The organism is Pseudomonas sp. 5C2 (assembly GCF_034314155.1).
Classification (GTDB): Bacteria; Pseudomonadota; Gammaproteobacteria; order Pseudomonadales; family Pseudomonadaceae; genus Aquipseudomonas.
This window is the reverse complement of the sequence record NZ_JAVIWH010000002.1, coordinates 803,897-861,567: the sequence shown is the minus strand read 5'-3', so window position 1 is coordinate 861,567 and position 57,671 is coordinate 803,897. Positions and strand designations below refer to the sequence as shown.

The 57,671-nt window shown below is 57.5% G+C and carries 51 protein-coding genes, 4 tRNA genes and 1 pseudogene (1 of these 56 cut by a window edge); 18 read left to right on the top strand and 38 right to left on the bottom strand.

Annotated features, from left to right (window positions below; genetic code table 11):
• The 7 genes from lpdA to sdhC form a co-directional block, all read right to left on the bottom strand.
• Positions 1-94, bottom strand: the beginning of a protein-coding gene (gene lpdA / locus RGU44_RS04655; RefSeq protein WP_322179544.1) for a dihydrolipoyl dehydrogenase. The gene continues 1,343 nt to the left of window position 1, outside the view; only the first 94 of its 1,437 coding nucleotides appear in the window; the start codon lies at positions 92-94; its stop codon lies off the left edge, out of view.
• Positions 95-218: 124 nt separating this feature from the next.
• Entirely contained in the window at positions 219-1,445 is a 1,227-nt protein-coding gene (odhB, locus tag RGU44_RS04650) for a 2-oxoglutarate dehydrogenase complex dihydrolipoyllysine-residue succinyltransferase (RefSeq protein ID WP_322179545.1), read from the bottom strand.
• A 42-nt stretch (positions 1,446-1,487) separates the two neighbouring features.
• A complete protein-coding gene (locus RGU44_RS04645) occupies positions 1,488-4,319 on the bottom strand; it encodes a 2-oxoglutarate dehydrogenase E1 component (RefSeq protein WP_322179546.1) in 2,832 nt (943 codons plus the stop codon).
• Between the two features lie 277 nt (positions 4,320-4,596).
• Positions 4,597-5,301, bottom strand: a complete 705-nt coding sequence (locus RGU44_RS04640; RefSeq protein ID WP_219060805.1) for a succinate dehydrogenase iron-sulfur subunit — start codon at positions 5,299-5,301, stop codon at positions 4,597-4,599.
• Positions 5,302-5,312: 11 nt separating this feature from the next.
• On the bottom strand, positions 5,313-7,085 hold the full coding sequence (sdhA, locus tag RGU44_RS04635) for a succinate dehydrogenase flavoprotein subunit (protein ID WP_219060804.1): 1,773 nt from the start codon (positions 7,083-7,085) through the stop codon (positions 5,313-5,315).
• Between the two features lie 3 nt (positions 7,086-7,088).
• Positions 7,089-7,457, bottom strand: coding sequence for a succinate dehydrogenase, hydrophobic membrane anchor protein (gene sdhD / locus RGU44_RS04630; RefSeq protein WP_219060803.1), 369 nt, complete (start codon positions 7,455-7,457; stop codon positions 7,089-7,091).
• Positions 7,451-7,825, bottom strand: a complete 375-nt coding sequence (sdhC, locus tag RGU44_RS04625) for a succinate dehydrogenase, cytochrome b556 subunit (protein WP_322179547.1) — start codon at positions 7,823-7,825, stop codon at positions 7,451-7,453. The genes sdhD and sdhC overlap by 7 nt, the downstream gene beginning before the upstream one ends.
• Positions 7,826-8,189: 364 nt before the next feature.
• Between sdhC and gltA the strand changes: the two genes are divergently transcribed.
• Complete coding sequence (gltA, locus tag RGU44_RS04620) at positions 8,190-9,479, top strand: citrate synthase (protein ID WP_322179548.1); 1,290 nt, start codon at positions 8,190-8,192, stop codon at positions 9,477-9,479.
• Between the two features lie 107 nt (positions 9,480-9,586).
• Here gltA and RGU44_RS04615 read toward each other — a convergent pair whose 3' ends face one another.
• The 9 genes from RGU44_RS04615 to RGU44_RS04575 all read right to left on the bottom strand — a co-directional run bounded on the left by RGU44_RS04615 (position 9,587) and on the right by RGU44_RS04575 (position 16,822).
• Positions 9,587-10,192: an START domain-containing protein gene (locus RGU44_RS04615; RefSeq protein WP_322215870.1), complete on the bottom strand. Its 606-nt coding sequence runs from the start codon at positions 10,190-10,192 to the stop codon at positions 9,587-9,589.
• A 72-nt stretch (positions 10,193-10,264) separates the two neighbouring features.
• The gene (locus RGU44_RS04610) at positions 10,265-10,522 is read right to left on the bottom strand and encodes a YkgJ family cysteine cluster protein (protein ID WP_322179550.1); all 258 of its coding nucleotides are present in this window, start codon (positions 10,520-10,522) and stop codon (positions 10,265-10,267) included.
• A gap of 98 nt (positions 10,523-10,620) precedes the next feature.
• A complete protein-coding gene (locus tag RGU44_RS04605; RefSeq protein WP_322215867.1) occupies positions 10,621-10,917 on the bottom strand; it encodes a hypothetical protein in 297 nt (98 codons plus the stop codon).
• 432 nt (positions 10,918-11,349) lie between these two features.
• A complete protein-coding gene (locus tag RGU44_RS04600; RefSeq protein WP_219060797.1) occupies positions 11,350-12,789 on the bottom strand; it encodes a PLP-dependent aminotransferase family protein in 1,440 nt (479 codons plus the stop codon).
• A gap of 217 nt (positions 12,790-13,006) precedes the next feature.
• A complete protein-coding gene (locus tag RGU44_RS04595) occupies positions 13,007-13,789 on the bottom strand; it encodes an OmpA family protein (protein ID WP_407074636.1) in 783 nt (260 codons plus the stop codon).
• Positions 13,790-13,830: 41 nt separating this feature from the next.
• Complete coding sequence (locus tag RGU44_RS04590; RefSeq protein WP_322215865.1) at positions 13,831-14,184, bottom strand: DUF4398 domain-containing protein; 354 nt, start codon at positions 14,182-14,184, stop codon at positions 13,831-13,833.
• 10 nt (positions 14,185-14,194) lie between these two features.
• Entirely contained in the window at positions 14,195-15,019 is an 825-nt protein-coding gene (locus RGU44_RS04585) for a substrate-binding periplasmic protein (protein WP_322215862.1), read from the bottom strand.
• A gap of 123 nt (positions 15,020-15,142) precedes the next feature.
• Positions 15,143-16,072 (bottom strand): electron transfer flavoprotein subunit alpha/FixB family protein, encoded by a 930-nt coding sequence (locus tag RGU44_RS04580; protein WP_322179556.1) that lies wholly within the window; start codon positions 16,070-16,072, stop codon positions 15,143-15,145.
• Positions 16,073-16,822, bottom strand: a complete 750-nt coding sequence (locus RGU44_RS04575; protein WP_219060792.1) for an electron transfer flavoprotein subunit beta/FixA family protein — start codon at positions 16,820-16,822, stop codon at positions 16,073-16,075.
• A 403-nt stretch (positions 16,823-17,225) separates the two neighbouring features.
• Between RGU44_RS04575 and RGU44_RS04570 the strand changes: the two genes are divergently transcribed.
• Positions 17,226-18,890, top strand: a complete 1,665-nt coding sequence (locus tag RGU44_RS04570) for an electron transfer flavoprotein-ubiquinone oxidoreductase (RefSeq protein WP_322179557.1) — start codon at positions 17,226-17,228, stop codon at positions 18,888-18,890.
• An 81-nt stretch (positions 18,891-18,971) separates the two neighbouring features.
• On the opposite strand, the gene RGU44_RS04565 is transcribed toward RGU44_RS04570, so the two are convergent.
• Complete coding sequence (locus RGU44_RS04565) at positions 18,972-19,871, bottom strand: AraC family transcriptional regulator (protein ID WP_322179558.1); 900 nt, start codon at positions 19,869-19,871, stop codon at positions 18,972-18,974.
• 182 nt (positions 19,872-20,053) lie between these two features.
• Between RGU44_RS04565 and RGU44_RS04560 the strand changes: the two genes are divergently transcribed.
• Positions 20,054-21,106, top strand: coding sequence for an NAD(P)-dependent alcohol dehydrogenase (locus RGU44_RS04560; RefSeq protein ID WP_322215860.1), 1,053 nt, complete (start codon positions 20,054-20,056; stop codon positions 21,104-21,106).
• A 1-nt stretch (position 21,107) separates the two neighbouring features.
• Here the strand turns inward: RGU44_RS04560 and RGU44_RS04555 are convergent, their stop codons facing one another.
• The 5 genes from RGU44_RS04555 to RGU44_RS04535 are packed head-to-tail and all read right to left on the bottom strand — an operon-like array spanning position 21,108 to position 26,157.
• Positions 21,108-21,926 carry an IclR family transcriptional regulator gene (locus tag RGU44_RS04555; protein ID WP_322179560.1) on the bottom strand — a complete coding sequence of 273 codons (819 nt, stop codon included), beginning with the start codon at positions 21,924-21,926 and terminating at the stop codon, positions 21,108-21,110.
• A 56-nt stretch (positions 21,927-21,982) separates the two neighbouring features.
• Positions 21,983-23,293 carry an MFS transporter gene (locus tag RGU44_RS04550; RefSeq protein WP_322215858.1) on the bottom strand — a complete coding sequence of 437 codons (1,311 nt, stop codon included), beginning with the start codon at positions 23,291-23,293 and terminating at the stop codon, positions 21,983-21,985.
• A 55-nt stretch (positions 23,294-23,348) separates the two neighbouring features.
• Entirely contained in the window at positions 23,349-24,497 is a 1,149-nt protein-coding gene (dgoD, locus tag RGU44_RS04545; protein ID WP_219060786.1) for a galactonate dehydratase, read from the bottom strand.
• Positions 24,498-24,542: 45 nt separating this feature from the next.
• Positions 24,543-25,163 carry a 2-dehydro-3-deoxy-6-phosphogalactonate aldolase gene (locus RGU44_RS04540; RefSeq protein WP_322179562.1) on the bottom strand — a complete coding sequence of 207 codons (621 nt, stop codon included), beginning with the start codon at positions 25,161-25,163 and terminating at the stop codon, positions 24,543-24,545.
• A gap of 1 nt (position 25,164) precedes the next feature.
• Entirely contained in the window at positions 25,165-26,157 is a 993-nt protein-coding gene (locus RGU44_RS04535) for a 2-dehydro-3-deoxygalactonokinase (protein ID WP_322215856.1), read from the bottom strand.
• A gap of 430 nt (positions 26,158-26,587) precedes the next feature.
• On the opposite strand from RGU44_RS04535, the gene RGU44_RS04530 reads away from it, so the two are divergent.
• Entirely contained in the window at positions 26,588-27,745 is a 1,158-nt protein-coding gene (locus RGU44_RS04530; protein ID WP_322179564.1) for an acyltransferase, read from the top strand.
• A gap of 81 nt (positions 27,746-27,826) precedes the next feature.
• Here the strand turns inward: RGU44_RS04530 and asd are convergent, their stop codons facing one another.
• From asd to leuC, 5 genes are all read right to left on the bottom strand, one after another.
• A complete protein-coding gene (gene asd, locus RGU44_RS04525) occupies positions 27,827-28,939 on the bottom strand; it encodes an aspartate-semialdehyde dehydrogenase (protein ID WP_219060782.1) in 1,113 nt (370 codons plus the stop codon).
• Between the two features lie 57 nt (positions 28,940-28,996).
• Positions 28,997-30,079, bottom strand: coding sequence for a 3-isopropylmalate dehydrogenase (leuB, locus tag RGU44_RS04520; RefSeq protein WP_322179565.1), 1,083 nt, complete (start codon positions 30,077-30,079; stop codon positions 28,997-28,999).
• 81 nt (positions 30,080-30,160) lie between these two features.
• Positions 30,161-30,925 (bottom strand): class I SAM-dependent methyltransferase, encoded by a 765-nt coding sequence (locus RGU44_RS04515; protein WP_322179566.1) that lies wholly within the window; start codon positions 30,923-30,925, stop codon positions 30,161-30,163.
• A 123-nt stretch (positions 30,926-31,048) separates the two neighbouring features.
• Positions 31,049-31,690 carry a 3-isopropylmalate dehydratase small subunit gene (gene leuD / locus RGU44_RS04510; RefSeq protein WP_322179567.1) on the bottom strand — a complete coding sequence of 214 codons (642 nt, stop codon included), beginning with the start codon at positions 31,688-31,690 and terminating at the stop codon, positions 31,049-31,051.
• A 10-nt stretch (positions 31,691-31,700) separates the two neighbouring features.
• Entirely contained in the window at positions 31,701-33,125 is a 1,425-nt protein-coding gene (gene leuC / locus RGU44_RS04505; RefSeq protein ID WP_322179568.1) for a 3-isopropylmalate dehydratase large subunit, read from the bottom strand.
• A 149-nt stretch (positions 33,126-33,274) separates the two neighbouring features.
• On the opposite strand from leuC, the gene RGU44_RS04500 reads away from it, so the two are divergent.
• On the top strand, positions 33,275-34,147 hold the full coding sequence (locus RGU44_RS04500; RefSeq protein ID WP_322179569.1) for a LysR family transcriptional regulator: 873 nt from the start codon (positions 33,275-33,277) through the stop codon (positions 34,145-34,147).
• Positions 34,148-34,276: 129 nt separating this feature from the next.
• Positions 34,277-37,105, top strand: a pseudogene (locus tag RGU44_RS04495) (EAL domain-containing protein); the annotation flags it as partial.
• Positions 37,106-37,174: 69 nt separating this feature from the next.
• Here RGU44_RS04495 and RGU44_RS04490 read toward each other — a convergent pair.
• From RGU44_RS04490 to gltX, 9 genes are all read right to left on the bottom strand, one after another.
• On the bottom strand, positions 37,175-38,134 hold the full coding sequence (locus RGU44_RS04490; protein WP_322179570.1) for a tRNA dihydrouridine synthase: 960 nt from the start codon (positions 38,132-38,134) through the stop codon (positions 37,175-37,177).
• 75 nt (positions 38,135-38,209) lie between these two features.
• Positions 38,210-38,650: a thioesterase family protein gene (locus RGU44_RS04485; protein WP_322179571.1), complete on the bottom strand. Its 441-nt coding sequence runs from the start codon at positions 38,648-38,650 to the stop codon at positions 38,210-38,212.
• A 60-nt stretch (positions 38,651-38,710) separates the two neighbouring features.
• On the bottom strand, positions 38,711-39,544 hold the full coding sequence (locus RGU44_RS04480; RefSeq protein ID WP_322215852.1) for an alpha/beta fold hydrolase: 834 nt from the start codon (positions 39,542-39,544) through the stop codon (positions 38,711-38,713).
• Positions 39,545-39,613: 69 nt separating this feature from the next.
• Positions 39,614-40,153 carry a TetR/AcrR family transcriptional regulator gene (locus tag RGU44_RS04475; RefSeq protein WP_322179573.1) on the bottom strand — a complete coding sequence of 180 codons (540 nt, stop codon included), beginning with the start codon at positions 40,151-40,153 and terminating at the stop codon, positions 39,614-39,616.
• 206 nt (positions 40,154-40,359) lie between these two features.
• Positions 40,360-40,435 (bottom strand) — tRNA-Glu (locus RGU44_RS04470).
• A gap of 80 nt (positions 40,436-40,515) precedes the next feature.
• Positions 40,516-40,591: transfer RNA gene (locus RGU44_RS04465), tRNA-Ala, on the bottom strand.
• Positions 40,592-40,643: 52 nt separating this feature from the next.
• Positions 40,644-40,719: transfer RNA gene (locus tag RGU44_RS04460), tRNA-Glu, on the bottom strand.
• An 80-nt stretch (positions 40,720-40,799) separates the two neighbouring features.
• Positions 40,800-40,875, bottom strand: a tRNA-Ala gene (locus tag RGU44_RS04455).
• Positions 40,876-41,062: 187 nt separating this feature from the next.
• The gene (gene gltX / locus RGU44_RS04450; protein WP_322179574.1) at positions 41,063-42,544 is read right to left on the bottom strand and encodes a glutamate--tRNA ligase; all 1,482 of its coding nucleotides are present in this window, start codon (positions 42,542-42,544) and stop codon (positions 41,063-41,065) included.
• Between the two features lie 242 nt (positions 42,545-42,786).
• Between gltX and RGU44_RS04445 the strand changes: the two genes are divergently transcribed.
• Together RGU44_RS04445 and RGU44_RS04440 are read left to right on the top strand one after the other, a co-directional pair.
• Positions 42,787-43,839, top strand: coding sequence for an HlyD family secretion protein (locus RGU44_RS04445; protein WP_322215850.1), 1,053 nt, complete (start codon positions 42,787-42,789; stop codon positions 43,837-43,839).
• A 52-nt stretch (positions 43,840-43,891) separates the two neighbouring features.
• Positions 43,892-45,379, top strand: coding sequence for an MDR family MFS transporter (locus tag RGU44_RS04440; protein ID WP_322215848.1), 1,488 nt, complete (start codon positions 43,892-43,894; stop codon positions 45,377-45,379).
• Positions 45,380-45,413: 34 nt separating this feature from the next.
• Here RGU44_RS04440 and uvrB read toward each other — a convergent pair whose 3' ends face one another.
• Positions 45,414-47,429 (bottom strand): excinuclease ABC subunit UvrB, encoded by a 2,016-nt coding sequence (uvrB, locus tag RGU44_RS04435; protein WP_322179577.1) that lies wholly within the window; start codon positions 47,427-47,429, stop codon positions 45,414-45,416.
• 341 nt (positions 47,430-47,770) lie between these two features.
• Between uvrB and RGU44_RS04430 the strand changes: the two genes are divergently transcribed.
• The gene (locus tag RGU44_RS04430) at positions 47,771-48,964 is read left to right on the top strand and encodes an amino acid aminotransferase (protein ID WP_322179578.1); all 1,194 of its coding nucleotides are present in this window, start codon (positions 47,771-47,773) and stop codon (positions 48,962-48,964) included.
• Between the two features lie 86 nt (positions 48,965-49,050).
• Here the strand turns inward: RGU44_RS04430 and RGU44_RS04425 are convergent, their stop codons facing one another.
• Positions 49,051-50,016 (bottom strand): isopenicillin N synthase family dioxygenase, encoded by a 966-nt coding sequence (locus RGU44_RS04425; protein ID WP_322215846.1) that lies wholly within the window; start codon positions 50,014-50,016, stop codon positions 49,051-49,053.
• A gap of 378 nt (positions 50,017-50,394) precedes the next feature.
• Here RGU44_RS04425 and RGU44_RS04420 point away from each other — a divergent pair, with 378 nt between their 5' ends.
• The 9 genes from RGU44_RS04420 (at position 50,395) to RGU44_RS04380 (ending at position 57,584) form a co-directional block, all read left to right on the top strand.
• Positions 50,395-50,604 (top strand): alpha-hydroxy-acid oxidizing protein, encoded by a 210-nt coding sequence (locus RGU44_RS04420; RefSeq protein ID WP_322179580.1) that lies wholly within the window; start codon positions 50,395-50,397, stop codon positions 50,602-50,604.
• Between the two features lie 4 nt (positions 50,605-50,608).
• On the top strand, positions 50,609-51,985 hold the full coding sequence (locus RGU44_RS04415; RefSeq protein ID WP_322215844.1) for an FAD-binding oxidoreductase: 1,377 nt from the start codon (positions 50,609-50,611) through the stop codon (positions 51,983-51,985).
• Positions 51,986-52,163: 178 nt separating this feature from the next.
• Positions 52,164-53,000, top strand: coding sequence for a transporter substrate-binding domain-containing protein (locus RGU44_RS04410; RefSeq protein ID WP_322215842.1), 837 nt, complete (start codon positions 52,164-52,166; stop codon positions 52,998-53,000).
• A gap of 74 nt (positions 53,001-53,074) precedes the next feature.
• Positions 53,075-53,734 (top strand): amino acid ABC transporter permease, encoded by a 660-nt coding sequence (locus RGU44_RS04405; RefSeq protein ID WP_322179583.1) that lies wholly within the window; start codon positions 53,075-53,077, stop codon positions 53,732-53,734.
• A complete protein-coding gene (locus RGU44_RS04400) occupies positions 53,731-54,402 on the top strand; it encodes an amino acid ABC transporter permease (RefSeq protein WP_322215839.1) in 672 nt (223 codons plus the stop codon). Before RGU44_RS04405 ends, RGU44_RS04400 begins: the two co-directional genes overlap by 4 nt.
• Positions 54,403-54,518: 116 nt before the next feature.
• Positions 54,519-55,319: an amino acid ABC transporter ATP-binding protein gene (locus RGU44_RS04395; RefSeq protein WP_322217743.1), complete on the top strand. Its 801-nt coding sequence runs from the start codon at positions 54,519-54,521 to the stop codon at positions 55,317-55,319.
• Positions 55,316-56,452 carry a histidinol-phosphate transaminase gene (gene hisC, locus RGU44_RS04390; RefSeq protein WP_322215836.1) on the top strand — a complete coding sequence of 379 codons (1,137 nt, stop codon included), beginning with the start codon at positions 55,316-55,318 and terminating at the stop codon, positions 56,450-56,452. The genes RGU44_RS04395 and hisC overlap by 4 nt, the downstream gene beginning before the upstream one ends.
• Complete coding sequence (gene hutC, locus RGU44_RS04385) at positions 56,452-57,189, top strand: histidine utilization repressor (protein WP_322179586.1); 738 nt, start codon at positions 56,452-56,454, stop codon at positions 57,187-57,189. Before hisC ends, hutC begins: the two co-directional genes overlap by 1 nt.
• 161 nt (positions 57,190-57,350) lie before the next feature.
• Positions 57,351-57,584, top strand: coding sequence for a hypothetical protein (locus RGU44_RS04380; protein WP_322179587.1), 234 nt, complete (start codon positions 57,351-57,353; stop codon positions 57,582-57,584).
• The last annotated feature ends 87 nt before the right edge of the window (positions 57,585-57,671 follow it).

The window sequence follows — 57,671 nt, the reverse complement described above, 5'->3', positions numbered from 1 at the left end:
AGGCAGTCTTGAGACCAAGTTGCGCTGCCTTGATAGCGGCAACATAGCCGCCAGGGCCAGCACCAATCACTACCAAATCGAATTTCTGGGTCATGAGTCATTCCTTTTTCAAATCAAACCGGACGGTCCCTTGTGAGGACCGTCGTGGGACGAAGCTGGTTCATTCAACAATCAGGCAGGACATCGCGATCAACCGCGACCCTGCCCGACAGACGAAATCAGATATCCAGCAGCAGACGAGCCGGGTCTTCCAGCAAGTCCTTGATGGTAACCAGGAAGGTAACTGCTTCTTTACCGTCGATCAAACGGTGGTCATACGAGAGTGCCAGATACATCATCGGCAGGATCACGACCTCACCCTTGACCGCCATTGGACGCTCCTGGATTTTGTGCATACCCAGAATAGCGGCTTGTGGCGGGTTGACGATCGGGGTCGACAGCAACGAACCGAAGGTACCACCGTTGGAGATGGTGAAGGTACCGCCAGTCATGTCGTCCATGGTCAGCTTGCCGTCTTTGGCTTTCTTGCCGAAGTTGGCAATGCCGCCTTCGATTTCAGCCAGGCTCATCAGTTCGGCGTTACGCAGCACCGGCACAACCAGACCACGGTCGCTGGACACGGCAACACCGACGTCGGAGTAGCCGTGGTAAACGATGTCAGTGCCGTCGATCGAGGCATTGACCGCAGGGTAGCGCTTCAGCGCTTCTGTGGCCGCTTTCACGAAGAACGACATGAAGCCCAGACGTACGCCGTTGTGCGACTTCTCGAACAGGTCCTTGTACTTCGAACGCAGGTCCATGACCGGCTTCATGTTGACTTCGTTGAACGTAGTCAGCATCGCCATGTTCGACTGAGCATCAACCAGACGTTCTGCAACCTTGGCACGCAGGCGGGTCATAGGAACGCGCTTCTCAACCCGATCACCGGCAGAGAACACTGGAGCAGCCGCAGCGACTTTGGCAGGCGCAGGGGCAGCGGCTGGAGCGGATTTCTTCGCTTCAATCGCAGCGACCACGTCTTCCTTGGTCACACGACCATCTTTACCAGTGCCTTTGACGTTGTTCAGGTTGATGCCGTTTTCTTCAGCCAGCTTGCGCGCAGCTGGAGCACCGATTGCATCTTCGTCGCCAGCAGCAGCGGCTGGAGCCGCCGCTGCTTGGGCTGTTGCAGCAGGAGCGGCAGCCACTGGAGCAGCAGAGGCAGTAGCGCCTGCATCCAGGGTTGCGATCAGTTCATTGGACAGGACAGTCTCGCCCTCGCCCTTCACGATCGATGCCAACACGCCGTCAGCTTCAGCCAACACTTCGAGAACAACTTTGTCAGTCTCGATGTCGACCAGCAGCTCGTCACGCTTTACCGCTTCGCCCGGCTGTTTATGCCATTTGGAAATGGTGCCATCGGCAACTGATTCCGGGAAAGAGGGGGCTTTGATCTCGATAGCCATTATCTGTAATTCCTTAAATTCGGTTTCTAATGCACGAAGGCGTTAAACAGTGAAGGCATCTTGCAGCAGTTTTGCCTGCTGCTCGGCGTGCATTGATGCATAACCACAAGCAGGAGCCGCAGAGGCGTCACGACCAGCGTACTCAAGGACCAATGCCTTGTTGTGACCGCTGATGATACGACGCATGTGATGCTGGCTGCAGTACCAGGCGCCCTGGTTCATTGGCTCTTCCTGACACCAGACGATGTGCTTGAGGTTTTTGTACGGGCCCAGGACTTCGATCAAGTCGTCTTCCGGGAACGGGTACAGCTGCTCAATACGTACGATGGCGATGTCATCACGACCTTCGGCACGGCGTTTTTCCAGGAGGTCGTAGTAGACCTTGCCGCTACACAGCACGAGGCGACCTACTTTTTCCGGATCCTGCACGTCGACTTCTGGAATAACAGTCTGGAACGAACCTTCAGCCAGATCTTCCAGGGTCGAAATTGCCAGTTTGTGGCGCAACAGGGACTTCGGCGTCAGCACAATCAGCGGTTTACGCAGCGGACGAATGACCTGACGACGCAACAAGTGGTAGATCTGAGCCGGGGTCGTCGGTACGCACACCTGAATATTGTGCTCGGCGCACAATTGCAGGTAACGCTCCAGACGCGCAGACGAGTGCTCTGGCCCCTGACCTTCATAACCGTGCGGCAGCAGCATGGTCAGACCGCACAGACGGCCCCACTTGTGCTCGCCACTGGTGATGAACTGGTCAATAACCACTTGGGCACCGTTGGCGAAGTCGCCGAACTGGGCTTCCCAGATAACCAGTGCATTAGGCTCGGTGGTCGAATAACCGTATTCGAACGCCAATACCGCTTCTTCCGACAGCAGGGAGTCGTACAGGTCGAAACGTGGCTGACCTTTGTACAGATTCTGCAGAGGAATGTAGGTAGCGCCATCTTTCTGGTTATGCAGCGTCGCATGGCGGTGCGAGAACGTACCGCGGCCGATGTCCTGACCGGTCATGCGAATCGGATGACCTTCGAATGCCAGGGTCGCGTACGCCATGGTTTCGGCGTAACCCCAGTTGATCGGCAGGCCGCCAACTTGCATTTTCTGACGATCTTCGTAGATCTTCGACACCTGGCGCTGAACCACGAAGCCTTCTGGCAGCTCCATCAGTTTGGCGGACAGTTCTTGCAAGGTCTTCAAGTCGAAACGGGTGTCGTGACGAGCAGTCCAGGCATGGCCCAGATATGGACGCCAATCGACGAACAGTTCTTTGTTCGGCTCTTTGACCAGGCTTTTTACTACATGCAGACCGTCGTCCAGCGCATTGCGATAGTCGTCGATTTTTGCCTGCACGCGCGCGTCGTCGAGAATACCAGCCAGGGTCAGGCGCTCGGCATACAGCTCGCGAGTGGTGCGCTGTTTGGCAATCTGCTGGTACATCAACGGCTGGGTACCGCTTGGTTCGTCAGCTTCGTTGTGGCCACGACGACGGTAGCAGACCAGATCGATCACCACGTCACGCTTGAACTGCATGCGGTAGTCGATGGCCAACTGGGTCACGAACACGACGGCTTCAGGGTCATCACCATTCACATGGAGAATCGGCGCCTGAATCATCTTGGCAACGTCGGTTGCGTACTCAGTGGAGCGCGCGTCTTCCGGGTTGCTGATGGTGAAGCCAACCTGGTTGTTGATGACGATATGGACCGTGCCGCCCGTCTTGAAGCCGCGAGTCTGCGACATCTGGAAGGTTTCCAGGACCACGCCTTGACCTGCGAACGCAGCGTCACCGTGGATGGAAATTGGCAGAACCTTGTCACCGGTCGGATCGTTACGACGATCCTGACGTGCACGCACCGACCCTTCTACCACAGGAGAAACGATCTCCAGGTGAGACGGGTTGAATGCCATCGCCAAGTGGACTTCGCCACCGGCTGTCATCACGTTGGACGAAAAGCCCTGGTGATATTTAACGTCACCGGAACCGAGCTCGACCTTTTTCTTGCCTTCGAACTCGTCGAACAAATCGCGCGGGTTCTTGCCGAAGGTGTTGACCAGGACGTTCAGACGTCCCCGGTGGGCCATGCCGATCACGATTTCTTTGGTGCCGTAAGAGCCCGAACGCTGGATCAACTCATCCAGCATCGGGATCAGGCTTTCGCCGCCTTCCAGACCGAAACGCTTGGTGCCGGGGTATTTGGTACCCAGGTATTTTTCCAGGCCTTCAGCGGCAGTCACGCGCTCGAGCAAGTGGCTTTGGATGTCAGCGGAGAACGCTGGACGCCCGCGCACGCTTTCGAGGCGCTGCATAAACCAGTTACGCTGCTCGGAATCGACAATATGGGTAAATTCAGAGCCAATGGTGCGGCAATATGTCTGCTGCAACGCTTCGAGAATTTCGCGTAGGCTAGTTTCCTCTTTGCCGATGAACAAATCCCCGGCGCGGAAGGTTGTATCAAGATCAGCGTTCGTCAGACCGTAATGATTGATCGACAAGTCGGCTGGCGCAGGACGTTGCCACAATCCCAGCGGATCGAGTTGGGCGCCCTGATGGCCTCGCATCCGATAAGCCTGGATCAGTCGCAAAACTTCAACCTGCTTCTTCTCGTGTTCGCTGCTCACGCTACCGGCGGAAACCGGCTGGGCGCGGCGCTGGTTTTTGGCCAGCAACACAAAGTGATCGCGGATTGTCGAGTGCGAAACATCGGTGGCAGTGCTGCCGTCAGCTGGCAACTTCTGAAAGTAGGTGCGCCATTCTTCTGGCACAGCGTTAGGGTCGTGCAGGTAGAGCTCGTAGAGCTCTTCCACATAGGCAGCGTTACCACCGGAAAGGTGGGCACTGTTCCACATGCGCTGCATCACGCTTTCTTGCATGCTTGGTCACCCTCGGTAAGGGGACACCACCGGCGAAGACACCGCAGTAAACCTGACAAAGTCCATGTGAAACGACTCAGACAAGCCACCAAGGTTCACGCAGATAGTCCGGGTACCAGCCCGGATGCCCCTGCTGGTCTCATTTCTTCAAAGTAAGAGCCGCAGCTTTATGAGCTACTGCTCAGGTTAAAACTACGGCGCCGGTTGAAGCCTGCGCCGCAGCTAGTACAGGTACATCAGTTACGGGTGTTGCGGTGCTACGAGTACAACAGTCAAATCAGACGCCGCTTTGCAGCAGCATGCTGCGAACGTGACCGATAGCCTTGGTTGGGTTCAGGCCCTTCGGACACACGTTCACGCAGTTCATGATCCCGCGGCAGCGGAAAACGCTGAACGGGTCATCCAGCGAAGCCAGACGTTCCTGGGTATGAGTGTCACGGCTGTCAGCCAGGAAACGGTAGGCTTGCAGCAGTGCAGCTGGACCGAGAAACTTGTCAGGGTTCCACCAGAAGGACGGGCAGGAAGTCGAGCAGCAAGCGCACAGAATGCACTCGTACAAACCGTCCAGCTTCTCGCGTTCTTCTGGCGACTGCAGACGCTCGATGGCCGGAGCCGGCGTGTCGTTCAGCAGGTAAGGCTTCACCTTCTCGTACTGCTTATAGAAGATGCTCATATCGACGACCAGGTCACGAATAACCGGCAAACCAGGCAGTGGACGGACCACCAGCTTGTTGCCCTTGACCACGGCAGACAGCGGCGTGATACATGCCAGGCCGTTTTTACCGTTGATGTTCATGCCGTCTGAGCCACACACGCCTTCACGGCAAGAGCGACGATAGGAGAAACCCTCGTCCTGCTCTTTGATCAGGGCCAGCACGTCCAGAACCATCAAGTCTTTACCGTTGGTATTGACCTTGAATTCCTGCATGAACGGTGCAGCGTCCTGATCCGGGTTGTAGCGATAAACACTGACTTGCAACATATCGGCCACCCTTAATAAGTGCGGATCATGGGCTGGAAAGTCGGAACAGTCTTCGGCGAGAAGTTCACGGCACGCTTGGCTACGCGTTTTTCACCCGGGAAATACAGGGTGTGGCACAGCCAGTTCACGTCATCGCGATCTTCAAAGTCTTCACGGGCATGAGCGCCACGGGACTCTTTACGATTTTCTGCGGCAATCGCGGTAGCTTCGGCAACTTCCAGCAGGTTTTGCAGTTCCAGAGCTTCGATCCGAGCCGTGTTGAACGCTTGGCTCTTGTCGTTGATCTTGACGTTGGCGATGCGCTCGCGCAGGCCTGCCAACTGAGCAATACCCTTCTGCATGTATTCGCCAGTACGGAACACACCAAAGTAGTTCTGCATGCAGCTTTGCAATTCTTTACGCAGCGAAGCGACGTCTTCACCGGTGGTCCGCGCGTTCAAGCCAGCAAGGCGCTCGAGTGCGAAGTCAACATCGGTTTCAGTTGCGCGGCGGTATTCAACACCTTCACGCAGGCTTTGTTCCAGATGGATACCGGCTGCGCGGCCGAAGACCACCAGGTCGAGCAACGAGTTACCGCCCAGACGGTTAGCCCCGTGCACCGATACACAAGCCACTTCGCCGACAGCGAACAGACCTGGAATGATGGTGTCAACGCCAGCAGCGTTCTGGGTGATTGCCTGACCATGAATGTTGGTGGCAACACCACCCATCATGTAGTGGCATGTCGGAACCACAGGAACCGGATCGGTCACTGGATCGACGTGAGCGAATGTCTTGGACAATTCGCAGATACCTGGCAGACGGCTGTGCAACACTTCTTCGCCCAGGTGATCGAGCTTGAGCATTACGTGATCGCCATCTGGACCACAACCGTTACCGGCGATGATCTCTTTAACCATGGAGCGTGCTACCACGTCACGACCAGCAAGGTCTTTGGCGTTCGGAGCATAACGCTCCATGAAACGCTCGCCGTGCTTGTTGATCAGGTAACCACCTTCACCACGGCAACCTTCTGTAACCAGTACACCTGCGCCGGCGATGCCGGTTGGGTGGAACTGCCACATCTCGATATCCTGAACCGGCACGCCTGCACGCAGCGCCATGCCGATACCGTCACCGGTATTGATCAGTGCGTTGGTGGTCGACGAGTAGATGCGACCAGCGCCGCCAGTGGCCAGTACCGTCGCGTTTGCGCGGATGTACGAAGTTTCACCGGTTTCGATGCAGATCGCGATGATACCGACGAACACGCCGTCCTGGTTTTTCACCAGATCCACTGCATAGTATTCGTTGAGGAATACAGTGCCGGCTTTCAGGTTGGCTTGGTAAAGAGTGTGCAACAACGCGTGACCGGTACGGTCGGCAGCTGCGCAAGTACGTGCAGCCTGACCGCCCTTGCCAAAGTCTTTTGATTGACCGCCAAATGGACGCTGATAGATGCGGCCTTGCTCGGTACGGGAGAACGGCAGACCCATGTGCTCAAGTTCGAAGACCGCTTCAGGGCCTACGGAACACATGTATTCGATAGCGTCCTGGTCACCGATGTAATCGGAGCCCTTGACGGTATCGTACATGTGCCAGCGCCAGTCATCGTTTGGATCTGCGGAGGCGATGGCACAGGTAATGCCACCCTGAGCAGAAACGGTATGGGAACGAGTCGGGAATACCTTTGTAACTACAGCGGTCTTGTGACCGCCCTGGGCCAGCTGCAATGCTGCGCGCATGCCAGCGCCGCCGCCACCAATGATGATAGCGTCAAAAGAAAGCGTATTAATGTTAGCCATGAATCAGATACCCCAAAGAATCTGCACACCCCAGACGAAGTAAGCGAACATCGCGATGCCGCAGACAGCCTGGAAGAGGAAACGTACTGCAGTCGCGGACTTGCCCAGCGCCATCGGCGTCAGGTAATCGGTTGCGATGGTCCACATGCCAACCCAGGCGTGAGCGCCCAGAGCAACAAAGGCCAGCAGACTGAAGATACGCATCGCGTTGTTAGCGAACAGCGCGTGCCATTGGGCGTACCCCAGGCCAGGGTTCGCGATGAGGTACCCGATCAGGAATATGAAATAAGCCGCGAGCACGACCGCAGATACGCGCTGCGCCATCCAGTCATAGAGGCCCGAACGCGACAGGTTAGTGACGTTGGTTACCATATCCATACTCCCGCCAGAACGATCAGCACCGCGGAGACGGCGAGAACGATTTTCGAGCCCAGTTTGCCGCCTTCCAGCGTTTCACCGATGCCCATGTCCATGATCAGGTGGCGAATACCTGCCACCAAGTGATACAGCAAGGCGGACAGCAGGCCCCAAATTACTAGCTTGGCTAGCACACTGGTCAAACACGCCTTCACTTCCCCGAAACCTTCCTCAGAGCCCAGCGATTTGCCCAATGCATAAAGCATGATGGCAAGGCCGACAAAGAGGATGACACCGGAAATACGGTGAAGAATGGACGTGTAAGCAGTGACTGGGAGTTTGATGGTCCTTAGGTCGAGGTTTACAGGTCGTTGGCTATTCACGGCTTTTTTTCACACTTGAAGAGCCCCTAACAATCAGGGCAAAGTTGTTGGGAAGTGCACTGGTCAGGTACCCACCACCCAGGGAGTGACGACCCCTATGAAACAGGCCCTAAAGCCCCCGGCGGTCGGAGCCAGAGTATAGACAGTTAGGTCACTAATGACAACGCGCAGACTTCACGCTAATAGGCAATTGCGCCCGACTTATAAAAGGCGTAAACGGCTCGGATCTTCATGAAAAAACCTCGCCCAAAGCCCCCAGCAGCAAGACTTTAGGCAAATTGACTTTAAGATTTATCTCACTATAGTGGTGCGGGCCCTGCGTGGGGGGTCTGTCTGATGATTTGAAGCATATATAGGAGGCCACATGGCTGACAAAAAAGCGCAGTTGATCATCGAGGGCGCAGCCCCCGTCGAGCTGCCAATTCTGACCGGCACCGTGGGTCCCGATGTAATCGACGTTCGCGGTCTAACCGCCACCGGCCACTTCACATTCGACCCTGGTTTCATGTCGACCGCCTCTTGCGAGTCGAAGATTACCTATATCGACGGTGACAAAGGCATCCTGTTGCACCGCGGTTACCCGATCGAGCAGCTTGCTGCACAATCGGACTACTTGGAAACCTGCTACCTGTTGCTCAACGGCGAACTGCCAACGACTGAACAGAAAGCCCAATTCGTGATCACCGTGAAGAACCACACGATGGTGCACGAACAGTTGAAGACATTCTTCAACGGTTTCCGTCGCGACGCTCACCCAATGGCCGTTATGTGCGGCGTGGTGGGTGCCCTGTCGGCGTTCTATCACGACTCTCTGGACATCAATAACCCGCAGCATCGTGAAATCTCCGCGATCCGTCTGGTTGCCAAAATGCCTACTCTGGCAGCGATGGTGTACAAATATTCCATGGGGCAACCCATGATGTACCCGCGCAACGACCTGAACTACGCAGAAAACTTCCTGCACATGATGTTCAACACCCCCTGCGAGATCAAACCGATCAGCCCGGTGTTGGCCAAGGCAATGGATAAGATCTTTATCCTGCACGCCGATCACGAGCAGAACGCGTCGACCTCTACTGTGCGCATGGCTGGCTCCTCAGGGGCCAACCCGTTCGCCTGTATCGCTGCCGGCATCGCAGCCCTTTGGGGTCCGGCACACGGCGGCGCCAACGAAGCAGTATTGGCTATGCTCGATGAAATTGGCGATGTCTCGAACATCGACAAATTCATTGCCAAGGCCAAAGACAAGAACGATCCGTTCAAGTTGATGGGCTTCGGTCACCGGGTTTACAAAAACCGCGATCCGCGCGCCACCGTGATGAAGCAGACCTGCGACGAAGTACTCAGAGAGCTGGGCATCACCAACGATCCGCAGCTGGAACTGGCCATGCGTCTCGAAGAGATCGCCCTGACCGACCCGTACTTCATCGAACGCTCCCTGTACCCGAACGTAGACTTCTACTCGGGCATCATCCTGAAAGCTATCGGCATTCCGACCAGCATGTTCACCGTGATCTTCGCCTTGGCGCGGACTGTCGGCTGGATCTCGCACTGGAAAGAAATGCTCTCAAGCCCGTACAAGATTGGCCGTCCTCGCCAGCTGTACACCGGCTACGTGTCTCGCGACATCGTGCCGCTGGAAGATCGTAAGTAAGACTGCAAACCATTCTCGACCTCAACCATCGGGAATAAAAAAGGGCTGCCATTGGCAGCCCTTTTTTGTACCGCAGGGAAAGTTGCCCCCCCGACGATCAGAATCGATTACTTCTCTGCCTTCTCTTTCAACGCCTTCAAGGTATTGAAAGGAGCGTCCACCACAAACTTGTTGGCCAGCCAGGACGGCACGCTACCACCCGGCTCTGTATGAACCTGATACGTCACTTCAGTTTGATCGGCACCTTTGGGAACGAACTTCCAGAGACCTTCTACTTGCGCAACCCGCACAAAGCCTTTTTCCTCGGGGATATACGTTGGCACGCCCTTTAGCGTGCGCGTCAGGGTGCCATCAGCGCCCTGCTCGGAAGTCACCAGCAACACTGAGTCGCGCGGAGTCACAGGCCAAGGCGTATTGAACTGAGCGTAAGTCCACGTCCTGACGCCGTCAGACTTGAGCAACTTCTGCGACTTGCATTCATGAATCCAGGTACAAGCGCCCACAACATCTTCCTGCAGGCCGCGCAACTTGGCCACACTTGCCTTGATTATAGTGATACCGCGATAAGCCTTGTACTTGGAGCCCGCCACTTCGCTCAAGGAGATATTGATACCCCCCTCATCCTTCGCAACTTTCCAGTCTTCAGCCTGAGCGGCAGCAGCCATCAATACAGTCAAACCACACACAACAGCTATCCGATGCAGCGAACCCATTGTTTTATTCCTTGTTGTCGAAGTTCTGGTAAACCGGTTTGCGGGAAATCAGTTCTGCTTAAGTAAAGGCCATCAAGCCACTGCGGTCGCTTGCTCCCACCAGCCAATCAGACGAATAGCCTCCGCCTGGTTCGACCCGCAGACCTCCTCATCCGCCGAAAACGCACTGCACACCGCAGGCCGATCAGGCCTGCCGAACAAAGCACACAGCGATTCGACAGAAAGATGCAGGCAACGTTCTCCTGCGGCCTTGCCATTGGGCATGCCAGGAATAGGCGAACTGATGGAGGGTGCGATGCAGCAGGCCCCGCAATCTGGACGACAGTCCATAACGAATATCCTCGCGACCGGCAATGGTTAAAGTCGAAGGATATTACCCGCTTAAACGCCCGTTTGAAATCAGTCTGACGGCAGACTGTTCTTTAGCGCTACTGCTTGAACTCGAAATCGAGGGCAGCACCCTCGACTTCCCGCCGATTTTCGTCGCGCATTTGCAGCTTCATTGCGTTATTCAGTAAGCGGCCGTTGAGCTGGAAAGGACCTTCCGGAGCCGTTTTTTTCTCGCCAAACATGGGTGGCAATAAAGACTTGTTAACGATGGGCGCCACCGTACCAACGGGTGCCATCTCCTTGACCATATCTGTCGGCAGACTCAAGTCCAGATTCGGCTGGGAGAGACGAGCTTGCCGCACCACTTCACTCGCAGGCTTGGTCTTGCTGGACATTGGTGCGCGAGGCTTGGCAGGGGGCGATTCGGATGTGGCTTTGCTGGAGACAGTCTTTTGTACTGACGCCCTGGCCGAGGAGGTCACCACTACCGGAACCACCGGAATGTTAGGTTTCAACTCATGGATATGCACCTGCGGTGCGATTGGCGCAGGCGGCACGACGACCGCCCCCCCCCCGGCGCCCACTGGTATACCTGACGCCGCCCCAGACACGACCTTGGGCACCGGCGCAGCAGGTTTTTCAGGACCACAGGCACTCGCCAGTACAATTAACAGCAACCCGATACAACGAAGAAAATTCATAGACATAAATGGCAGCAAGGCAGAGGGCCATATGCTGGCCTGTTGAAGGGTTCATGACAAGCCAGCAGATTCAAACCGGACGAGTAAAGAGGCGCCGAGCACAGTACTCACCCGCGGGGTAATACCTCAGTAAGCTTGCGCCGTTTCTTGACACAGTTGCTTGGCGAGCATGCCCAAGGTCATCAGTGCGCGCTCCGCTTCGCGGTTCCACGGGATACCACAGTTGAGTCGAATACAGTGATTGAACTGTTCTGTATTGCTAAAAATAAGCCCCGGCGCGATGCTGATTCCCTGCTCCAGGGCGCGTACATGCAACTCTTGAGTGTTAACCCGCCCAGGCAAGCTTACCCACAGAATAAATCCTCCCGTCGGCCGACTCATTTGAGTCCCTTCAGGGAAGTACTGTTGCACCGCCAACTGGAACGCGCTCAAATTTTTGCGGTACTCCAGGCGAATGAACCTTAAATGTCGGTCATAACCGCCATTTTCCAGGTAAGCAGCAACGCCCATTTGGGTGACGCTGCATGCCGAATGAGTGCTGAATGTCTGTAATCGCTGGATTTCTGCTTGATACTTTCCGGCAATCGTCCAGCCGATACGCACACCAGGCGCCAAGGTCTTGGAAAAACTCGAGCAATAAATCACCCTACCCAACCGATCAAAGGCCTTCAACGCTTTGGTTCGCCCGAGTTCAAACATCAACTCGCCATAAATGTCGTCTTCCACAATCTGAATATCAAAATCCGAGGCGAGTCGCAACAGATGCTTCTGTCGCTCTTCAGGCACGGTCCCTCCCAATGGATTACTCAGACGCGACGTCATCACCAACGCCTTGATCGACCACTGGTTGGCCGCCAACTGCAACGCTTCAAGGCTGATGCCGGTGGCAGGATCACTCGGAATCTCGATGACCTTGAGCCCCAGAAGGTCGGCCATTTGCAACAAACCATAATAGGTGGGCGACTCAGTCGCGATCAGATCACCGGGCCTGGTCAGTACCCGCAAGGACATTTGCAACGCATCGACACAACCGTGGGTAATCACCACCTCGGACGGATCGACCACCACCCCGGCATCGCGCATGCGAATGGCAACCTGACGGCGCAACGGCTCGAAACCGGGACTGAACATATAGCTAAAAGCGCGCGGACTCTGAAAACGCGTCACTTTTGCCAGTTGCTGATGCAACGCCCGCACTGGCAGATAGTCTACGTGAGGCACTGCAGCCCCTAACGGAAATACACCTTCACGGCGTGACTCGACTAAAACCTGCTGGATGATGCTACTGCGGGTGACCAGACCAGGACGCTCTACGCGAGCAATGTCCGGAGTGGGCGCAGTCAACGCCGGTGTCTGGTGCACGTAATAACCCGACTGCGGCCGCGCCCGGATCAAACCTTGATCTTCAAGGTTTGCATAGGCCTGCAACACTGTTGCATGACTCACATTGAGCTGCGAACTCATTTTGCGTACAGAGGGCACGCGCTCACCGGGCTGATAGACACCCCGGCGAATATCCTCAGCCAGCTGCTGAGCAATGCGTTGATAAAGTAGAAGATTGGTCATGACGCGGCCCTCGATGCTGCTGACAACTTATTTTTATAGAGTGTTCAAGACGGGTGACTACCGTAACAGTAGGGAAGTGTACGGGGACAGTTTCTAGAAATGATAGCCCTCCTCAGCAGTGATAAAACAATTCCATCGAAAAACCCCCTGTTCGCCCCCATTTTTCTCAAAAAAAACCCGGCACCTTGCGGTTACCGGGTTTCTTTAACGAGAACGCCTAGCGCGCTGCACCCAAATGGCCTTTGTCGTCGGAAAAAACGATTTCAACCCGACGATTCTGCGCCCTTCCACGCTCCGAGGCATTCGCTTCGACAGGGAATTCATCCCCATAGCCTTCGACCTGAAGACGCTTCTCGTCAATACCCAGATCCATCAGCAAATCAGCCACCGACTGCGCCCGATCCCTGGAAAGCTCAAGGTTTTCCTGCTTGCCGCCTGTGCTGTCGGTATAGCCTTCGATCCGCACGACGCGCTTGGGATTAAGCTGAAGAAATTGCACCAACTTGAGCACCGTGCGATTGGCCGAACTTTTTAGCTCAGCGTTCCCCGTATCAAATAGTACGTCGCCCAGGGTCATGACCAGACCGCGATCAGTCTGGATGGTGGCCAGAGCAACCATCTGCTCCTCCAGCCATTTGCCTTGCTGCTGCACACTGGACAATTTGGCTTCACGCAACGCGAGTTGCAGGCGCTGACGGTCTAGCTCCGACTTGGCCAACTGTTCCTGATTGAGCATCAGGTTAGTATGCTCGCGAGCAATTTCGCTGTAGCGGCCGCTAAGGTAAGCGTAATGGCTGACGTCTGCGCCACTGCCCCAATAGCCGGACAAACGCTCGGCACGCCCTAACAATTCGCCGGCACGAATAACATCTTTGGGGGCGCCGCGCAGAACGTTGGTATCTTCTCTGACTTTCTGGAAGTCGGCACTGGCTTGCTGCACTGCCCGCTCGCTGTTCTGGTGCCCTGCACAACCATAAAGGCCAGCCGAACCCAGCAGCATGACTGCACTGATGATACGAGGGATACGATTCACTGAGCGACTCACTGAACGTCTCCCACTTGCTTACGCAGACGATTGAGGCGAGTGTTCAGCTGCATTATTTGCTCCTGACTCTTCTGGGTCAGGACGCGTGCTTCGGCGAGCCGCGCATCGAGTTCCGACTGCTCGGCCTGCATGCGAGCCTCTTTGAATGATTGGTTGGCCATGTCGGCGCGAGCCTGAATCAGTTTCGACTGGGCCAGTGTCAGCTCTGGGATTTCTTCGGTGGCACCCACCGCCTTGGCTTGATCCACTGCTTGCTCGGTCAGTCGTAACTGTTCGATCGGTGCCGGATCGTTGGCACAGCCGACCAGAGCAGCAAAGGCTGTGGCGGCGAATAAAGCTCGAATACTCACGAAAACATTCCTACTTGTTTGGGACGGTGGCTGGCAGCAGCAACTGCGCTTTCCAGAGTTCCAGATTGCGTTTCACCGCCTCGCCTGACAGGCCGGAGGCGGCCGATTCTGTCATCTTTTTGGCCAGCTGTCCGCGTAACCAAGGATCATTGCAGGCTGAATTGAATGACAACGCCAAGTACAGCCCCTGCTTATCCAGTGGCAAAGGCTGCGCAACCAGGTCCGCAGACACCCCCAATGCCTGGGCCATCGCCAGACCGGCGTAACGGCCCGCCAGTACATATTCAACCTGCCCCAGAATCAATTTTTGAAACGCCTGAGTCAGATTCTCGGTGCGTTCAAGTCTCAGATGCTCACTGACTAGCGCCTCAAAGGGTTGTGTGAAGCGAATTTTGTTCGATACCGCGCCTGGGTGATCGCGCAGATCGGCAAGCACATTGAAGGGCTGCGCATGATCATGTCGAGTCCAGACAACGATTTCGTTCTGGGTGATCGAAGGATGAATGTAATCAAGCGATTCAAGTTCCGACTTCTTCAACGGCGCGTCGGCCAACAGGTCCATACGCCCACTGCGCACTTCTTCCAACGCCTGACTGCGCTTACCTGCATACAGCAGCTCTACTTTCAGGCCCAACTCTTCAGCTGCTTGTTTGAGCAGGTCGGCATTGGCGCCCATCAGGTGCTTCGGGTCTTGGGGGTCACGCCATAAATAAGGCGGCGCATCAGGGCTGCCTGTCACGATCAGACGCTCACATTTGCCCGCGGCGAAACTCAGTGATGGCAACATGAACACGCCTAAAAGAAGCGATGGCAATAGCAGCCGAGGCCTGCTCATAGGTCAATCCTTAATCGAATCCAATAAAAAACCCGCTCATCGAAGGCCGTGGGAATCTGCGGCGTAGCGCAATTTCACACAGCCCGAAATGAACGGGTTCTCTTTATAAATGAAGAGCCTGGATTAAACCAGCTTCTCAAACTCAGGAACGGCTTCGAACAAATCAGCCACCAGGCCGTAATCAGCCACCTGGAAGATCGGCGCTTCTTCATCCTTGTTGATCGCAACGATCACTTTGGAATCTTTCATACCGGCCAAATGCTGGATCGCGCCGGAAATACCGACCGCAATGTACAGTTGTGGCGCAACGATTTTGCCGGTCTGACCGACCTGCATGTCGTTGGGTACGAAACCTGCGTCGACTGCGGCGCGCGAAGCACCCACAGCAGCGCCCAGCTTGTCGGCCAAGGCGTACAGGTGTTTGAAGTTCTCGCCGTTCTGCATGCCACGACCGCCGGAAACGACGATTTTGGCAGCCGTCAGTTCTGGACGATCGGACTTGGCCAGTTCTTCGCTAACGAAGGTGGACTTGCCAGCATCGTGAGCAGCCGAGACCGCTTCAACAGAAGCCGAACCGCCTTCAGCCGCCACCGGATCAAAACCGGTGGCACGCACGGTGATCACTTTGACCGCAGCCGAAGACTGCACTGTCGCAATGGCGTTACCGGCATAGATCGGACGCTTGAAGGTGTCAGCGCTTTCAACGGCGATGATCTCGGAGATCTGGTCAACGTCCAGCTGCGCAGCAACACGCGGCAGGATGTTTTTGCCGTTGGACGTAGCAGCAGCCAGGATGTGGCTGTAAGCCTTGCCCAGCTCGGCAACCAGCGGCGCGACGTTTTCCGGCAACTGATGAGCGTAAGCCGCATTATCAGCGACCAGTACCTTCGAAACACCGGCGATTTTCGCTGCTGCTTCGGCGACTGCACCGACGTTGGCACCGGCCACCAGTACGTGAATATCACCACCGATTTTTACAGCGGCAGCCACGGTGTTCAGGGTTGCCGGGGCAACGACACCATTTTCATGTTCAGCAATAACCAAGATAGTCATTTAGATTACCTTCGCTTCGTTTTTCAGTTTCTCGACCAGTTCAGCCACCGACTTGACCTTGATGCCTGCGCTGCGGGTAGCCGGCGCTTCAACTTTCAGGGTTTTGGTCGTGGAGGCGGTAGAAACGCCCAAAGCGTCCGGAGTCAGCACTTCAAGAGGCTTCTTCTTGGCTTTCATGATGTTTGGCAAGGAGGCGTAACGTGGCTCGTTCAGACGCAGGTCTGTGGTCACGATCGCGGGCAGGCTCAGGGACACCGTCTGCAGGCCGGCGTCGACTTCACGCGTGACGCTGACTTTGTCGCCAGACACTTCGACTTTAGAGGCGAAGGTGCCCTGAGCGTAGCCGCTCAGTGCAGCCAGCATCTGGCCGGTCTGGTTGTTGTCGCTGTCGATGGCCTGTTTACCCAGGATCACCAGCTGCGGTTGTTCTTTGTCGACCACAGCCTTGAGCAACTTGGCCACGGCCAGGGAGTTCAGTTCGTCGGCGCACTCAACGAGGATGGCGCGATCAGCACCCAGAGCCAATGCAGTACGCAGTTGCTCCTGAGCGGTGGTCGGACCAATGGAAACGACGACGATCTCGGTCGCAACGCCTTTTTCTTTCAGGCGGACGGCTTCTTCTACAGCGATTTCGCAGAAGGGGTTCATCGACATTTTGACGTTAGCGAGATCGACGCCGGAGTTGTCCGCTTTGACGCGAACCTTGACGTTGTAGTCGACCACTCGTTTGACAGCTACAAGAACCTTCATGGATTCCTCGTTACTCTCCGGTGAAAAGAAAATCGCCCGGGCGGACCTGGCGATTGATACGCGTCGGTAAAAAGGACACCTCTAAAAACAACTGCACCGCGCTCACAACGCTTTTTAGAGGTGCCCTTTGAAACCAGCGGTCAGCCTACGGCGAGCGCAAAACCGCCCGTATCTTGACCGGAACGTCTTTTCTGGTCAATACGCTAAAACGGTCAGATATGAGTAGCGCGTCTTTGATTTATCTGGCCTGCAGCAAATTCAAACAAACGTTTGTATTGGACCTGAGCGATGGTCCAGATATAATGCGTGCCTTTGCGGCGCGCAGGTCGGTCAATGTTACTCGCGACCCGCGCTAGTTGCTTCATATAAAAAAAACTGTTGAGCCCTGAGTAGGAGATAGCCTGTGGAACGCGAATACATGGAATTCGACGTCGTCATCGTCGGCGCAGGCCCCGCGGGTCTTTCCGCCGCTTGCCGACTGAAGCAGAAGGCCGCCGAAGCCGGAAAGGAAATCAGCGTCTGCGTGGTGGAAAAAGGCTCTGAAGTGGGCGCGCACATTTTATCCGGTGCCGTGTTCGAACCTCGCGCCCTGAACGAATTGTTTCCGAACTGGAAAGAGCTCGGCGCGCCTCTGAACACCCCGGTCAAGCGCGACGATATCTTTGTACTCAAAAGTGCCGACAGCGCAACTAAAGTACCCAACCTCTTTGTGCCTAAAACCATGCACAACGAAGGTAACTACATCATTTCCCTGGGCAATCTGTGCCGCTGGCTGGCTCAGCAGGCTGAAAACCTGGGTGTCGAAATCTACCCGGGCTTTGCCGCCCAGGAAGCACTGTTCGACGAGAACGGCGTGGTACGCGGGATCGTTACCGGCGATCTGGGCGTTGACCGTGAAGGCCATCCTAAAGAGGGTTACTTCACCCCTGGCATGGAACTGCGCGGCAAGTACACGCTGTTCGCCGAAGGTTGCCGTGGCCACATCGGTAAACAATTGCTCAAGCGCTTCAACCTCGATACCGAAGCCGATGCGCAGCATTACGGTATTGGCCTCAAAGAAATCTGGGAAGTCGACCCGGCCAAGCACGAGCAAGGCCTGGTGGTCCACACCGCTGGCTGGCCATTGGACGTAATGGGCACCGAGAACACTGGCGGCTCTTTCCTTTATCACCTGGAAAACAATCAGGTGGTGGTCGGCCTGATCGTTGATCTGTCCTACTCCAATGCCTTTCTGTCACCGTTTGATGAATTCCAGCGCCTCAAGCACCACCCGGTGATCAAACAGTACCTCGAAGGCGGCAAGCGCATCAGCTACGGCGCGCGCGCCATCTGCAAGGGCGGCTTGAATTCGCTGCCGAAAATGGTCTTCCCGGGCGGCGCGCTGATCGGCTGCGACCTCGGCACCCTGAACTTCGCCAAGATCAAGGGCAGCCACACCGCCATGAAATCCGGCATGCTCGCGGCTGATTCGGTGGCTGATGCCCTCTTCGCTGGCAAGGAAGGCGGTGACGAACTGAACACCTACGTTGAGGCCTTCAAAGCCAGCTGGCTCTACGATGAACTGTTCGCCAGCCGTAACTTCGGCCCGGCGCTGCACAAGTTCGGTCCGATCCTCGGCGGTGCGTTCAACTTCATCGATCAGAACTTCTTCGGCGGCAAGATCCCGTTCACCCTGCACGACACCAAACCGGATTATGCGTGCATGAAGCTCGCGGCCGACTCGAAAAAGATCGATTACCCACGCCCCGATGGCAAGCTCAGCTTCGACAAGCTCAGCTCGGTATTTCTCTCCAACACCAACCATGAAGAGGAACAACCCTGCCACCTGAAGCTGGCCGATCCAAGCATCCCGATTGGCACCAACTTACCGCTGTACGACGAACCGGCGCAGCGCTACTGCCCTGCCGGCGTGTATGAAGTGGTGACCAAGGAAGACGGTGAGAAGCGCTTCCAGATCAACGCGCAGAACTGCGTGCACTGCAAAACCTGCGACATCAAAGACCCTTCCCAGAACATTACCTGGGTAGCGCCTGAAGGCAGTGGCGGTCCGACTTACCCGAACATGTAAGGCTGATCAAACATCAAGGCTCCTTCGGGAGCCTTTTTGTTGAGTCCGAAAAACCACCTGCCTGCACCTGAACGATCAGCATTATGGATGAGCACCCATCGCTTCATCCCCCGGGCTGTGCTCGAAGTAACGCTTATATTCCCGACTGAATTGCGACGTACTTTGATACCCCACGCGCAGGGCAACCTGCGCCACACCGATGCCTTCGGCGATCAACATCCGCTGCGCCTTGAGCAGTCGTAGACGCTTCAGATACTGCACCGGGGACAACAGGGTGCCGCGCTTGAAGTGCTCATGGAAGGTCGAGGCACTCATGTTTGCGCAGCGAGCCAGGGTCTCGACGCTGAGCGGTTCCGCATAATGCGCATGCAAATGGCTTAACGATGCAGCAACACGGGCAAACGGCCCTTGCTGCTCGACCAGCGCCCGCAACACACTCGCCTGAGGGCCACGCAGCGCGGCATACAGTACCTCTCGCAAACGCGTGCGGCCCATGATCTGACACTCCATCGGATCATGCAGGCAGCGCAACAAGCGCTCGACACTTTCGCGCATGCCCGCGTCAAGCGCGGCGGAGCTCATGGACTCCAGGGTCTGGGGTTGAGTGTCACGCCCCGGCATTAGCCCCATGGCCAGCACCAACTCCCCCAGCATGATCCGGTCAATGCCAATCGAGATGCCGAGCAACGGCACTTCGGGTGTGGCAAAGGTTTCGCACTCGAAGGGCATCGACAACGCCTGAACCAGATAGCGCCCCGCGCCATATTCCAGAGTGCGCGGCCCCAGGTAGGCCAGTTTGCTGCCTTGAGCAATGATCATCAGGCTTGGCTCGTAAATCTGCGGGCAACGCGCCACATTGCTGCGAGCCGAAACGATTTGCACCTCAGGCAATAGCGTCGGCAGAAACCCCGGACGAGTGGCGAGCGGCTGGATCAACGAGACCAGTGTTGCATTGGCATCAAGGTGGCGGGTCAACAACATGGGAATCCAGCTTCGCAAGAGGAATAGACAGCGCCATCATCGCAGATCCGCCCAAAAAAATAGCCAATCAGCGCTGATGCCGGAGGAATAGGCAAGATAGCCGGAGGAATGACCATGGCCGGTCATGCCTTGCACGGGGACAATAGCTCGCATCACCCAGTCATTGTTTTGCGAGGTTCACTATGTATAAAGCCATCGGTTACGCCGCCCAGTCGGCCACCGCCCCCCTCGCCCCCATGAACTTCGAACGCCGCAGCCCTCGGGCCGATGACGTGGCCATCGAGATTCTCTACTGCGGCGTCTGCCACTCCGATATCCACCAGGCACGCAACGAATGGGGGATCGCCGTCTATCCCTTGATGCCAGGCCACGAGATCGTTGGCAAGGTGACCGCTGTCGGCGCAGACGTCAGCCGCTACAAAGTCGGCGATAAGGTCGGGGTCGGTTGCATGGTCGATTCCTGCCGCCAATGCGAAGCCTGCAACGCTGACCTGGAGCAGTATTGCCTGGAAGGACCGACCCAGACTTACGCGTCGAAAGACCGCGTCGACGGCAGTATCACCATGGGTGGTTACTCTGACAGTATCGTGGTCAGCGAGCGTTTCGTCGTGCGCATCCCAGAGAAACTGGACTTGGCCAGCGCGGCGCCAATTCTCTGCGCAGGGATCACCACGTACTCGCCACTCAAGCACTACAACGTGAAACCGGGCGACAAGGTCGGCATCCTCGGCATGGGCGGTCTGGGTCACATGGGTATCAAATTCGCCAAAGCCATGGGCGCCGAAGTGACCCTGTTCACCCGCTCCGAGGCCAAGGCAGAGGAAGGCCGTCTTCAGGGCGCCGACCATGTAATCGTGTCAACCGATGCCAAACAGATGGCAGCCGCAGCCGGCCATTTCGACTTCCTGCTGGACACCATTCCGGTGCAACACGACCTCAACCCCTACCTGCAAACCCTGCGTTTCGATGGCGTGCATATTCTGGTGGGGCTGGTCGAGCCGGTGGAACCTCCAGTGCATTCGGCCAACCTGGTCACGAAACGTCGCGTGCTGGCAGGCTCGATGATCGGTGGCATGGCGGAAACCCAGGAAGTCCTGGACTTCTGCGCCGAGCATGGCATCACCTGCGACATCGAGATGCTCGACATCCGCAACATCAACGACGCCTTCACTCGAGTGGTCGCGGGCGACGTGAAGTACCGTTTCGTCATCGACATGGCGAGCTTGAAAGCCTGATTCAGGCTTTGGCCCCTAACTCGGCCGAGAGTCGCGCTGCGGTCTGTTTGATCAGCGGGATCAGCTCGGCCATTTTCTCCAGGGGCATATAAGGCACGGTACTGGCAATACTGATGCCAGCAACGATTCGGTTGCTGGCATCACGTACCGGCGCGGCGACACAGCGAATCGACGGTTCGTTGTCCTCCAGATCAAACGCATAGCCCCCCGCGACATAGTCCTGCATTCGCTGCTGGAACTGTTCCCAGGACTGTTCCTGATGCTGCGGCCACACCATGGATTTTCCGTCGACTGGCAAACTGACCTGATACAGACGCTGCCACTCGTCCTGCGTGCAATCAATCATCAACGCCTTGCCAATCCCGGTGCGCGCCAACGGCATGCGATGACCGACCCGCGAGCGCATTTCGGGACCATTGCGACCTGGATTTTTGTGCAGATACAGCACGTCATCACCCTCACGAATCGCCAAGTGCACGGTATCCCCGGTCAGCGCTGACAACTCGTCGAGGTATGGACGCGCCAAAATTGCCAGCGGCACTTCCTCACGGGCCTGAAAACCCAGCTCGATCAGCTTGGGCCCGAGCAGGTAACCCACCTGTGGCAAAACCCGCAGATAACGCTCCTCCACCAGACAACTGACCAGGCGATGGGTCGTGCTGCGCGTGGTGCCGATAACCCGGGCAATTTCCTTGAGGTCACGGGCACCGCTGGCCACGGCCTGAACCACACCAAGCCCACGCAACAGGGTTTGGGTACCGGTTGGCGAGACGTCCTTGGTGGCGTTGCTTATCGCAGGGTTGAGTGAATCGTGCTGCATATCACGCCTTATTCATTCAGAAAGCTGACGGCATTATTGTCGCCAGCTTGCCTCGGTTACAACTCGATGCGCTCGACCTTCCCCACCAACAGAATGTACGACAGCGCCCCTACCAGCGCCAACACGGCTACGTAGGTGATCGCGGGCGCAAAAGAATCCCCTGTTGCCAGAAAACCGATCACGATGGGTGTGGTGATCGCCGCCAGGTTGCCGATGAAATTAAAGGTGCCGCCGGTCAATCCCAGCAATCGGGCTGGCGCCAGAGTCGACACCAGCGACCAGGTGATCGACGCCAGCCCGTTACCGAAGAACGCTAGCGCGAGAAAGGCGATCACCAGCGGTGTCGACTCGACGTAGTTGGCGCCTATGATTGAGGTCGAAATCAGCAACCCGCCGATAATCGGCAACTTGCGGGCAAAACCCACGCTGCTGCCGCGACGGATCAGCCAATCGGAGAAGAAACCCGAACAGAGCACACCCACGAATGCCGCAAGAAACGGCAGTGAGGCCAGTAAACCGGACTTTATGAAGTCCATGCCACGGTACTTCACCAGGTAAGTCGGGAACCAGGTCAGGAAGAACCACAGCGTCGAGTTCAGACAGAACTGGCCCAAATAGATGCCCCAGAGCTTGCGCTTGCTCAGGACGATCCCCAGATCCGGCCAGCTGAAACCGCGTTTGTTTTTCTCGGTACTGGTCTGGATATCCACCAGCCCGCCCCCGTCGCGAATCAGCTCGATTTCCGCCTGATTGACGCCGTTGAAATCACGCGGCTCGCGATACACCAAAAACCACACCAGTGCCCAGATGACACCCACGGCACCGGTGCTGACGAAGACCATGTGCCAGCCATACTGCGCCTGCAACCAAGCCAGAACCGGCGTCAGAAACGCCAGCCCGACAAATTGCCCGGACGTATAAAACCCAATCGCTGTCGCCCGCTCACGCTCCGGGAACCAAGTGGTTACCACGCGGCTGTTGATCGGATAAGCAGGCGCTTCCAGGGCGCCCACTGCCATACGCAGAACAAACAGCGCGATAAAACTGGCCGCGAAGCCGAGCATGATGGTCGCCAGTGACCACAGCAACAGCGCGACGGCATAGAGAATCCGCGGCGGTACGCGGTCCACCAGCCAGCCGCCGGGGATCTGCATCGCGGCGTAGGTCCAGCCGAAAGCGGAAAAGATCAAACCGACATGAATCGGATCGATCCCCAGCTCCGTGGTCAGGGCCGGTGCAGCAATCGACAGGTTGGCGCGATCCAGGTAGTTGATCACTACCGTAATGAACAACAGCACCATGATGAAAAAACGCTTACGGCTCGGCGTCACTAATGACGCCTTTCCTGCGAAGGTCTGAGGTTGCATGGGGTGCCTCTTATTATGATTATTTGAGGACAACACGGAGCGGGGGATTACTGAATCACCACTCGGCAAAACTGCCATCGGCATGGCGCCAGATCGGGTTACGCCAGCGATGGCCGATGGCGGCGCGCTCCTTGACGTATTCTTCGTTGATTTCGATGCCCAGGCCCGGGCCGTTGGGGATCTTCACGAAGCCTTTGTCGTAGTCGAATACTTCCGGGTTTTTGATGTAATCGAGCAGGTCGTTACTTTCGTTGTAATGGATGCCCAGGCTCTGCTCCTGGATAAACGCGTTGTAGCAAACCGCATCCAGTTGCAAACAGGCAGCCAGGGCAATCGGCCCTAGCGGACAATGCAGCGCGAGGGCGACATCGTAAGCTTCAGCCATGTTGGCAATTTTGCGGGTTTCGGTGATCCCGCCTGCGTGCGAGGCATCGGGCTGAATGATGTCGACATAGCCTTCGCTCAGGACTCGTTTGAAGTCCCAGCGCGAAAACAATCGCTCACCCAAGGCAATCGGGGTGCTGGTCAGGGGCGCCAGTTCCTTGAGTGCTTCGTAGTTCTCGCTGAGCACCGGTTCTTCGATGAACATCAACTTGTACGGATCGAGTTCCTTCATTAGCACCTTGGCCATGGGTTTGTGCACCCGGCCATGGAAGTCGACGCCAATGCCGACGTTAGGCCCGACGGCATCCCGCACGGCGGCGACGTTGGCCAGCGCCAGGTCGACTTTTTCGAAGGAGTCGAGGAACTGCAACTCCTCGGTGCCGTTCATCTTGATGGCGGTAAAACCACGGTCCACGGCCTCTTTGGCAGCGCGAGCGGTGTCGGCTGGGCGATCACCGCCGATCCAGGAATACACTCGGATTTTGTCGCGCACCTGACCGCCGAGCAAATCGCTGACCGACACACCCAGGGCCTTGCCCTTGATGTCCCACAACGCCTGATCAATCCCGGCCAGAGCGCTCATGTGCACCGCCCCACCCCGATAAAAACCGCCGCGATAGAGCACGGTCCAGATGTCCTCGATGTTGCGCGGGTCCTTGCCAATCAGGTAATCGGACAATTCATCCACCGCCGCAGCGACCGTGTGCGCACGGCCTTCGACCACCGGCTCGCCCCAACCGGTCACACCTTGGTCGGTCTCGATTTTCAGGAACAACCAGCGTGGCGGAACAATAAACGTCGTGAGTTTGGTGATTTTCATGTGTGCGCTCTCTTATTGGAGGCGACGCTCAGGGCGCCGATCAGCTCAGCTCAATTGATTCCATGCAGATACGTAGGCATCGGCGCGCTCGGCAACCTCAGCGGCGCTCATCCCCGGTTTGAACAACCCGGAGCCAAGTCCGAAACCGCACACACCGGCGTCGATAAAGACCTGCATGTTGTCCGGCGTAATGCCGCCCACCGGGATCAGTGCGGTACCGGCTGGCAATACAGCAAGGAAGGCCTTGACCACTGCGGGCCCCATTTGCTCGGCGGGAAACAGCTTGAGTACGTCCGCGCCCTCAGCCAGTGCGGCGAAGGCCTCGGTCGGCGTGGCAACACCCGGCGACAGGTACAAGCCCGCCGCTTTGGCTGCGCGCAGCACCTTGGGGTCGCTGTGCGGCATGACGATCACTTGACCGCCCGCCTCCTTGACCCGCCCCACTTGCTCAGGCGTCAACACCGTGCCGGCGCCGATCAGGCAATCGGCAGGCAACGTTGCGCGCAGAATACGGATGCTGTCGTAAGGCTCAGGTGAATTAAGCGGCACTTCGATGACGCGAAAACCCGCTTGATACAGCACCTCACCGATGGACGCCGCCTCTTCAGGACGCAGACCACGGAGGATCGCGATCAAGCCGTTTTTAGCCAGTGTTTGTTTGAGCATGTCAGACCTCTGCAAGAGTGGGCTTGAGCAAGTTGGCCTGTACCGCCAATTGCCATAAACCGCGTTCGGTAGCCTGTTCGGCCACGGTCACCTGAGCGAAACCGCAGGCGGCCAGCGCACGTGAATAACGCGCGCACAGCTGGCTATTGCCGATCAGGATGATGGGAGGGAGGTGTTCGCGGGCTCGCTGCTGCAAGGCGACAAGCGCGACCAATTCGTGACCGATCAACAGACCGGACAGATAGTCGGGCTGCGCGGTGGCGCTGAGTTCACCGGTCAAACCAAGGGTCCGACAGCTGAATATCGTCGACAGCAGCCCGGCTGCACCGTCGGCAGACCCTGCGACAGCGACACCGCGATCAAATGCCTCGGCGTCGAACGCCTCGCTATGCTGCAGGGTTCGACCGAGGATGGTGTGTGCACTCAGGGCGGCATAGACCTCGCCCGTCATAAACGTGTCGAAATGCACGATGCAGCCATCGGTGACCTGCACCCATTTCGAGTGGCTGCCAGGCAGGCCGATCAACAATGGGTCGTGATTTTTTTCGGCGGGCAAGCTGGCGAGAATACCCATAACCTGGGTTTCTTCACCGCGCATCACATTGGGCAACACAGAACGCTGCAGCACGCCAGGAACGATGTGTACATCGACCCCACGGACACTGCGTACGGTTTGCAGGGCTGCGCTGAGACCCGCTACATCCGCAGGGGTTTCGCGGTACACCGCTTCACTCCATCCCTGGGCGCTGCCAACCATGCCGCAGGCGATGACAGGCGTCCCGGGCTCGGCGTCGAGCCAATCACCACACGCCTGATCGAACGCCAGCTCAAATCCATCGACACACATCACGCCGGCAATCAGCCGAGGGGCCGTCGGCAACTGCATGATGCCTGCGCTCAGTGAGCGCTGTTCCAGAACCTGGCCCTGTTCCCCGAGCCGATAGGCACGCAGAGAGGTTGTCCCCCAATCGAGCGCGATCAATTGCGCGTGCATCGCTTCACCTGTTTTATTTTTTTGCGAGATAAGTGAGTGCGCGACGACTATAGACCCAAAGTTTGCATCGTCTCAATATGTAAATTAATATCCCATATATAGGGAATTACAAGCCATACATAAAGTGCCGACAAACGCGCCTGTACGCAGCACGTCAGCACTGGCATCATTTCTGCCAAATACGGCATACTGCCCAAGCATTCCCCAAGTTGATCCACCCTCCAATCGGCCCCTGCGCCGAGGGTGGTAACTATCCTTAAATTCTTCGCCCGTTCCCTCCCCGTGTGTTCTCTGTCTCTGGCCTGTTGACGCTTTGTCGCGCACAGGTTTCCAGGGTTGTGGTCATGCCGTGCGCATTGCGTTTGTGCGGCCATTGCCGCGTTGCCAAAAAAGTCGTCAGACCCACTTCTCATCTGCAAGGACAACTGCCATGAAGCGATTTCTGGTGCTCGATAGTTTTCGCGGTCTGTGTGCCTTGGCGGTGGTGATGCATCACTCCCACGCGCTGCGCAGCTTTACTGAACTGACGTTTTTCAAGAACGCTAACTACCTCGTCGAGTTCTTCTTCGTCCTCAGCGGCTTTGTGCTTTATCACACCTATGCGAACCGGTTGGGCTCGGTCGAGCAGTTGCGCCGTTTCGTGATCACTCGCACCTGCCGCCTGTACCCGCTGCACGTGGTGATGCTGGCGGTATTCATCGGCTTCGAAGTATTGAAAGTCGTGGTCGAGCGCTACGGGATGTCCTTCAACGCCCCGAGCTTCACCGGCGCCCGGGCGCCCGACGAGATTGTGCCGAACCTGCTGTTGATTCAGTCCTGGTGGCCGAGTTTCAACGCGCTGTCGTTCAACTATCCGTCGTGGAGCATCAGCGTCGAATACTACCTGTACCTGATCTTCGGCCTGATCGCCCTGGCCTTGCCGACGCAGGCGCGCAAGGTTTTCGTAGCCATCGCGGTACTCGCTTTCCTCGCGCTCTACTTCAAGAGCACGCTGGTAACGGACAATGCGCTGAAAGGTCTGGGCTGTTTTTTTGCGGGGGGCGTTACTTACCGGGTATACGCAAAACTGCCAAGCCTGCACCTGAGTCCACTGCTTGGCAGCGCGCTTGAGGTGCTGGTTCTGGGTGTGATCTACCTGATCATGATTTACAGCGATACGCCCCAGGATATTCTCCTGAGCCTGCTGTTCTGCGTGGCGATCTGGGTGTTTGCGTTCGAAGCCGGCTGGGTGTCGACGCTGCTGCGAAAATCTCTGTTCACCTGGCTTGGCATGCTGTCGTTTTCTATCTATATGACCCACGCAGCGGTGATTTTCGCGATGTCGATCGGGGTGATGATTGTCGCCAAGCTTACCCACCTGCCGCTGCTGATAGACCTACCCAGCGAAATCGTTGGCGTGGTTATCCGCTATATCGATACCGGCAGCATGGCACTCGACAATCTACTGATGGTCATTGAAGTGGCGGCGGTGCTGGCTGTTTCGGTGCTGAGCTATCGCCACATCGAACTGCGCGGCATCGCGCTTGGCAAGCGATGGAGCAAGGACCGCTTGACCGCGGCAAGCCTGGCACCACGCCTTCCCGAATGAATTCGCTCGCTACGCTTTCACACGCGCAATAAAAAACCGCTTCTCAAACGAGAAGCGGTTTTTTTTGAAACAGCCAACGCATTAACGTTCCAGCAGAATCCGCAACATACGACGCAGCGGTTCGGCGGCACCCCAGAGCAACTGGTCGCCAACAGTGAACGCGCCCAAGTATTGCGAGCCCATGTTCAGCTTGCGCAGACGTCCCACCGGAATGCTCATTGTCCCGGTTACCGCCGTTGGGCTCAGCTCTTGAATGCTCGCTTCACGGTGGTTCGGTACCAGCTTCACCCATGGGTTGTGCTGGCTGATCATGCCTTCGATGTCGGCGATTGGCACATCCTTGTTCAGCTTGATGGTCAGCGCCTGGCTGTGGCAACGCATGGAGCCGATGCGCACGCAGATACCATCGACCGGGATCGGGTTCTTGAAGCGACCCAGGATCTTGTTGGTCTCGGCCTGGCCTTTCCACTCTTCACGGCTCTGACCGTTCGGCAACTCTTTGTCGATCCACGGAATCAAACTGCCGGCCAATGGCACGCCGAAGTTCTCAGTCGGGAAGGCTTCGCTGCGCATGGCTTCGGCAACCTTGCGGTCGATGTCGAGGATCGCGCTGGCCGGGTTGGCCAAGTCGTCGGCCACGGCAGCGTGAGTAGCACCCATCTGCTTGATCAGTTCACGCATGTTCTGCGCGCCGGCACCGGAGGCCGCCTGATACGTCATGACGTTCATCCACTCCACCAGACCGGCTTCGAACAAACCGCCCAGGCCCATCAGCATCAGGCTGACCGTGCAGTTGCCGCCAATGAAGTTTTTGGTCCCGGCATCGAGCTGCTGGTCGATCACCTTGCGGTTTACCGGGTCCAGCACGATTACCGCGTCATCCTGCATACGCAGGCTGGAAGCGGCATCGATCCAGTACCCCTGCCAGCCGGCTTCGCGCAGTTTCGGGAAGACCTCATTGGTGTAGTCGCCACCCTGACAGGTCAGAACCACGTCGAGGGTTTTGAGTTCTTCGATGCTGTAAGCGTCCTTCAGGGGCGCAATATCCTTGCCCACGGCCGGGCCTTGGCCACCGACGTTGGACGTGGTGAAGAACACCGGCTCGATCAGATCAAAATCCTGCTCTTCCAGCATCCGCTGCATGAGCACGGAACCGACCATACCGCGCCAACCGATCAGACCTACACGTTTCATCGCAACTGCACCTTTAACGAAAAAGTGGGCCGCTCCGATAAGAGCGGGCCCGAGATATTACAGATTGAGCAGCGCGGCGACTACGGCCTCGCCCATTTCCTGCGTACCTACTTTGGCGTTACCAATCGACCAGATGTCGCCGGTACGCAAACCTTGATCCAGTACCAGGCTCACAGCCCGTTCGATCGCCTCAGCAGCAGCCAGCTGATTGAAGCTGTAACGCAGCATCATCGCGACCGACAGAATCGTTGCCAGCGGGTTGGCAATGCCCTGCCCTGCGATGTCTGGAGCCGAGCCGTGGCAGGGTTCGTACATGCCCTTACTGTTGGCATCCAGCGACGCCGAAGGCAGCATGCCGATAGAACCGGTGAGCATCGAAGCCTCGTCTGACAGAATATCGCCGAACAGGTTATCGGTGACGATCACATCGAACTGCTTGGGTGCACGTACCAGTTGCATCGCCGCGTTGTCGACGTACATGTGGCTCAGCTCGACATCAGGATAATCCTTGGCGACCTGTTCGACCACTTCACGCCAGAGCTGGCTGGATTCCATGACGTTGGCTTTGTCCACCGAGCACAGTTTCTTGCTGCGAAGCCGGGCCATGTCAAAGCCTACACGGGCGATACGACGGATTTCGCTCTCGCTGTACGGGAGAGTGTTGTAACCCTCGCGCTCGCCGTTGTCGAGGGTACGAATACCCCGTGGCGTACCGAAGTAGATACCGCCGGTCAGCTCACGAACGATCAGGATGTCCAGGCCCGACACCACTTCCGGTTTCAAGGTGGACGCTTCAGCCAATTGCGGATACAGAATGGCTGGCCGCAGGTTGCCGAACAGTTTCAGCTCGGAGCGAATCTTCAGCAGGCCTTTTTCCGGACGAATTGCACGGTCCAGCGTGTCCCATTTCGGGCCACCGACGGCACCGAGCAGCACAGCATCGGCAGCGCGGGCGCGGGCCAGGGTTTCATCGGCCAAAGGCACGCCATACTTGTCGATGGCCGCGCCACCGATCAGGTCATGGCTGAGCACGAAGCCCAACTGAAACTTGTCATTGACCAACTCCAGCACCTTGACCGCTTCGGCCATGATTTCCGGACCGATACCATCACCTGGGAGAATCAGAATCTGCTTGCTCATACGTTCCTCAATCCATTTAAACGGCGCGTGATCGTGCGCCTGCAAAAAGAACCATCACTGCTTTTTATAGAAGCAACAAGACTAACGTTCTGCCCACAACACCAGCACATCGGTGCTGAAGGAGCCGTCGTCAGTGATCTCAAAATACTCGCGCACTTCTGCACCCATTGCCTCCTGCAACTCACGAATCGCGACACGCAACACCTGTGGCGTGCGCATACGCTCGACCCACGAACTGTACTCCAGGTGCAAGCGCTGACGGCTGTGACTGCGGGTGAATAACCCGGCCTCGCTGACATGGCGCAACCACTCACCCGCAGAATAGTCGCGGACGTGGCTGGTGTCGCGCAGCACTTCAACACTTTGCAGATACGTATCGAACAGCGGACTGCCTGGCGACATGACGTCGATAAACGCCGCAACGCCACCCGGTTTCAGCACGCGTCGCACTTCACGGAGGGCCAGGCCCAGATCGCTCCAGTGATGCGCCGAGTAACGGCTGAACACAAAATCGAACTCGCCGTCCTCGAACGGAAGGCGCTCGGCGGCCCCACAGACCGTTTGCACGTTGCTCAGTCCACGCTCTACCGCCGCGCTGGCGACCACATCGAGCATCTGCTGCGACAGGTCGTAAGCCACCACCTCGCCCACCGACGACGCCACATTAAAACTCACATGACCGGCGCCACAGCCCAGATCCAGCACTCGCGCATCGCCACGCCCGGCCACTTCTGCCTGTAGCAACGCGAACTCGGTGCCTTGAGCGTGCACAGCACTGCTCAGATAGGCCGCTGCCTGTTCACCGAATTGACGCTGGACGACTTGGGTGTGCGCGGTGTGGGTCATCATGGAGTTCCTTAATAGGCTTCGACTGTCGGGACGCTATCGCGGGCAAGCCCGCTCCTACAAGAACAGTACGCATTCTGCAGAAGCGGGCTTGCCCGCGGTCAGCTTGACGCGGTCTATCAATCAGTCGCGAAACAACCACGGCTGGCTGGCGCGATGCATGCTTTCGAAGCGGGCAATCGCCTCGCCATCCATCAGCGTCAGACCAATGTCGTCCAGGCCGTTGAGCAGGCAGTGCTTGCGGAACGCATCGATCTCGAAGCTCAAGACTTTGCCGTCAGGACGGGTCACGGTCTGCGCCACCAGATCAACGTTCAATTGATAACCCGGCGTGGCCTCGACCTGTTCGAACAACTCATCGACCTCCGCATCGCTGAGGATGATCGGCAGCAGACCGTTCTTGAAGCTGTTGTTGAAGAAGATGTCGGCATAGCTCGGCGCAATGATGCTGCGAAAGCCATATTCTTCCAGCGCCCAAGGCGCGTGTTCACGGCTGGAACCGCAGCCAAAATTCTCGCGAGCCAGTAATACGCTGGCACCTTGATAACGCGCGTTATTGAGCACGAAATCCTTGTTCAATGGACGCTTGGAGTTGTCCTGATAAGGTTGCCCCACATCCAGATAGCGCCACTCGTCAAACAGATTAGGACCAAAGCCCGTGCGTTTGATCGATTTGAGAAACTGTTTGGGAATGATCTGATCAGTGTCGACGTTGGCACGATCCAAAGGAGCGACGAGGCCGGTGTGCTGAGTAAATGCTTTCATGCTGGGCTCCTTAGTGTTGGATCAAGTCACGAACGTCGACGAATCGACCGTTGACCGCCGCCGCTGCCGCCATGGCAGGGCTGACCAGGTGAGTACGGCCACCGGCGCCTTGACGGCCTTCGAAGTTACGGTTGGATGTGGACGCGCAATGCTCGCCGGACTCCAAACGGTCCGGGTTCATCGCCAGGCACATCGAGCAGCCCGGTTCACGCCATTCAAAACCGGCCTCGATGAAAATCTTGTCCAGCCCTTCTTTTTCCGCCTGCGCCTTCACCAGACCCGAGCCTGGCACCACGATGGCCTGTTTGACGGTGGAAGCAACTTTGCGGCCTTTGGCGATCTCTGCCGCAGCACGCAAGTCTTCGATCCGCGAGTTGGTGCAGGAGCCGATAAACACACGATCCAGCTGAATGTCAGTGATCGCCTGATTGGCATGCAAGCCCATGTACTTCAACGCGCGCTCGATAGAACCCCGCTTGACCAGATCGGTTTCTTTGGCCGGGTCAGGCACGTTTTGATCGACGGCCAACACCATTTCCGGTGAAGTGCCCCAACTGACTTGCGGCTTGATCTGAGCGGCATCGAGCTTGATCACGGTATCGAAGGTGGCGTCGGCATCGGACACCAGGTCCTTCCAGGCTTCGACAGCCAAGTCCCACTCCGCACCTTTAGGGGCAAACGGACGACCCTTCACGTAAGCGACCGTTTTTTCATCAGTCGCCACCAGGCCCACGCGAGCGCCGGCTTCGATGGACATGTTGCAGATGGTCATACGCCCTTCGACGGACAGGTCGCGAATCGCGCTGCCTGCGAACTCGATAGCATGACCATTGCCGCCCGCCGTACCGATCTTGCCGATAACAGCAAGAACGATGTCTTTGGCCGTGACGCCAAACGGCAATGTGCCTTCGACCGACACCAACATGTTTTTCATTTTCTGGGCGACCAGGCACTGCGTAGCGAGCACATGCTCGACCTCGGAAGTGCCGATGCCATGGGCCAACGCGCCAAACGCACCGTGAGTCGAGGTGTGCGAATCGCCGCAGACCACGGTCATACCCGGCAACGTAGCGCCTTGCTCAGGGCCAATGACGTGAACGATGCCCTGACGTGGGTCATTCATCTTGAATTCGGTAATGCCATATTCATCGCAGTTGTCGTCAAGGGTCTGCACCTGCAGACGAGACACTTGATCGACGATGGCCTCAATCCCGCCTTTACGCTCCGGTGTCGTCGGCACGTTATGGTCTGGAGTGGCAATGTTGGCATCGATCCGCCATGGCTTGCGCCCGGCCAGACGCAGACCCTCGAAGGCTTGCGGCGAGGTCACTTCGTGAATGATGTGACGGTCGATATAAATCAGCGCCGAACCATCGTCGCGCTGTTTGACCAAATGCGAATCCCAGAGCTTGTCGTAGAGCGTTTTGCCGGCCATCAGACGTTTCCTCATCAGCTTGTTTCTATGCCGGTTATCGATGACGTGGCTCAATAACCCTTTGGCTTGTGAGGAAGATCCTATGGGGTATGATTAAATAACTCAAATTCATATTTTTTATGCTTTGGATAACCAATTGGAATCCTAAAATGGATCTAGCCAATCTCAACGCGTTTATTGCCATTGCCGAGACAGGAGGCTTCTCAGCGGCAGGGGAACGCTTGCATCTGACCCAGCCAGCGATCAGTAAACGAATTGCCGGTCTGGAGCAGCAACTCAAGGTTCGGCTGTTCGACCGACTGGGTCGTGAAGTCAGCCTGACCGAGGCTGGCCGGGCACTGCTGCCCAGAGCCTATCAAATCCTTAGCGTGCTGGACGACACTCGCCGCGCATTGACTAACCTCAGCGGCGAGATCAGCGGACGCCTGACCCTGGCAACCAGCCACCACATCGGCCTGCATCGCCTGCCTCCCTTATTGCGCGAGTTCACACGGCGATACCCCGAGGTCGCGCTGGACATCCAGTTTCTCGACTCGGAAGTGGCCTACGATGAAATCCTCCATGGGCGCGCCGAACTGGCGGTGATCACCCTCGCTCCGCAACCGCATACGCTGGTCAAGGCGGTAGTGGTCTGGGACGACCCACTGGATTTCGTCGCAGCCCCAGAACATCCCTTGGCCAACAGCGGCGCTGTAAGCCTGATGGATATAGCGCGCTATCCAGCGGTGTTTCCCGGAGAAAATACATTCACCCATCACATCGTCAGCCGCCTGTGCGAAGCTCAAGGCCTGAAACCGAACATCGCCATGAGCACCAACTATATGGAGACCATCAAAATGATGGTCTCCATTGGCCTGGCCTGGAGCGTCTTGCCACGCACCATGCTTGATGATCAAGTAGCGCGCATCCCTTTGCCGGGCATTCAGCTCACTCGCCAGCTAGGCTACATTGTGCACACTGAAAGGACACTCTCCAATGCCGCACGAGCATTCATGGCATTACTGGATGCGCAAATAACGTAGTCTCCGAGCATAAAAGCGCTTAAAACAATCAACGTCTTTGCCCACTTTCTCAAGGCTTGTTGACCGATGCCCAAAACAGCTGACGGCCTCCTACTCCCGGCGTTTCACCAGGTCACCGACTCCAGCGAGTCGGAAAAACGCTTTGAGACTCTGTATAACCTCAGTCCCAATGTAGTCCTTCTGACCCGGCTGGAAGACGGCCTTATCTGTGAGGCCAATCGACATTTCGAAAGCCTGCTGGGCTGGCCAATCAAAGATATTCTGGGCCGTACCAGCGTGGAAATCGGGCTATGGGCTGTTCCGGCACAACGTCAACAGGTTCACGACATGGTCAAGGGCGAACCCAAACCCGTTACCCTTGAGGTGCAATTGCACGCCAGCAATGGCCGGGTTCACGATGGCACGCTCTGCGCACAGAAGATCGTGCTGGATAACTGCGCCTATCTTCTCAGCACTTTTCTGGACAACACCGAACACAAGCGTGCCGAACTGGCCCTCAAAGAAAGTCAGGAGCGTCTGGACCTGGCACTGGATTCGGCGCAACTGGGCACGTGGGACTGGCACATCCCCACCGGCATGTTGTATGGGTCAGCCCGAGCCGCGCAGTTGCACGGCCTGGCACCGGAGCCTTTTCACGAATCATTCGATGCCTTTTTCGAGGGTGTGCCCGGCAAAGACCGAGACCACATGCGTCAGGCCTATCGCAGCCTGCGCGAAGGCCCGGCGGGCAATTATCAGATCACCTACCGCATTCAGCTGGAGAACGGCACTTCGCGCTTTCTCGAAAGCCGCGCCCGGCTCTACCGTGATGCAAACGGCGAACCGCTGCGCATGGCCGGTACGTTGCTGGACATCAGCGACCAGGTCGAGCGCGAGCAACGCCTGAGCAGTTCAGAGGAGAAGTTCGCCAGCCTGTTTCAAGCCAGCCCTGACCCGGTATGTGTCACCCATTTCGAGACCGGCCAATTCGTCGAGATCAACCCCAGTTTCACCCAGACATTTGGCTGGAAAGCCGATGAAATCATCGGCCTGAACGTTACGGATATCAGTTTTTGGGCGGACCCGTTAAAACGCCAGCAACGCAACAAGCAAATCATCCGCGACAAGGGCCTGGACAATCTTGAGGTGCTGCTGAAGAACAAGGAAGGCGAACTGCTGACCTGCGTCATCTCCAGCCGCTTGATCGTGGTCGACGAACAACCGTGCATTGTTACCACCCTGCGCGACATCACCCAACAGCAACGTGCCGAAGCGGCGCTCAAGGCCAGCGAAGAGAAGTTTGCCAAAGCGTTCCACTCCAGCCCCGACGCCATCACCATCACCGAGCGCGATTCGGGTTGCTACCTTGAGGTCAACGACGGTTTCTGCCGGTTGACCGGCTACAGCTCCAAAGAGGTGATAGGACGCACTGCCTACGACGTGGGCATCTGGGCTGAACCGGCGCAGCGCAGCCTGATAATCAGTGATTTACAGGACCAAGGCCGCGTCCATCACCGGGAAATGCTGGCACGCAATAAAAATGGAGACATGCTGACGGTTGATGTGTCAGTGGAGCCCATCACCCTGAATGAAACGCCGTGCCTGCTGATGACTGCCCGCGACATCAGCCAATTGAAGAACGCTCAGGCGCAGATTCAGCACCTGGCCTACCACGACCCGCTGACCGACCTGCCCAATCGCGCGTTGCTGATGGATCGTCTAAGCCAGCAGATTGCCCTGCTCAAACGTCATAACCTGCGGGGCGCGCTATTGTTTCTCGACCTCGACCACTTCAAGCACATCAACGACTCTCTCGGTCACCCGGTCGGTGACAGCGTGTTGAAGGTCATCACCGCACGCCTGGAGGCCAGCGTGCGCACCGAAGATACGGTGGCGCGTCTGGGCGGCGATGAATTCGTGGTCCTGATCACCGGACTGGAAGGCACGCGGGCCGAAGTCACCCATCAGGTACGCGGCCTGGCTGACACCCTGCGTGAGTTACTGGCAGAGCCGATGTTCCTCGACGGTCAACGTCTGCAGGTGACACCGAGCATTGGCGTGGCCTTGATCCCCGATCATGGGTCAACCCCGGCTGACCTGCTCAAGCGTGCGGACATTGCCTTGTACCGGGCCAAGGATTCTGGGCGCAACACCACACAACTGTTCCACAGCACCATGCAGAAAGCCGCCAGTGAGCGCCTGAGCCTGGAAAACGATTTACGCCTGGCCCTGCCCCGCGGCGAGTTCAGCTTACACTACCAGCCTCAGGTGGACGCACGAGACAACCGCATCGTCGGTGCCGAAGCGTTGCTGCGCTGGCAGCGTCCGCAATTGGGCGCGATGGCACCGAGTCACTTCATTCAGGTGCTGGAAGAAAGCGGAATGATTCTGGAAGTCGGTAGCTGGATTCTTGATGAAGCGTGCAAGGCAGGCGGACAGCTATTAAGGGAAGCGTTGATCGACGCGGATGATTTCAGCATGTGCGTCAACATCAGTCCCCGGCAGTTTCGCCAGAATGACTTCGTCGAGCGCGTCGAACGTAGCCTGCGCGTTCATCGCCTACCCAGCCGGCTTCTCAAGCTGGAGATCACCGAAGGCATCGTAATCCAGAACCTGGACGACACCATCGCCAAAATGCGTCGCTTGAAGAAAATGGGCGTCAGCTTCGCGATGGATGATTTTGGCACGGGTTACTCGTCGCTGACCTATCTCAAGCGCTTGCCGGTGGACGCGCTCAAAATCGATCAATCGTTCGTGCGCGATGCAACCACTGACCCCAACGACGCCGAAATCATCCGCGCCATCGTGGCCATGGCCCAGAGTCTGAACCTGGCAGTGATCGCCGAGGGCGTGGAAAAACCGGAACAACTGAGGTTTCTCGAACAATTGGGTTGCCATTTATATCAAGGGTATTTGTTCAGCGAGGCGCTGCCGCTGGAGGGGTTTATGGGGATGCTGAGTCAGGAACAAGAGCCATGAGTTTGGCCGCCATAAGCCCATAAACAAGAAAGGCGCCGATCAGGGCGCCTTTCTTGAGCCAGAATGATTTCAAGCCGCCTCGCTGTGAACAAATCCAATCAACTGTCCGATCCGCTCGCAATCGGTCTCACGCCGCAGGGTGTTAAACAGCGTTGTCGCCTCGGGATAGCTTTTGGTCAGCAGCGCCAGCCATTGCTTCAAACGGCCGGGGGCCTGAATCGGGGTCATTTTGTTCAACGCCTGTTGCCAGAAGTCTTGCAGGAAGGGCTGCAGTTGCGTCCAGGTCATCTCGATCACGTCTTCGCCCGCCTCGGCAGCCGCAATTTGCCGGGCCAGATCAGGGCGCGCGACCAACCCGCGACCGATCATGATGTCTCGGGCGCCACATATTTCCCGGCAGCGTCGCCAGTCGTCAACGGTCCAGATTTCGCCGTTGGCAACGACCGGGACCTTGACCACTTCCTGGATACGCGCGATCCATTCCCAGTGCGCTGGCGGTTTGTAGCCATCGACCTTGGTCCGAGCATGGACCACAATCTGCTCCGCACCACCATCGGCCAGTGCCCGGGCGCAATCGAGAGCGCCCTCCGGGCTTTCATAACCCAGACGCATTTTCGCCGTCACCGGGATATGCGCAGGCACAGCGCGCCGTACATGGTTGACGATGCTGTGCAGCAACTCCGGCTCTTTGAGCAGGATCGCGCCGCCACGGGAACGATTGACGGTCTTGGCCGGACAACCGAAGTTCAGGTCCAGCACGGGGGCACCCAGCTCACAGGCATAGGCTGCGTTTTCGGCCAGGCACACAGGATCGGAACCCAGCAATTGCAGGCGTAAGGGCACACCCGCATCGGTCTTCGCCCCCTGGTGCAACTCCGAGGCGTATTTGTAGAAGTAGTGGGCCGGCATCAGGCGCTCGGACACACGAATGAATTCGGTCACACACCAATCGATGCCGCCAACCTGAGTCAGCACATCGCGCAGGATGTCGTCGACCAACCCCTCCATGGGCGCCAAGGCAATTTGCATGGGTCACACTCGAAAAAAAGTCCGGCAGTTTACGGGGCGTCCACTGGATTGGAAACGCTTATACGCCGTTTGGCGTCAGGCTTGCGGGTTGACCAGCGCCGGACCATAGCCTTCGATGAACTCGGCAGGCATACGTTTGGGTTTACCGCTGGACAGTTCGATGCAGACGAAGGTGGTTTGCGCGCGCAGTAACGTCAGACCGTCACTTGGCCGCTTGAGCTGAAAACGGCGGGTCATCTTCAGGCGTTGATCCCAATCGACGATCCAGGTTGCCAATTGCAGCTCGTCGTCCTCGTAGGCGCTGGCCAGGTAGTCGATTTCATGCCGGACCACCGCCATCGCCCGATCGATTCGACGGTACTCGCTCAAATCCAGGCCAAGCCGTTGTGAATGTCGCCATGCGCAACGCTCCAGCCAAGTCACGTACACCGCATTATTGGCATGACCCAGCCCATCGATGTCTTCAGCCACCACACTCAGGTCAATGACGAATGGCGTTGCCAGATCCCAGCTCATGCTCGCTCCTTGATGTGTGCCCCAACGTGGAGAGCAACTCGCGAGCAGTGTAACGGAAGCTCAGGCAGATTGGCGCTGCGGGTGTGCGCTGCCGGCCAGCAACGCCAACACGCCCTCGATCACCTTCGGATCGGCCAGCACCCGCTGATGTCCGCCCTGCTTGAGGAGCAACAAGCGGCTGTCAAACCAGGCATCGTGGATCCGTTGCGCTTCGTCCACCGGCACCATGAGGTCATCCTCCGCATGCACGATCAAGCCTGGCACATTCAGCTCATAGCGGCTGACATCCAGCGCAGACGCCGCCATGCCCACCTCGCGTTCGAACTGCCTGATGAACGAAGAGCGCGCAACAGGTGGCAATCCAACCCGATGCGCAAAACCACGCAGCACCCCCAATACACGGCTCGGCGCGGCAATGCTCACCAGGGTTTCGCTGCGCAGGCCCATCTGAGTCGCCAGCAGCACGCTGGCGCCGCCCATGGAATGGCCAATTACGGCTTTGAGTGGCGGAAGCTCTGCCGAAGCTTCCAGCAGCGCCCTGGCAAACAACACCACATGAGCTTCATGACCGGGGGACTGTCCATGGCCTGGACCGTCAAGCGCCACGACGGTATAACCCGCAGTGACCAAGGCCTCTATCAAACTGGCGAATTGGGTTGGGCGCCCTTCCCAGCCATGCATGAGCAACACCGTAGGACCCGCCCCCCAACGCAAGGCGGAAAGACCGAAGCGCAAGGTCACGCGCTCGGCACGGGCCAGGACTGGCAACTCCCAGTCAGACGGCAATCGATGCTGCGGGGTAGTGAACGCCAGATGCATTTTTGCTGCCACCAACCTGGGTGCCAGCCGACCCAAGGTGCCATTGACTCCGCGAATCCAGCCTAACCTGCTCATCGCTTCTCTCCTGCAAACCCACTGCGTTGCGTTGTGTGTTTTAAATTCTGGCACTGCAAACAGCGTTGATCACAGTACCGCCGACTTTGCGGCCCGGAGCACCCGGTCAGATAATTCGCAAGGGCCTAAAGCGCGCGCCAAGGCCAGACCACCGGTCATCAATGCCATGTCCGCCAGGACCTTGTCGGCGTCCTCAGGGCTGTCCGCCAATTGCGCCACCATCAACTCCACATGCTCGGCCAATACCGCACGAAAACCGTCAGGCAGACGCGACAGCTCACCCACGGTTGATGGCAACGGACAGGCATGCTCCGTAGCGTCCCGATGCTTACGCGACAAATAGAAGGCAGCGACCAGCGCTCGGCGCTCATCGCCAGCCAAGTGCTCGTCAATTTGCGCCATCAGCGCCCTGCGCTGGCCGAGCAATTGACTGAAGGCCTCGAGCATCAAGGCATCCTTACTTTCAAAGTGCGCGTAAAAACCACCCACCGTAAGGCCGGCAGCACCCATCACGTTGCTGACACTCGGCTCAACCGGACCCTGCTGGATCAGAGCAGAGCTGGCGGCCTGAAGAATACGCTCGCGGGTTTGCGCCTTTTTATCGTTCATGCTCGCCTCCAAATATTATGGATATAATATTATCTCCATAATATTTATTGGCAAGCAGATTGTCATGCCGCCGGTCGGCAGGACGAATGCGATACAGCGCAAGAAGGGGTTGACGGAAAATACGGCAGGAGGGGTAAAACGCAGCACAAAAACAAAAGGGCCATTCAATAATTGAATGACCCTTGGTCCCGTAGAACGGGCAATCGTGGCGTCCCCTAGGGGACTCGAACCCCTGTTACCGCCGTGAAAGGGCGGTGTCCTAGGCCACTAGACGAAGGGGACGCAAAACCTTCTATACAACGTGATCAGACTGAGCCTGATCGATTCAAGGCCTGCGTGGCCAAGCCTTGAACTGTACAATTTGGTGGAGCTAAACGGGATCGAACCGTTGACCTCTTGCATGCCATGCAAGCGCTCTCCCAGCTGAGCTATAGCCCCGGATTTTTCGCCTCACGGCGGAGCAATACCTCGCGGCACTGCTTCTTGATACTGGCGTCCCCTAGGGGACTCGAACCCCTGTTACCGCCGTGAAAGGGCGGTGTCCTAGGCCACTAGACGAAGGGGACGCAAAACCTTCTATACAACGTGATCAGACTGAGCCTGATCGATTCAAGGCCTGCGTGGCCAAGCCTTGAATTGTACAATTTGGTGGAGCTAAACGGGATCGAACCGTTGACCTCTTGCATGCCATGCAAGCGCTCTCCCAGCTGAGCTATAGCCCCACGTTGTGGACGGGTCGCATATTAAGCGCGACCTTGGAACCTGTCAAATATATTTTCAACAAATTTCAATATTTTTCGTCGGCATAACAATCACTTACCGTCCAACCCCCGTAAATCCGGGGGCGCAACGGCCACTGTGCGCCCTACTCCAGGCAGACACAATGACCCACAACGCCTGGTGAGCGTGTCAGGCAATGGCGCCCAACAGCTTTTCCCATTCCTTGTTTTCTTTCTTCGATACGCCGCCAAGCAAGTCGATGGCCTGACGCAGACGGAAGCGTGTCAGGTCCGGACCGAGGATTTCCATCGCGTCGAGGACCGAGACCGAGCTGGCCTGCCCCGTGATTGCAGCAAACATCAGCGGCATGGCGTCGCGCAGTTTGAGCTCCAAGTGCTCGACCACAGCCTGAATGCAGCCTGTAATCGGATCTTTTTCCCACTGGCGCAGAGTCTCCAGTTTCCACAGAATCAACTGCATCAACTGCCGGACCTGATCGGGCGACAGTTTTTTGTGTTCGAACAGTTTGGCATCCAGCTGCAAGCCACCGGCGAAGAAGAAACCGGCCAACGGCGCAATCTGACTGAAAGTTTCTACGCGCCCCTGAACGTGAGGAGCGATTTTCATCATGTACTCGGGGTTCAGCGCCCAATTCTGCACACGACGGGCAAACTCTTCGACCGGCAACTCGCGCAGCCATTGGCCGTTGAGCCAGGACAGCTTCTCGATATCGAAAATCGGCCCGCCCAGGGAAACCCGCGACAGGTCGAAATGCTCGACCATTTCTTCCAGCGAGAACTTCTCGCGCTCGTCCGGCATCGACCAGCCCATGCGACCCAGGTAGTTGAGCATGGCTTCAGGCATGAAACCCATACGCTCGTAGAACGTCACCGAAGTCGGGTTCTTGCGCTTGGACAGCTTGCTCTTGTCCGGGTTACGCAGCAGCGGCATGTAGCACAGCTCCGGCTGATCCCAACCGAAATACTCGTACAGCAGGATCAGTTTAGGTGCCGACGGCAGCCACTCTTCGCCGCGCAGGACATGGGTGATACCCATCAGATGGTCGTCGACGACGTTGGCCAGAAAATAGGTCGGCAACCCATCGGTCTTCATCAACACTTGCATGTCCATGCGATCCCACGGGATCTCGACGTCGCCACGCAGCATGTCCGGCACCACGCAAACGCCTTCGCTTGGCACTTTCATGCGGATTACATGCGGTTCGCCAGCGTCCAGTCGACGCTGAACCTCTTCCTTCGACAGCAACAGTGCACGGCCGTCGTAGCGCGGGGTTTCGCCCCGGGCCATCTGTTCGGCACGCATCTGATCGAGCTCTTCCGCGGTGCAGAAGCACGGGAACGCGTAGCCCATCTCGACCAGCTGCTTGGAATACTTCTGGTAAATGTCGCCCCGCTCGCTCTGCCGATACGGGCCGTGAGGACCACCGACATCCGGGCCTTCGCTCCACTCGATTCCCAACCAGCGCAACGCATCGAAAATCTGCTGTTCAGACTCACGTGTCGAGCGCACTTGGTCAGTGTCTTCGATGCGCAGGATGAACTCGCCACCGTGTTGCTTGGCAAAGCAATAATTGAACAATGCGATGTAGGCAGTGCCAACGTGGGGGTCGCCAGTGGGCGATGGCGCGATGCGGGTGCGGACGGTGGTCATGAAAGATCTCGAATAGGTCGAACAAGCGTCGAATCTTAACAGGCGCACCCCCCATGGCTCCAGCGCAGGGGCGTAATCAACGTACGGCCGAGCGCCTGCATACCCCATAGAAGGTAGATACAAGGCATAACGGACTAAATGAATACCCAAACATCACCTGCAGTCATTATTCTGGCGTATGGCTATATGCCAGAATTAAACACTGATAAGTTTGCTTACATTTCAAATAATTTAGAACGCCCATGCCCGCCCAACTTAAACGCCGCCTGTACATCTTCTTCACGATTGCCCTACTGATCGCCCTCGCCTTTTTTGCCCAGTGGTACTTCAAGGGCCGCTTCTATGAAACCACCGACAACGCCTATGTACAGGGCGAAATCACCCGAATTTCCAGCCAGCTCGCCGCGCGCGTCGACGAAGTTCTGGTCCAGGACAACCAGCACGTCGAAAAAGGTCAACTGTTGGTGAAGCTAGATGCCGCTGACTTCCATCTGGCCGTTGACCGGGCGAAGGCCATGCTCGATACCCGTGAAGCCGAGCGGATTCAGGCAAACAGCAAGTTGACCCAGCAAGCCAGCATGATTGCGTCCGCCGAAGCCCAAGTGGCAGCCAGTCAAGCAACCTTCGGACGCACACAAATCGATTTAAACCGCGCAGAGACTTTGCGCAAACCCGGCTACATTTCCGAAGAGCGCGTCACCACCCTGTCTGCCGACAGCCATATCGCACGTTCGCAGGTCACCAAGGCCCAGGCCGAAGTACAAGGCCAGCGGCAACAGGTGGTCGCCCTTTCGGCGGAAATCAAACGCCTCGACGCGCAGATCGCCAATGCCCGCACCGACCTTGCCCAAGCTGAACTCAACCTGCAACGCAGCGAGATTCGTGCGCCACTCAGCGGGATGATAGGCCAACGCGGGGCGCGCAACGGCCAATATGTACAGGTCGGCGCGTACCTGCTGTCTATCGTGCCGGATGAAGACATCTGGATTCAGGCCAACTTCAAGGAAACCCAGATCGGCCATATGGCGCCAGGACAAGCAGCCGAACTGATTTTCGACGCCTATTCCGACACCCCCATCAACGCCAGGGTGGAAAGCCTGTTCGCCGCCTCCGGTGCGCAATTCAGCCTGCTGCCGCCGGACAACGCCACCGGCAACTTCACCAAGGTGGTACAGCGTATTCCAGTGAAGCTGACCTTTGCCGCCGATAACCCGTTGCACGGCAAAATCCGCCCCGGCATGTCGGTGACAGTCAAGGTCAACATCAAGGCAAACGGCGCTGACAGTGGCCGGTGATCAACTGATCCGCCCCGCTGGCGAGCCAAGCCGACGGGACTGGATCGCGGTCATGAGCGTGATGCTGGGCGCTTTTATGGCGGTGCTGGACATCCAGATCACCAACTCTTCGCTCAAGGACATTCAGGGCGCGCTGTCGGCGACCCTTGAAGAAGGCTCGTGGATTTCCACCTCGTACCTGGTGGCGGAAATTATTATGATTCCGCTCACCGCCTGGCTGGTGCAGTTGCTCTCAGCGCGACGCCTGGCGGTCTGGGTTTCGGGCGGGTTTCTGCTGTCCTCCATGCTCTGCTCCATGGCCTGGAGTCTGGACAGCATGATCGTGTTCCGCGCCTTGCAGGGCTTCACCGGTGGCGCGCTGATCCCGCTGGCGTTCACCATGACCCTGATCAAACTGCCCGAGCATCATCGTGCCAAAGGGATGGCCCTGTTTGCGATGACAGCGACATTCGCGCCCTCGATCGGCCCGACACTGGGCGGCTGGCTGACAGAGAACTATGGCTGGCAGTACATTTTCTACATCAACATACCGCCCGGCCTGCTGATGATCGCCGGCTTGCTCTACGGGCTGGAAAAGAAAGCTTCGCACTGGGAACTGCTGAAAAGCACCGACTACGCGGGCATCGTTACCCTGGGGGTCGGCCTAGGCTGCCTGCAGGTGTTTCTGGAGGAAGGTCATCGCAAGGACTGGCTCGAATCCCACCTGATTGTCAGCTTGGGCAGCATCGCCCTGGTCAGCCTGATCACCTTCGTGATTCTGCAACTGTCCAAACCCGAGCCACTGATCAACCTGCGTATTTTAGGAGAACGCAATTTTGGCCTGTCGAGTATCTCCAGCGTGGGGATGGGTGTGGGCTTGTACGGTTCGATCTATCTGTTGCCGCTGTACCTCGCGCAAATTCAAGGCTACAACGCGCAGCAGATCGGCGAAGTGATCATGTGGATGGGCATTCCGCAGTTGTTTTTGATCCCGCTGGTGCCACAACTGATGAAAGTGATACCGCCGAAGCTCCTGTGCGCCATCGGTTTCGGGCTGTTCGGGTTTGCCAGCTTCGCGTCCGGAGCACTTAACCTGGACTTCGCAGGACCGCAGCTCAATCAGATCCAGATCGTGCGCGCCCTCGGCCAACCGATGATCATGGTTACCATTTCGTTGATCGCCACCGTCTATATCCAGCCGAAGGACGCGGGCTCAGCCTCGAGCCTGTTCAACATCCTGCGAAACCTGGGAGGCGCCGTTGGTATCGCCCTGCTCTCCACCCTGCTTGATGCCAAGACCAAGACCTATTTCGACTATTTGCGCGAAGCCATTGTCCCGAGCAACCCGCAAGTCGCCGAGCGCATGGCCTTGCTCACCGACAAGCTGGGCAACGAACAAGCCGCCTTGGCCAGACTCAGTGAGATCACGCACCAGCAGGCATCCATCATGGCCTACAACGACGCCTTCCATTTCGTCGGTATCGCACTAGGGATAAGCATGATCGCCGTGCTGCTGACCAAAGCGCTGCCTGTTGGCGTCAAGGGCGGGGCGGCGCATTAAAGAGTGCCAGCACCTGCATTGACCCGGGGCAACATCAAACCGTCAACAACCGCTCACGCAGCTTGCCGATCTCGTCGCGCATCTGTGCCGCGGCCTCGAACTCGAGGTCGCGGGCCAGTTGGTACATCTTCTCTTCCAATTGACGAATACGCTTGCCGATCTCGCCCGGCGTGCGCAATTCGGCTTCGTACTTGGCGTTCTCTTCGGCGGCCTTGGCCATGCCTTTGCGCTTCTTGCTGCGCGAACCCGGCACGACGGCGCCCTCCATGATGTCGGCAACGTCCTTGAACACGCCTTTAGGGGTGATGCCGTGTTCCAGGTTGTAGGCAATCTGCTTGTCACGCCGACGGTCGGTTTCGCCAATCGCCCGCTCCATGGAGCCGGTGATACGGTCGGCGTACAAAATCGCCCGTCCATTGAGGTTACGTGCGGCGCGGCCAATGGTCTGAATCAGCGAGCGCTCTGAACGCAGGAAGCCTTCCTTGTCAGCGTCGAGAATCGCCACCAGCGACACCTCAGGCATGTCCAGGCCTTCGCGCAGCAGGTTGATGCCCACGAGTACATCGAACGTACCCAAACGCAGATCGCGGATGATTTCGACCCGTTCCACGGTTTCGATATCCGAATGCAGGTAACGCACCCGAACACCATGGTCGGCCAGGTAATCGGTCAGGTCTTCGGACATGCGCTTGGTCAAGGTGGTCACCAATACCCGTTCCCCCACGGCCACACGCTTGCCGATCTCTGACAGCAGGTCATCGACCTGAGTCAGTGCCGGGCGAATCTCGATCTGCGGGTCGACCAGACCAGTAGGTCGCACCAACTGCTCAATCACTCGACCGGCATGCTCCGCCTCATAGTTGCCGGGGGTGGCCGAGACGAAAATCGTCTGCGGACTGACGCTTTCCCACTCATCGAAGCGCATCGGCCGGTTATCCAGAGCCGACGGCAGACGGAAGCCATACTCGACCAGGGTTTCCTTTCGAGAGCGGTCCCCCTTATACATCGCGCCCACCTGCGGCACGCTGACGTGGGATTCGTCAATCACCAGCAATGCATCGGCCGGCAAGTAGTCATACAACGTCGGCGGCGGCGCACCGGAAGGTCGTCCAGACAGGTAGCGTGAGTAGTTTTCGATACCGTTGCAGTAGCCCAGTTCCAGGATCATCTCCAGATCGAAGCGGGTGCGCTGCTCCAGCCGTTGCGCTTCCACCAGCTTGTTATTGCTGCGCAGGTACTCCAGCCGCTCCTGAAGCTCGACCTTGATCCCTTCCATCGCATCCAGCAGTGTTTCGCGCGGCGTTACGTAGTGACTCTTCGGATAGAACGTAAAGCGTGGCAGTTTGCGAATCACTGCGCCCGTCAGCGGGTCGAAGGCCGAAATGTTCTCGACCTCGTCGTCGAACAGCTCGATGCGGATCGCTTCGAAGTCCGATTCAGCCGGGTGGATGTCGATCACGTCCCCGCGCACGCGAAACGTCGCACGAGCAAAGTCCACGTCGTTGCGAGTGTATTGCAAGTCAGCCAGACGCCGAAGCAGCTCGCGCTGATCGAGTTTGTCACCACGATCGACGTGCAGCACCATCTTCAAATACGTCTCGGGGCTGCCCAAACCGTAGATGCACGACACCGTGGTGACGATGATCGCGTCCTTGCGCTCCAGCAACGCCTTGGTCGCCGACAACCGCATCTGCTCGATGTGGTCATTGATCGAAGCATCCTTCTCGATAAACGTATCCGACGACGGCACGTATGCTTCTGGCTGGTAGTAATCGTAGTAAGAAACGAAATACTCGACTGCGTTGTTCGGAAAGAACGCCTTGAACTCACCATACAACTGCGCTGCCAAGGTTTTGTTCGGCGCCAGCACCAGGGTCGGACGCTGCACTTGCGCGATCACGTTGGCGATGCTGAAGGTCTTGCCCGAACCGGTTACGCCGAGCAATGTCTGGTGCGCCAGCCCGGCCTCGATCCCTTCGACCATCAAGCGAATAGCTTCCGGCTGATCACCGGCCGGCTGGAAACGGGTTACGAGCTCAAACTCAGACATACGCTACCTCTGGGTTCATTCCGGCCTGCAAAACAGCGCTGAAACGAGAAAACCGCGAACGACCGATGCCGCCGGGAAAAGACATGAAGAGACTATAAATGGAGTCAAAGACATCACCTTTCAAGCGACCCATCCTACAAGCCCAAAACAATTGCGGTTGCAATTTGACTAACGGTCGAAAAATAAACGTGGAAAACCCTAAAAAACTCTGAAAAACGCGCTTCAGCCTGTCGCAGCGCTGAACGATGCTCTCTATACTAGGTCCCCGTTTGCGCACCGCTCTAGTGCACTCGGCCGGAGCGTTGTACCTCTTCAATCCTCCATTCAGAGCTGCCGTAAAAATGAGCCTGTTCTCCGCTGTCGAAATGGCACCACGCGATCCAATCCTGGGCCTCAACGAAGCATTCAATGCCGATACCCGTACCTTTAAGGTCAACCTGGGGGTCGGGGTGTACTGCAACGAAGAGGGGCGAATTCCACTCCTGCGTGCCGTCGCCGAAGCTGAGAGCATTCGCGTGGCTCAACACGTCGCACGCGGTTACTTGCCGATCGATGGCATCGCCGCTTACGACCTGGCCGTGCAGAAACTGTTGTTCGGTGCCGAGTCGCCGTTGCTGGATTCCGGGCGCGCCCTGACTGTTCAGGCCGTGGGCGGTACCGGTGCATTGAAAATCGGTGCCGACTTCCTCAAGCAACTCAAGCCCGACGCGATCGTGGCCATCAGCGATCCAAGCTGGGAAAACCACCGTGCGCTGTTCGAGACCGCTGGTTTCCCGGTTCAGAACTACCGTTATTACGATGCGACCAGCCATGACGTGAACCGTTCAGGCATGCTCGAAGATTTACAGAACCTGCCGTCAGGTTCGATCGTGGTCCTGCACGCCTGCTGCCATAACCCGACAGGTGTCGACCTGAGCCCTGAGGACTGGAAAAATGTCCTCGACGTGCTCAAAGCCAAAGGCCACGTGCCGTTCCTGGACATGGCGTATCAAGGCTTCGGCGACGGCATCGAAGAAGACGCCGCCGCAGTGCGCCTGTTTGCCGAGTCGGGCCTGACCTTTTTCGCCTCCAGCTCGTTCTCCAAATCGTTCTCGCTGTATGGCGAACGCGTTGGCGCGTTGTCGATCGTCACTGAATCGAAAGACGAAACCGCACGGGTTCTGTCACAGGTCAAACGCGTAATCCGCACCAACTACTCCAACCCGCCAACCCACGGCGCAACCATCGTCGCTGCGGTGCTCAACAACCCTGAGCTGCGCGAGATGTGGGAGCAGGAACTGGGCGAAATGCGTCTGCGGATTCGTGGCATGCGCAAGGCCATGGTCGAGAAGCTGGCGGCCCAGACCGATCACGACTTCAGCTTTGTCGGTCGTCAACGCGGCATGTTCTCCTACTCCGGACTGACCACCGAACAGGTTCATCGCCTGCGCAATGAATTCGGCATCTACGCCCTCGACACCGGCCGGATCTGCGTTGCCGCACTGAACCAGAGCAACATCGACGTCGTGACCAAGGCGATTGTTCAGGTGATCTGACGGTCGTTGGCGGTAGACAAAGGGGAGTCAGCGTGAGCTGACTCCCCTTTTTTATGTAAGCCAGACACCCGTCAAAGGCACGTGATTTACTGCACTTTTTTGCGATACGCCATCGAATCATCAATCCGCTTGAGGATGTAATCCCCCGCTGCGACGGGTGGGTACAGGCTCGATGCCGAATCGATACCTAAATCACAGGGATCGACCACCGCGCTGTAGGTCGGGTCGTAAAAGGTCGCGATGGAATAGCGTTCATGACCTGACTTATTGATCACTCGATGCAAGGTCGAGCGGAAACGATTGTTGGACCAATGCGCCAGCAGGTCGCCGACGTTGACCACCAGACTGCCAGGGATCGGCGTGGCATCGATCCAGCGGTTAGAGCCCAGCTCACGCACCTGCAAGCCCCCGCTGTTGTCCTGATACAGCAACGTAATGCAGCCGTAATCCGTGTGCGGTGCAACCCCGAATTGATCGGCTTCGGCCATCGGCGGATGGGGTGGGTAATACACCATCTGAGTCCGTTGCAGCGGTGTGTGGTACTTGCTGTTGAAGAAATCCTGTTCTATGCCCAGACCCGCTGCCACCGCTTTCAACAGATCGGCCCCGGCCTTGCCGATTTCGACGTAATACTCAGCCAGCGCAGTGCGCAGCCCCGGCATAAATGCCGGCCATTGGTTCGGTCCGCGTAAAGCCTCTCCAGCTACCACACACGGATCGTCTTCAGGCAGTTCCAGCCCGATGCTGAAGAACTCCTTGAAATCAGGCTTGGTCGCCTCATACATGGTCGCTCCGCCCAACGCATGCCAGCCTCGGTGCCGCTTATTCACCGCCACCTGCCGCTTGACCTCGGCCGGGTAGGCAAAGAACTGCGCTGCCGCCGCCATCGCCCGATCAATCACCTCCTGCGGCACACCGTGATTGATGATGTAGAAGAAGCCGGTTTCGCTGCAGGCCACGCGAATGGCATCACCGGCCCGGCGAATACTCGCCTGGTCACCTTCACGAACACCGGACATATCGATCAAGGGCAGATTAGCGCTAGAGGTCATGCTCGCTCCTGTTTACAGGGGTTATACCGGGCTGGAATGGAGGGATCAATCGAACAGCGGAATGCGCGGTATATACAGGTGTAAGCATTTACTGTGCCGCCGACATTGTCCTTTTCCGCAAACCCTCATGCTCACGCTGACCGCCTGTTTTTCTAACGACCAACGCCGCCTTGTCATCAGCAATTACCTGGTTTCCCTTTGCCTCATCAGTGGGCGGAACGACCTCAATGGGTGCAACTTTCGGTGACAGCAGCTGCCAGGAATACCCCGGCAATCCTGTTTGATTCTATAAACACAGGCGAAGGAACGACCCTCATGATTTGCAATCGACGCATTGGCCTGCATCTTGCCTTACCTGTATAGACAAGAGCATATGGCTTGCCAACGATTGCTGCGGATGCGGTTCTGCTGGGACGCGCTACCTTGTATGGAGTGGCCGTCGGCGGCCAGGCCGGTGCAGGGCATGCTCTTGATCTGCTGACACAAGAGTTACGTCTGGCCCTGTCGTTGCTCGGTCAACCGGACTTGAGCCAACTCGACAGTCGCGGGTTGCGCCTGAATCCTCTTTCTTCTCTTACCGTGAGCTAGGCCGATGCCTCATTTGCAACAGACCCTCGAGCAATTGCGCGCAGCATTGGGTGACGCGGCGGTAGTCACGGGCGCCGCGATCAATCAACGGCACTACAGCGACTGGACCGGCCACGCACCTGTCTGTCCGGCGGCGGTGTTGCTGCCAAGGAGCACTGAGGACGTCGCCGCCGCCTTGCGTATTTGCAACGCAGCGCGGCAAACGATCGTGCCTCAAGGGGGAATGACCGGGCTGGCCGGCGGCGCGGTGCCTCGGGAAACCGACATCGCCCTGTCCCTGGAGCGGATGCACGGCATCGAGGAAATCGACCCCGCCGCCGCCACCATCAGTGTCTGGGCAGGCACCACCCTGCAAGAAATTCAACACGCGGCGCTCGACGCAGGCTTTCTATTTCCGCTGGACCTGGGTGCCCGAGGCTCATGCCAGATCGGCGGCAATATCGCGACCAACGCGGGTGGCAATGCCGTGATCCGCTATGGCATGACCCGAGACTTGGTGCTCGGCCTGGAAGTGGTTTTGGCCGATGGCCGCGTGCTCAATCTGCTGAACAAGATGATCAAGAACAACTGCGGTTATGACCTGAAACAGTGCTTCATCGGCAGCGAAGGCACCCTTGGGGTAATCACCCGCGCCATCTTGAAGCTCGCGCCATTACCCGGTGAAACCACGACCCTGCTGTGCGCCCTGCCCGACTACGCCAGCGCGGTGAGCCTGCTGCGGCGAGTACAACGCAGCGTTGGCACACCGCAAGCCTATGAGCTGATGTGGCAGGACTTCTTCTGCTTGGGCGTTTCCTGGCTGGAAAGTCCGGTAGCGCCGATGTCGCGGGATTATCCACTGTACGTGCTGCTGGAATCCGCCGCCGCCCGCGAGCGGTTGGAACAGGCCCTGGAAGATGCCATCAACGCTGGCGAAGTGGTGGATGCAGTGCTGGCCAGCTCACAGGCCCAAGCCCGCGCACTGTGGAAGATTCGCGAAGCGACCGGTGAATTTCCGTTGCGCATGACGCCGTTGAATTTCGATGTAAGCCTGCCCATTGGCCAGATCGGCGACTTCGCCGAGCTGTGTCGGCAGCGCCTTGAGCAACGCTGGCCGGGTAACCGCAGCGTGTACTTCGGCCACATCGGCGACAGCAACCTGCACCTGACCGTGGACTGCGATTCATTGCCACAGCCAGCGCCTGTTTTCGAGATTGAAGAACTGGTCTATACCGCTGTCGGCGAGTTGGGCGGATCGGTGTCCGCTGAACATGGCATCGGCCTGCTCAAGCGTGAATTTCTTCATCACTCGGTCAGCCATGAAGCGCGTCAGGCGATGCAGCAGCTCAAGGATTGCTATGACCCCAACGGCATTCTCAATCCGGGGAAAATACTCGGCTGAAGCTCATCTCAGGTTGTACATACAGGTACGGCACGCTAACTGCACTGAGCAATAGGCAATAGGCAATAGGCAATAGGCAATAACCCTTACGCAACGATCATAAAAATCAACACCACAGCCAATACAAGAACCGACACAAACCACCAGCGTTCAGTGCATCTGATGAAGGAGTTACCCCATGCAACTCGATTCTCTGTTCAGTAAGACATTCAACGGCCTGTGCGTCGCCATGGCCCTGGCCGTTACTCCCCTGGCGGCGCATGCCGATCAACTGGCCGATGTGAAAAAAGCCGGTGAGCTGGTGGTGGGCACCGAACTGCAATTTGCACCGTTCGACTTCACCGACAACGGTAAACAGAAAGGCCTGAACGCCGAACTGTTCGAACAACTGGGCAAAGAACTGGGGGTCAAAATCAAATTTCTCGACCTGCCGTGGCCGAGCGTATTGCCAGGGCTGGAAGCGAAGAAATTCGACGTGGTCGCTGGCCCCATTATCGTCACCAAGGCGCGCAAAGAGCGCTACCACTTCGTGATGCCGATTGCCGAAGCGACTGTAGCGCTAATGATTGGCGCCAAAGACGAGACCATCAAAAAGCCTGAAGACATCTCTGGTAAAACCGTCGGCGCAGGCAAAGGATCGGCACAGCTCGAAGAACTCAAATCCTTCGCCGCGACCCTGCCGGAGAAAGTCACGATCCGCGAGTACGTCGATAACAACCAAGCCTATGCCGACCTGGCTGCCAAGCGCATCGTTGCAGTCGCCAACTCCCTGCCGAACATTTCCTACGTCGCGGCCGAGAAATCAAACTTGTACAAAGTGGTCATGCCACCGTTCGGCAAGAAATCTTACTTCGCCTATCTGGGACGCAAGGATGACGACGCCAACAGCCTGATCGCCGCCCTCAACGCCGCCATGCTGAAAATGCATGAAGACGGTCGCCTCGCCAGCCTGCAGAAAAAATGGCTGGGGGCCGAAATGGACGTGCCTAAAGCTGACTTCGACCCAACCTGGTAAACAGCTTTAGCGGGTTGAATCAACGGATCGCCGGCTCAACCGGGCCGGCGATCATCGAGGGTGGAGTCACGACGATGTTCGATTGGCCTTTACTGCTGCAAAACCTGCCGTTACTGCTGAACAGCTTGCTGGTGACCCTTGAGGTTTCGGTCGCGGCACTGGTTTTTGGTTTTGTCATCGGCGTGATCGTCGGCAGCTTGCGGCTGTCACCCGTGCCGCTGTTAAGACGCCTGGGTGGCGCCTATATATTCGTGTTCCGGGGCATTCCGCTGCTGGTGCAATTGCTGTTCATCTATTACTTCCTGCCGCGCATCGGCCTGCCGAACGTCTCGCCCATGGTGGCGGCAGTGATCGGCCTGTCGCTAGCGGCCGGGGCTTATATCGCCGAGATCATGCGCGGTGGTTTTCTCGCCATTCCCGGCGGGCAACTGGAAGCCGCCGGCCTGCTGGGCATGAGCGCAGGACAAATGCTGGTGCGCATTCGCGTGCCTCAAGCCGTACGCCTGACCCTGCCGGCGCTGGTCAATGAAATGATTCTGCTGATCAAGGCATCGTCGCTGGTATCCGTAGTGGGTCTGGCCGACCTGACCCGTACCGCACAGAACATAGCGGCCAGTGACTACATGTTCGTTCAGGATTACCTGATGCTGGCTGGCTTCTACTGCCTGATCAACATTCCGCTGGCATTTTGTGGTGGCCTGCTGGAACGCCATCTGAAGAAGCGAGCCCTATGATTTTCGACCCCAGGATCATCACCGAGCACCTCGGTGACATCGGCCAGGGTTTCATGGTCACCCTCGGCACCTGGTCTGCCGGTGTTGTCCTTGGATTAATGCTGGGCATGCTGATCGCCGTCGCGCAGCTGTTCGGCAACACCCTGGTTCGCGCGCCGCTGCGCGTATTCATCGAGGTGATTCGAAGTACGCCGTTTCTGGTCCAGCTGTTTCTGGTGTATTACGGCGGGCCGTCTTTTGGTCTCAGCCTGGAGCCCATCCCGGCCGGCATCCTCGGCCTGGGCATCTATGGCAGTGTCTATTTCGCCGAGATTTTCCGTACCGGCTTTGAATCCGTGGCCCGCGGCCAACTGGAAGCCGCCGACTGCCTGGGCATCAGCCGCCTGCAATGCATCACGCGTATTCAGATTCCGCAAATGCTGGTGATCATCCTCCCGGCACTGGTCAATCTGGTGACCATCCTGTGCAAGGAAACCGCCGTGCTGTCGATCATCACCATCCCCGAACTGACCATGGTCCTGACCGGCATCGGCTCGGAAACCTTCGCCTTTGTCGAAACCCTGCTGGTGCTGTGCATTGGTTACCTGTTGCTGGTGGAAGCGTGCTCACGGTTGGGCATGCTGCTTGAAGTGCGGGTCGGGCGTTTCATGCAGAAGCAACCGCGATGAACAATGCCCTCCGCCCCGCCACAGACCCACGCCTGGCACCCACGCACTTATCAGCCTTGCAAGAATCAGGTGAAGCGATGAAAACTCCCGAAGCACTCTCCGACAACCGCGAGCCGATGCTGAAACTGCACCGCGTCGGCAAAAGTTTCGGTCCATTGCGCGTACTCAAGGGTATCGACTTGCAGGTCCGGCACTCTGAAGTGGTGTGTCTGATCGGCCCCTCAGGCTCGGGTAAAAGTACCCTGCTGCGCAGCATGGCGTTTCTCGAAGAGTACGACGAAGGCGAGATTTATATTGAGGGAAAACTGCTTGGCTGGGTGCCAGACAACGGCAAAGGCCGCAAGCGCGCTGCGCAATCCCAGATCAATCTGGTGCGGCGCAATGTCGGCATGGTCTTTCAGCAGTTCAACCTGTGGCCGCACATGACCGCACTGGGCAACGTCAGTGAAGCGTTGCTGCGCGTGCGTAAGCTGTCTGCCGCCGATGCGCGGCAGCGGGCCATGGCGATGCTCGATAAAGTTGGCCTCGCCCACAAGGCGGATGCTTATCCAGCCCAACTTTCCGGTGGTCAGCAACAGCGTGTGGCGATTGCCCGAGCCCTGGCCATGGAGCCGCACATCATGCTGTTCGATGAGCCGACCTCGGCCCTCGACCCGGAGCTGGTCGGCGAGGTGTTGCACGTCATGAAAACCCTGGCCAAAGAAGGCATGACCATGGTCGTGGTCACCCATGAAATGGGCTTCGCCGCGCAAGTGGCCGATTCGGTGGTGTTTCTCGATCAGGGGGAAGTCGTCGCGCGCGGCACGCCGCACGAGATATTTCATAACGCCGAACACCCGCGCCTACAGCAGTTTTTGCAGAACTACCTGGACCGCAATGCGTTCTGGCAGGACAGCAAAGAAGCGAACCCGGCATGAGCACGACCGATTTGAACCTGCTGGCTCGCGCCGAAGTACGCGACCTTGCCAGCTACAACGCCGGCCTCAGCTCGGAGGCGGTGCGCAAACGCTTTGGCCTGACCCGCGTCGCCAAACTCGGCAGCAATGAAAATCCGCTCGGCCCGGCACCTGCCGTGGCCGCCGCCATGGCCCAGGCGTGCAGCGAAATTGCCCTATACCCGGACGCCAGCTCCCTGACGTTACGCACCGCCCTCTCGAAAAAGCTCGGGGTGCCGGGTAATCAATTGGTGTTCGGCAATGGCTCGGAGGATCTCCTGAGTATCGTTAGCCGAGTGTTTCTCGACCACGGCGATGAAGTGGTGACTGTGGTGCCGTCCTTCGGCCTGCACTTCATCTATCCGATGGCCGCAGGCGCCCGGGTTGTGGGCGTACCGATGACCGCCGACGGCGCCTTCGACGTAGCGGCAATGATTGCTGCACTGACGCCGCGTACGCGCTTGTTGATGTTTTCCTGCCCGTCCAACCCGGTCGGCAGCACCCTAAACGCCGATGAACTGCAGCAATTGCTCGCGGCATTGCCTGCGTACTGTTTGCTGGTGCTCGACGAAGCCTATTACGAATACGCGCAACATGAAGCCGGGTACCCGGACTGCCTGGGCCTGATCCAAGACAGCGCTAAACCTTTCATTTTGCTGCGCACCTTTTCCAAAGCCTACTCGCTGGCTGGTCTGCGCATCGGGTACGGTATCGTCAGTGATCCCGTGTTGGCAGACCTGATTGATCGCCTGCGCACGCCTTTCAATATCAACCGCGTGGCCCAGGCTGCGGCGGTTGCGGCATTGGCCGATGATGAGCACCTGCACGCGGCCCTCGAACATGTCGCCGGCGAACGTAGACGAATGGCCACTGCGCTGCAGGGTTTGGGCATCGTCAGTGTGCCGTCGATGGCCAACTTCCTGTTTTTCTCCACACCCCTTGCCGCCGAGACCGTCAACCAGGCGCTGTTACACCTGGGCGTGATCATCAAACCCTGGCGTGAGGCCGGGCATACCCGGTATTTGCGAGTATCCGTCAGCAGTCGTGAGGATAACGACCTGTTTCTTGAGGCCTTGGCAAGCGTCCTCACCCAACAACACGTGCGGAGCGCCTGATGATAAAAGCCGCACCGCAGGCCCTTTACCAGCGGGCGAAGGACTTTGTTCAAGGCAAACTTCGCTCCGGCGAATGGAAGCCCGGCGATTTGATTCCTTCGGAAAACCGTCTGGTGCAGGAACTGAGCATGTCGCGCATGACCGTCAATAGGGCACTGCGCGAACTGACCGAGGAAGGCCATCTGGTGAGGGTCTCAGGGGTCGGCACCTTTGTCGCCAAGAGCAAGCCGCAATCGAACCTGCTGCGCATCACCAACATCGCTGACGAAATCACCGCCCGTGGCCACCGGTACTCCTGCCATGTGTTGCATCTGGGGCGCGAAGCCGCCTCAATGGCCGTGGCCGCTGCCTTGGCGTTGTCCACCGGCACCTCGGTGTTTCACCTGTTGTGCGTGCACTGTGAAGACGGCGTGCCGGTGCAACTTGAGGACCGGTACGTCAACCCCGAGCTGGCGCCCGAGTTCATTCAGCAAACATTCGGCGAACACCTGCAAGCGTCCCGGTACCTGCTACAGGTGATCCACCCCGACGAAATGGAACACATCGTAGAAGCCAGTCACCCCAGCAACGACGAAAGCAAATACATGCAGATCGACGCCAACGAACCCTGCCTGGTGCTGATGCGTCGAACCTGGTGCGGCGGCAAGGTTGTCACTTACGTACGCCTGGTTCATCCCTCATCACGCTATCGACTCGGCAGCCGTCTGCACGTCAACGGTGCGTACCGCGACGGCTGACCCCGCTCAATCGCTCGCCATTAGCCGGGCGCTGGCCTACCATCGACACGGCCTGTGGTTTCACGCAGGGCCCGATTACGCTAAGGAATCACCATGACCGACCAACACCGCATGCATTCAGGCCGACTTGATGGCCGGCATCCACAGCAAGGGGTCGAACAATGAGCCTCGACGGGATCGTGTTACCAAAAGGCGTGGGACCCGACGCCGAGAAGCTGCTGGACGCCATTACCCAAGCAGGTACGGCCGATGATTTGAATCGCGCTGGGGGCAAAGCTGAAGGATTCGTCCTGGGACTGGAGAGCGGCAAGTGCATTAAAAGTCAGATCGCGGAGCGTCTTTATGTGGCGTTTGATGACGCGTGCAGCCAACGACTGACAGAACTGTCCGCCTAACTATCAGCGACCTGAACACCAAAAAACATACCGATAAAAAAGGTTCTGTATCACAGAGCCTTTTTTATAAATCAGGTCATATAGCTT

What these genes read in the sequence shown, in the direction of transcription:
- sdhD (WP_219060803.1), bottom strand. Translation starts at nt 7,457, where the DNA reads ATGGTAACCAACGTCACTAACCTGTCGCGTTCGGGCCTCTATGACTGG.
- hutC (WP_322179586.1), top strand. Translation starts at nt 56,452, where the DNA reads ATGATAAAAGCCGCACCGCAGGCCCTTTACCAGCGGGCGAAGGACTTT.
- RGU44_RS04415 (WP_322215844.1), top strand. Translation starts at nt 50,609, where the DNA reads ATGCCTCATTTGCAACAGACCCTCGAGCAATTGCGCGCAGCATTGGGT.
- RGU44_RS04530 (WP_322179564.1), top strand. Translation starts at nt 26,588, where the DNA reads ATGAAGCGATTTCTGGTGCTCGATAGTTTTCGCGGTCTGTGTGCCTTG.
- RGU44_RS04600 (WP_219060797.1), bottom strand. Translation starts at nt 12,789, where the DNA reads ATGACCAATCTTCTACTTTATCAACGCATTGCTCAGCAGCTGGCTGAG.
- RGU44_RS04555 (WP_322179560.1), bottom strand. Translation starts at nt 21,926, where the DNA reads ATGCAGCACGATTCACTCAACCCTGCGATAAGCAACGCCACCAAGGAC.
- RGU44_RS04440 (WP_322215848.1), top strand. Translation starts at nt 43,892, where the DNA reads ATGAGCGTGATGCTGGGCGCTTTTATGGCGGTGCTGGACATCCAGATC.
- RGU44_RS04580 (WP_322179556.1), bottom strand. Translation starts at nt 16,072, where the DNA reads ATGACTATCTTGGTTATTGCTGAACATGAAAATGGTGTCGTTGCCCCG.
- leuC (WP_322179568.1), bottom strand. Translation starts at nt 33,125, where the DNA reads ATGGCCGGCAAAACGCTCTACGACAAGCTCTGGGATTCGCATTTGGTC.
- RGU44_RS04410 (WP_322215842.1), top strand. Translation starts at nt 52,164, where the DNA reads ATGCAACTCGATTCTCTGTTCAGTAAGACATTCAACGGCCTGTGCGTC.
- RGU44_RS04400 (WP_322215839.1), top strand. Translation starts at nt 53,731, where the DNA reads ATGATTTTCGACCCCAGGATCATCACCGAGCACCTCGGTGACATCGGC.
- RGU44_RS04485 (WP_322179571.1), bottom strand. Translation starts at nt 38,650, where the DNA reads ATGAGCTGGGATCTGGCAACGCCATTCGTCATTGACCTGAGTGTGGTG.
- RGU44_RS04560 (WP_322215860.1), top strand. Translation starts at nt 20,054, where the DNA reads ATGTATAAAGCCATCGGTTACGCCGCCCAGTCGGCCACCGCCCCCCTC.
- gltA (WP_322179548.1), top strand. Translation starts at nt 8,190, where the DNA reads ATGGCTGACAAAAAAGCGCAGTTGATCATCGAGGGCGCAGCCCCCGTC.
- RGU44_RS04395 (WP_322217743.1), top strand. Translation starts at nt 54,519, where the DNA reads ATGCTGAAACTGCACCGCGTCGGCAAAAGTTTCGGTCCATTGCGCGTA.
- RGU44_RS04575 (WP_219060792.1), bottom strand. Translation starts at nt 16,822, where the DNA reads ATGAAGGTTCTTGTAGCTGTCAAACGAGTGGTCGACTACAACGTCAAG.
- RGU44_RS04425 (WP_322215846.1), bottom strand. Translation starts at nt 50,016, where the DNA reads ATGACCTCTAGCGCTAATCTGCCCTTGATCGATATGTCCGGTGTTCGT.
- RGU44_RS04430 (WP_322179578.1), top strand. Translation starts at nt 47,771, where the DNA reads ATGAGCCTGTTCTCCGCTGTCGAAATGGCACCACGCGATCCAATCCTG.
- RGU44_RS04490 (WP_322179570.1), bottom strand. Translation starts at nt 38,134, where the DNA reads ATGCAAATTGCCTTGGCGCCCATGGAGGGGTTGGTCGACGACATCCTG.
- RGU44_RS04405 (WP_322179583.1), top strand. Translation starts at nt 53,075, where the DNA reads ATGTTCGATTGGCCTTTACTGCTGCAAAACCTGCCGTTACTGCTGAAC.
- RGU44_RS04540 (WP_322179562.1), bottom strand. Translation starts at nt 25,163, where the DNA reads ATGCTCAAACAAACACTGGCTAAAAACGGCTTGATCGCGATCCTCCGT.
- RGU44_RS04640 (WP_219060805.1), bottom strand. Translation starts at nt 5,301, where the DNA reads ATGTTGCAAGTCAGTGTTTATCGCTACAACCCGGATCAGGACGCTGCA.
- uvrB (WP_322179577.1), bottom strand. Translation starts at nt 47,429, where the DNA reads ATGTCTGAGTTTGAGCTCGTAACCCGTTTCCAGCCGGCCGGTGATCAG.
- RGU44_RS04585 (WP_322215862.1), bottom strand. Translation starts at nt 15,019, where the DNA reads ATGAGCAGGCCTCGGCTGCTATTGCCATCGCTTCTTTTAGGCGTGTTC.
- dgoD (WP_219060786.1), bottom strand. Translation starts at nt 24,497, where the DNA reads ATGAAAATCACCAAACTCACGACGTTTATTGTTCCGCCACGCTGGTTG.
- RGU44_RS04500 (WP_322179569.1), top strand. Translation starts at nt 33,275, where the DNA reads ATGGATCTAGCCAATCTCAACGCGTTTATTGCCATTGCCGAGACAGGA.
- RGU44_RS04445 (WP_322215850.1), top strand. Translation starts at nt 42,787, where the DNA reads ATGCCCGCCCAACTTAAACGCCGCCTGTACATCTTCTTCACGATTGCC.
- asd (WP_219060782.1), bottom strand. Translation starts at nt 28,939, where the DNA reads ATGAAACGTGTAGGTCTGATCGGTTGGCGCGGTATGGTCGGTTCCGTG.
- RGU44_RS04565 (WP_322179558.1), bottom strand. Translation starts at nt 19,871, where the DNA reads ATGTTGTTGACCCGCCACCTTGATGCCAATGCAACACTGGTCTCGTTG.
- RGU44_RS04645 (WP_322179546.1), bottom strand. Translation starts at nt 4,319, where the DNA reads ATGCAAGAAAGCGTGATGCAGCGCATGTGGAACAGTGCCCACCTTTCC.
- RGU44_RS04550 (WP_322215858.1), bottom strand. Translation starts at nt 23,293, where the DNA reads ATGCAACCTCAGACCTTCGCAGGAAAGGCGTCATTAGTGACGCCGAGC.
- hisC (WP_322215836.1), top strand. Translation starts at nt 55,316, where the DNA reads ATGAGCACGACCGATTTGAACCTGCTGGCTCGCGCCGAAGTACGCGAC.
- sdhA (WP_219060804.1), bottom strand. Translation starts at nt 7,085, where the DNA reads ATGGCTAACATTAATACGCTTTCTTTTGACGCTATCATCATTGGTGGC.
- RGU44_RS04595 (WP_407074636.1), bottom strand. Translation starts at nt 13,789, where the DNA reads ATGCTGCTGGGTTCGGCTGGCCTTTATGGTTGTGCAGGGCACCAGAAC.
- RGU44_RS04475 (WP_322179573.1), bottom strand. Translation starts at nt 40,153, where the DNA reads ATGAACGATAAAAAGGCGCAAACCCGCGAGCGTATTCTTCAGGCCGCC.
- RGU44_RS04535 (WP_322215856.1), bottom strand. Translation starts at nt 26,157, where the DNA reads ATGCACGCGCAATTGATCGCGCTCGATTGGGGGACAACCTCTCTGCGT.
- odhB (WP_322179545.1), bottom strand. Translation starts at nt 1,445, where the DNA reads ATGGCTATCGAGATCAAAGCCCCCTCTTTCCCGGAATCAGTTGCCGAT.
- RGU44_RS04515 (WP_322179566.1), bottom strand. Translation starts at nt 30,925, where the DNA reads ATGACCCACACCGCGCACACCCAAGTCGTCCAGCGTCAATTCGGTGAA.
- RGU44_RS04480 (WP_322215852.1), bottom strand. Translation starts at nt 39,544, where the DNA reads ATGAGCAGGTTAGGCTGGATTCGCGGAGTCAATGGCACCTTGGGTCGG.
- RGU44_RS04615 (WP_322215870.1), bottom strand. Translation starts at nt 10,192, where the DNA reads ATGGGTTCGCTGCATCGGATAGCTGTTGTGTGTGGTTTGACTGTATTG.
- leuD (WP_322179567.1), bottom strand. Translation starts at nt 31,690, where the DNA reads ATGAAAGCATTTACTCAGCACACCGGCCTCGTCGCTCCTTTGGATCGT.
- leuB (WP_322179565.1), bottom strand. Translation starts at nt 30,079, where the DNA reads ATGAGCAAGCAGATTCTGATTCTCCCAGGTGATGGTATCGGTCCGGAA.
- RGU44_RS04380 (WP_322179587.1), top strand. Translation starts at nt 57,351, where the DNA reads ATGAGCCTCGACGGGATCGTGTTACCAAAAGGCGTGGGACCCGACGCC.
- RGU44_RS04610 (WP_322179550.1), bottom strand. Translation starts at nt 10,522, where the DNA reads ATGGACTGTCGTCCAGATTGCGGGGCCTGCTGCATCGCACCCTCCATC.
- RGU44_RS04605 (WP_322215867.1), bottom strand. Translation starts at nt 10,917, where the DNA reads ATGTCCAGCAAGACCAAGCCTGCGAGTGAAGTGGTGCGGCAAGCTCGT.
- gltX (WP_322179574.1), bottom strand. Translation starts at nt 42,544, where the DNA reads ATGACCACCGTCCGCACCCGCATCGCGCCATCGCCCACTGGCGACCCC.